This window comes from Vibrio ruber DSM 16370 (genome assembly GCF_900163965.1).
Lineage (GTDB): Bacteria > Pseudomonadota > Gammaproteobacteria > Enterobacterales > Vibrionaceae > Vibrio > Vibrio ruber.
In genome coordinates this window covers 1-57,671 of sequence record NZ_FULE01000092.1, presented here as the reverse complement: position 1 = coordinate 57,671, position 57,671 = coordinate 1, and the positions used below count along the sequence as shown (strand labels likewise).

Genomic DNA, 57,671 nt, shown 5'->3' with positions numbered 1-57,671 from the left:
TTTGTATGACAAAGACGGGAGGACGAAACAATATTGTATTCGACTCCTCCGTGACTGTGATATTTCAAAAATCAACACTGACTCATTAAAGGTCAGTGATCTAATCACTCATTGCCGGAACAGACGAAATGCCGGAGCAAAACCCGCAACACTAAGTCATGATATTTCCTATCTGAAAGCAGTCATGAAAAAAGCGCACCCAGTATTTAATATTGATGCAAATGTTGAAATCTTTGAAGACGCATTCATCATTCTGAAAGATATGGAACTCATCGGTAAAAGTGAAAAACGTACCCGACGGCCAACAACAAACGAACTGGATAAACTTAGGGAAGCCTTAGCACAGCGTCAACAACACCACGCAAACACTATTCCTCTGACTGATATTCTTGATTTCAGTATTCTAAGCTGTATGCGTATCAGTGAAGTCTGTGGTTTGAAGTGGCAAGATCTCAACATAGAACATAAAACCGTTCTGGTTCGAGATCGCAAAGATCCCCGTAAAAAGCAAGGAAATCACATGCTCGTTCCTTTGTTAGGCGGTGCTTTTGACATTGTGATGAAGCAACCTAAAAACAAGGAACTTATCTTTCCTCATAATCCACGTAGTGTAAGTGCAGCGTTTCAAAGAGTAAGAAACAAACTCGGTATAGAAGATTTACGCTATCATGACTTAAGACGCGAGGGAGCAAGTAGACTATTTGAAAAAGGTTACTCAATTGAAGAAGTAGCTCAAGTTACTGGACATAGGAACTTAAACACGTTGTGGACTGTCTATACTCAATTGTATCCTCATAAATTGCATGAAAAAAACTCAGAATAAAAGTTATTTTTATAATTATTTGTTCGCATCAGTGTGAAGCATGTAACTTTACATTACATTAAGAAACTAATAGAGTAATCAGAGTTAATTGACTTTATTGATGGTGGTTTCATTTAGTGGCTGATTCATACTTAGAGATACAACATGAGATTTTTGTGTCTGTCGCAGAGCAATTAAGCCAACAGTTTCCACTTAATTTATCATTAACAACAATGAAAGAAGCTGTTACTGAACAAGATTTACAAGATCTTAAGAAAAAAGGTCTAATAACTTGGGATCTCACACTTAAAGTGGGAAAGACTACAACTCCCGTAAGTAACCCCGAGCATATGGTTGTATGTGTCGCGTATTATGGAGATGGTATAGATGGTTACTATTGCGCAGGATACGCACTAGGATGTATTAGTAAAGATAACAGTAGCTTAGAAATCAACTTTATAGAAAAACGAAAAGATGCTAGTACGGATTTATGCTATCAGTTTTTACCTATTATGATTGAAGCATTTACAGCGTATGGTCTATATTTAAATCAGGAGAATATGTCTTCTGTTGATAAAATAGTTCTAGTTGGACCAATTGATGGTGTAAAAAAGTACTATAAAGATCAAGGTTTTAAATTAGTTTCAGAATACTATAAAGGTGAGGAAGCAATGATTAAAAGCATGGATAAATAAACAATTGTATTTTTATTATACATGTTTATAATTCACTCCCTATACTCGTTATTAGATAACGAGCACCCTGCAAGGGGTATATCAAGAGAGGTTACTATGAAAAAAGATAAGGCTATAAGAGGTAATGCAAAGTCATTTGTGGCTTCGCTATATGCAGGCGGTAAAAGACCGTGTGAGCGTTTTGGCCTATCATGGGATTCTCTTTCAAGGTTAGAGCGGAAAATCCCTTCAATCACTTGCAAAAGTGAAGATGAAGGTTGCAAAATTGCCTAGTAAAGAATAAAAGAAGAGGGACTTTAAGAAGTCCCTTTTTTTATGTCTAAATGAATCACATCCTCTGTCCTGACCAGACCACTTCACCAATAATTTCAAAATCATTGCTTGTGATCTCTTCTTTGCTCAATTCCCACTTCTCATAATTACTGTTATCACTCACAACACTCAACCCGTTTTTTGAGAACTGCAAACGCTTGACCATTAACTGACCGTCGAAGCGGAAAACATAGATCCCATCACCAGAGTATTGCTCAACACGATTCACCATAACTAAAGAGCCGTTTTTCAAGGTCGGGTACATGCTGTCCCCCTTTACCGGCATCAAAAAGATATGTTTTGGATTCACACCTAGTTCATTATTAATAAATGATTCACTGAAAATAATATCTGATGACTTTTCTTCACTGATAACTAATTCACCATATCCAGCGCTAACGGCTTGCTCATAAAAATCTAGTTTCATATAACCAGTAGGAGGTAAAGCTTCACCAAGTGAGGACATCTGCTGTGCTTTTAGAAAAATTTTCTCAGGAATTTTATCTCTTTCTTTCCACGTATAAATCGTTTTTGGTGACACCCCTAAAGCCTTTGCCAAATCTGGGTTCGTTGTAGTTTTTGTTAATCCCTTTAGCTCCGCTAACTGTTCATTAATGTTCTTCATTTGATGAATCCCGTTCTTCAATTGGGGTTGAAAAGTTTTTATTTTTCCTCATAATTACCTCAATTGATAATGAGGACTTTTGAGGTTGTTTTAATTGCCTCTAATTTCCTCAATTTTACCACATGAGAGAAATATGAATACCACTTTTGCATTACTAGCTCGATTTGGATCCACCACTATTGCATTAAAAGACATTTCACAAGAGTTCTTCGGTATTACTCCGAAGACAGCAGAGCAACGAGCCAAAGCTTGTGACTTTCCAGTTCCTACTTTCAAGCTTAGAGATTCAGAACGTAGCCCGACACTTATCAAGATTGAAGACTTAGCAAGCTATATCGAGCAGCGATATCAGGAAGCTAAAAATGAGTGGCAACTTGTGAATGAGTAACTGACATGAAACACGAAATTAAATACCGCAATAGCATGACGGGCGGCATAGTCTGTCAAGTCGGCAACATCAGTATCTTCATTGATGAAATCAAACGAATAAACGGGGGCGAATGGCTCGCGCTGCATTCTTTTCACGGTGACATTATCGGTATGGCGGAAGGCCAGCAAGCGGATGATATCGAGGCGCAATTCAATGGATGATGTGAGTTATACCCTACCCAAGGGGCACAACTCCGATTATCTGGCACCTTATCACAAACCCTGTCCTGACATGGTCACCGGTGCCGCGATGACGGAGCAGCAACGTAAACGAAACCTTTTCTTAATCCAGAAACTACGCGAGAAACACGGTTTAACGCCACAAAAATAATGAAATATACCGCTTCTTTTATTGGTCATCATATCAATCGCACTTTGCGTAAAAAACACCTGATTGACGTTTATCAGGTGCGCCCCGATTCGCCTTATCTCTCGGCAGCGCTTCGGCTGGCTGAGGCAAAGGGCGATCAGCACAATGCAGCCGAAAAAGACGCAGCAAAACGGGATACCTTCGAAAATGGCACCCCATTTTCACGCCACTTTATGCCCCGTCTGCCAAAAATCGTGCAGGAAGATATTCAGCACCAGATTTTCAGGCGACGTAAACGGGCAAACCCAACCCGTAAGAATATCGAATTAGCGGTCAATGATGCCGTCCGGCATGGCCTGAAATTCGCCCCGCTGATTGAGAAAAAATTTCCTTTTGTCGATGCCCGTAAAAATGCACCGGCACCCCCTGTCACACTCGGTCATCAAACGGTATCGCTCGATCATGACACCCTGATGAGTGATGAGCAGATTGAGCGCCTTGCATGGAATCTCACTAATGAATTCACCGCAATCATGGGCAGTGTGTCTATTGATGAAGCAACAGAAAACGGATACCTTGACGCATTACAAACGGCATTTTCAGCAATCAGTGATAAGCTGTTTCAGCTCCATATCAAGCCGCCACAAATCCGCAAACATCACGACAATATCCGAGAAGCCGAGCGTGAATTAGAGCGGGCGATCCGTCGTTGTCTCGATGTCGGTTATCTGGCGCGTAAATTCCGGTTTTTACGCACCCAATATATCGAATATTCACAAATCGCCCTTGATCGGGTCGGAGCCAGTCAGGGACAACGCAAATATATATCCCGTCGTTCGTTTGTCCGCTGGCGTCAGAAACAGGGCGAAGCTAAACGGTTTATTGAATCAATGGCCGTCTTCGACCCAGAGACCGGCACCGCCTTTGATTTAGAGGAAGTCGTCAAGCGTACTACCGCCAATCAGGAAAACCGTCGCGTTGAATTAGTCGTCCGCTCCCGTGGTGATGAAGAGCGCGCGATTGATTTAGGTTATGAGGGCGTATTCATGACGTGGACACTGCCGTCCAAGTATCACCGCAATTCCAGTAAATGGAACGGCTGCACCCCCAAAGAAGCCCATCAGAACATCATGGCGCAATGGAAACGCGCCCGTGCCCTGTTCAAAAAACATGAGATTGACTGGTTCGGCCTGAGAGTAGCCGAGCCGCACAAAGACGGCACACCCCACGCACATCTGTTCTTATACGTTCATCCCAGCCAGAAGGCTGATTTTGTCCGTATCTGTGAATCCATTGCCTGTGAAGAAGACAGGGACGAGTTAATCAGTGGTGGCCTGTTTCACAAATCCCACCGGATTAAAATTGAATACAGCGATCCGGCCAAAGGCACCGCAACCGGCTACATCATCAAATACATTTCAAAAAACATTAACGGCTCACACATGCCGGAAAATGATGCCGAAGAGTCGGCATTCTCTGCCCGTGCGTGGGCTTCAACCCACCGGATCAAACAGTTTTCACAGTCCGGCTCTCCTGCCGTGGGTTTGTGGCGGCAATTGCGACGGGCAAGCGCGGTCGATACCGCCTTTGATGAAGAGTTGGAAACCTTGCGTGACCATGCCGATCAATCCCGTTGGAAAGGGTTTTGTGAGTTGGGCGCAAAAGCCAAGCTTGCTTATGAAGAAAACTTCAACAAATACGGGGATACCGTCAAACGGGTTATTGGTGTGAACTGGCTCGGAAAAATCATTCAAACCTGCGCCACCCGTTACAGTCTCGTGAAAAAGAAGGACGTCCAGCGTTTGCAAGAAGCGCGGCGCGCTTCCCCTTGGAGCACTGAAAATAAGTGTAACCCTTCCTCAGAAAAGGAAATTTCAACGCTTGAAAAAGCACTCATTGACGCCACCGGATGGAGTGTCAAAGGCGTTCAGTGTCTGATTGTCCCGTTGATGCGCGGGGCAAAGATAGCCATTGATCGTTATGTCTCCCTGAAACTCAGCAATCACCGATTAATCACCCTTACAGACAGGTAAACATGAGCAAACTACAAACGAAAACAACCCAATTACTGGAAGAAATGGACACCGAAGCACAAGCCTATAAGCCCCCGTTAGGGTTTGGCTTTATCAAGCCGTGGCTGACCAAAACCATTTGGTTATTGAAAGCATTCAATCACCGACTCACAACACTTGAAGGAGAGATAAAGCATGACTGAATCTGATGATATTCTCGGGTATGTGGTTTGTCATACCTGCCAAAATCCCAAAGCCATTAAGCAAGGCAAAGGGAAACGCTCGGCCTTTGTTCACGGTCGCTGTGATTGTGGTCCCGATACCCGAACCGGCAAAGCAGCCCAAGCAGAAATGAAAGCCTTTCAGCCCCTTGAAACGGTTCAGGCTCAGATTGACGAAATGAGCCAACCGGAGCCGCAACCGGAATCATTGCCAATCCAGACGGAAAAACAGACGGAAAGTAATCCCAATCCAGAGCCAAAACCAGAAACACAATCAAAGCCAATGACGACCCTCGCCTGTATGGGATTAGGGGGTGCTTTAGGCGTGGTGTTCGGTGGTCTGATTAAAGCAATCAAGGTGGTCTCTTAATGGAAAATCTGACGGAATATTCAGAAAACGAAATACCAAATGATGACGGTCTGGAAACCCATTCAAAAGCGGATGAAGATGCATTACTGAATGAAATCACCGAGCAGGATTTTAACCCTGATGAAGCTGTTGCCAAAACCGATCCTAAAGAAGCGGCAGCACTGGCAGCAGGCGAAGCAACTTCAATGGCTGTCATCGGTGTCACTGAAGAAGTGATCCGGCAGTTCGTACACAAAGATTTCATGTTTGATGAAGCGCAGGTCAAAGGGGTGGCAGGGGCTGCGGCTCCGCTGTTCGTCAAATACGGGGGTGAGCTTCCGCCTTGGCTTGTCCAGTACAAAGAAGAGCTGACCTTTGTCATGGCTGCGGGGGCGCTCGGCTTTTCATCGTATCATCAGGTGAAAGAGCTTAAAGCCCTTGACCGAGCTAAAGAAATCCAAGCGGCCAAAGAAGACGGAGCGCCAGACCATGCAGCCGATTAACCCCAATAATGCGCTGCACAATGGTCATGTCTATGCGGTCGGGATGAGTGGCAGCGGTAAGACCTCAGCCGCAAAGAAACTCTTTATCCGTGCAACCGATCAAGTCGCTATCTTTGATCCGGTTGGCGACTATACCGGCACGCTGGCCGGTCGTGTCGTTCGGGGATATGACAATATCAAAGACTTTGCCACCGCCATGATTGCAGGGCGTAAAACACAGCAAGGGTTTAAAATTGCCTATCAACCCAAGCATGAAACCACCGTCAAAGACTTTGACCGCTTTTGTCGGGTGGTTTGGGGCTGTGGCAACGGCAAACATCCAAAGCCGCTAAAAATCATCTGTGAAGAGGTTGCCGAGCATAGCGAGAATGCGGGGAAAGCCACCGGTTATCATGGCAAAATTTTGCGGCTGGGTCGCAAGTTCAATCTGCATTCGATCAACCTGTTTCAACGGGGTCAGGAAGTGTCGAAAACCATTATTGATAACTGTCAGCGCGCCTGTGTGATGATGCAGAAGACCCATACCAGTGCGCAATATTTAGAAAAAATGACCGGCATATCAGCCGATGAAATCGACCGGTTAAACCCGCTTGAGTACCTGCTTCAGGATGGAAAAGCCTACCAGAAAGGTGCGATCCGATGGTGAAATGCGACTCAAATCACATTTATTCTAAACCGGATTCACAATCGGGTTAGGAATCGATTGTGAATCGTGTGCTTTGATACAGACCGCCTAATGTTGGGCGGTTTTTTATTGGAGCAAAAATGAAGTTATCCGCAAAGAATATCGCTGTGGTCGGCCTGATTGCCGCAGTGGTTGCCGCTGGCGTGGTCTGGGCGTCAAATAATGTTGATTCTGTTGAAGACGCGATCGGTTAAGGGGAGAGCGTATGAATTCAGTGATGCGACTTAATTCATTTACGGGCGTTGCCTACGGGGAAAAAGCCTCAATGGTTATCCCGACCGGCCCCGTTTATGAAGAAATCTTTCTTGAAACCAACCTGTCACCAGAGCAGATCAAACGGGTTTCGATTACTTTAAACGGTGATGAAATCATTGTCCTTGACGGAAAGTTAATGAAATCCCTTGAAGCCTACAAAGGGATGCCGTCGATTGATGGTTTTTATCATATTCCGCTGGCTGACATTACCGCCAAGACTAAAAACGGGATGCGTTACACCGCCCTTGTGACTGAGGCCGGAGACAATATTATCCTTGAAGTAGAAATTGCACCGGATGCCAGCGGCAGCGCGCCGGGCGTCGTGCTCAAAGGTCATGCGACGGTCTCCCCTGCACAAGGGGTGCGTATTGTTGTACCGCAAATCAAAAAGCAAACCATGCAAGCAACATCGACAGAGAATGAGTTTCTTGATTTGGTCTCCAGCCCGCTGTTGCTGGTTCGTCGGATGCATTTCTTGTCAGAAACTGTGAACTCACTCGAAATTCACCGCGATTATATCAAAGTGTATGACACAACCCGCGCAGTTGAGACGATGCGCGCCAAACGCAATCGTCGATTCTGGCAATCAGGGATGTATCACTTTGACCCGATTATGCGCGGTTATTTCATTGATGAACTGTTCCAGACAGCGCACACCAACGAGTTGAAATTCACGGTGAAAACCGACAGTGCTGTCGGCTCGATCCCGATCATTGTTGAGTCCGTCAAGATTGTTCGTCCTGACCTGATCAAGTAAGGGGGCAATCATGGCGTTCTTAGATGATTTAAGTAATTTTGGCTCCGGCTTGCTCGATAGTGTCGGGGAAGGCTTCGACAACCTTGTCGGAGCCGCAACCAGTGATAACAGTTCGGTCAACGCCAACACGCAACCACAGGCAACCCATCAGGCCGATGATAACGGCAACAAAGTCACACCGGCACCACAAGGCAATGACAAAACCCTCCTGTATATCGGGGGCGGTCTGGGTGCCTTACTCCTGATTGGGATTGTGGTCATGGCGGCTAAAAAATAGGGGGTAACAATGCCATTACCATTGATTTATCTGATCCCCCTTGCGACAGGGGCGTTAGGGTTCGGGGGCGGCTTCTGGGCTGGCTCCGGTGTGGGGAAGTTAGTCAAACTGTCAGCGATTGGGGGCGGATGCTATCTCGCTTACCGGCTGGTTAAGGAGATGAAATGATCCCAACTCTCACAGGCGGACTGACCAACTCCGGCACCATGCCGATTAATGCGGGCGGTGGTGCTGCCGGTGATGCAACAGCAACCGCCAGAAATAGAATCGGGGGTATCACCAACGGAGCGATTAATTTTAGCGGCAGTGCGGGACAGCGTTTGATGCAAAACCTGCCGATGCTCCTTGTGATTGCTGCGATTACGTTTGTGGTGGTGAAGAAATGAAATTGACGCTTATCCGCCCGAATCGGGCTGACATCAAAGCACAATTGGCGTTGCTTCGTCCGGCTTTCAATCGTGTTCCGGATGCCAAATATGAGTATGCGTTTTGCTGTGATTCGGTCGCCTGTAAACGCGCCAGCTTTTACCAGTTAAAAGGGAAAGGGGTTGCGGTGCGCTTCGTCGGCTATGTGACCGAGCATAACGAATATCTGATTCTGGCGCTGACCGGCAAGGGACTCAAACAAGCAGCACCCGTCATCATTGATGCGGTTCGCTCTCAGGGGTATCAATGCGTGAAATATCACACGGTGCGTCAGGGCATGACACGGATCTTAAAACGATTTGGTTTTGTTATCACTGAAACTCATGGTGATGAATCAGTCTTGTGTCTGCAATTTACAGGGGGTGATTAATGGGCGGTGGCGGAAAGTCAAGCAGCAGTAACACGACCAATACAACTACCGTCAGCGGCACCAATGCGGTACAGGGCGATAATCTCGGGGTGATCCTCAGTGGTATTCAGGGCAGTGTCGGCAATATTACCGTTACCGATCAAGGGGCGGTCAATGCAGCAAAAGAGACCGCCAAACAAGCTCTTGAAACCAGTGCGGACACCACTAAAGAGGCTTTATCTTTCGGCAAAGACTCGCTGAAAGAAGCATTTTCATTTGGTGAAAAGTCCCTGTCCGCCAATAAAAGCGCCATTGATGCAATCAAGGCGGTTGCAAATCAGGCCAGTGAAAACACACGCACCGCCCTTGCCGTTGCAGATGCCGCCAAACAGCGCGAGCAAACCGGACTGGATAACAGTAGTTACCTGACTAAGTTTGCAATCGCGGCCTGTGTGGCCGGTGGTGTTCTGGGTGTTGTCGCACTAAGGGGAAAATGATGATTTTACAACCCAATACTGAAACCCCGATCTCTGTCGGGGGACGGGGAAAATATTTGATTGTCCGGTCAACGACGGCACCGGTTTTTATTTCTGCCGACGGTCTGAAACCGCAGCGGCTTGAATCCGGTGACCGGATTCAGGTCACTGAGTTTGAAAATATGTTTCTGACGCATCATTCACCCGACACCGTGAATTTTGACTATCAGATTTCAGACTTAGAGCACAAACCGGCCTCCACGTCGGGGCTGATTGTTCAGCGGATCATTGAGCCGTTGAAATTTAATGCAAAGGTCACGGTCACTGACGGGCAAAAAGTAGAACTGATTTCCCCATCTGCCATGACCACTCAGCCAGATATTGAAATTGCCGCTGGCGAAAAAGCCAGACTGACCACGGGCGGGTATCGTCAACTGACAATTCAGGTCATCAGTGATGAAGTCACAATATTACGTATTGGTGACTTCAATGTATCCAGCAACCGCGGCCTGATGGTGATGGGCAGTCAAAGCGCGGTTGGCTCGGTGTCACTGGATTTTACTGGGGAGCTGTACGCCTACAACGCGAGCACCACCCATGCCCGTCTGACCATTACGGGGGTGAAGTGATGAATATTATTAATCCTGTATTCAATCAACCTCAAAACGGTATTGATGACATCATCGGTCTGAGTGAAAAGCTCACCGCGCTGTCAGACAAAGATAAGCAGCTTGTCATGGATATTCTGAGCCTGAAAAATTCAGACCAGACCCTAGCAGAAAAAACACAGGCTCTAACCGCAAAAGATGCAGCGCTGGAAAGCATGATTGCAGATCTGGCAAGTTTCAGTCAGCTCCTTTGTGTCAAAAACATTCTGATCAATCCAAATTTTCAGGAAAAACAACGGAATTTCAACGGCCAGTGGTCAACTCTTGAAACGGGTCAGTATGGTTATGATTGCTGGTGTAAAACGGAAAACGGAATTGCTCAGATGGTTGAAAGCGGACAATACAAGCCGGATACCATTTACACGCTATCCGGTGAGAACATCACAACAGGACAACTGACCAGCCCCTCATCGGGGCACTGGCGGATTGATGTCCCGAGTGATGCCCGAAAAGTTGTTCTCAATGAGGGAGAGCGACCGCTTCCCTATCAGGAGCCAGACAGAGCACTCAACCGTTTTCGGTGCTGGGAACGTTATTACGATGTCGGCAGCAAAGTCAACGCGACGCTGACTGAAGTTGGCGGCATGCGCTGGGCATATATTGAAATCACCCTGCCGGTACAGATGCGCACCAAGCCAACCGCTGGATATAACAGTTATAAGGACTTCAACCCAGCCCCGAATATCGGTACGTGGTCAAGCGGAAAACGGGTTTATATCACCGGAAGAGCGACAGCCAGAGGGGCAGATCCGAGTGTTACCGGGCTGCGGTTTGATGCAGAAATCCCACTGGCATAAGGCCATAACCATGACACTGAAAGCAGTTTTAATTTTTATCGGAGCAGGAGGACTCACCTATATGCTTTATCGGGCAACTTTGCCGCGTGGCGTTCGTAACAATAACCCTCTCAACATTCGAGACTCTTCGAATAACTGGGAAGGGAAATCGGCACTCAACCGTGATAAAGAATTCGAGGAGTTCAAACATCCGGTCTATGGCTTTCGAGCTGGCGCACGGATATTCAGAAGTTACAGCCGCCAAGGGTATAAAACACTCAGTCAAATGATTTATCGGTTCGCGCCAGACAATGAAAATGACACCGCACTCTATGTGCAGCAAGTCAGCCAATGGACGGGGATTGCTCCGAATCAGACAATTGATGTCAATGATAACGACCAACTCGCCCACCTGCTTTATGCAATGAGCCGTAAAGAGGTCGGCAATTACTACGGCCTGAGCATGGCACAACAAGGGGTTGCAATGGCATGACAAAGCAAGACATGAAGCGGATCGCCCTGTCGGTTGCCGGTGCGATTCTGGCAGCGTACACCATCAAATATTTAAAGAAGAGTAAATTACTATGAGTGATTTTTTAAAACCGCCTCAGGCTATAAATCATTAAGTTAATAATGAATATCTTTTATTCGGTTAGTCTCACATAGAAGAGGAATAACGATCCTTCTTCCTTCCACAGAGAAAATGACCATCGTATTATCTTTGTTTTCATTCAGATGAGAATAAAAGTTTATGGCTAAAGGTGCAAAAGTTGGCGATATCGGAAGCGATCACGATGGGTTTCCGCCAACACCCATCACATCCGGCTCACCAACGGTGAAATTTGATGGTATTCCTGCGGCTCGTGTTGGCGATCCGCTGGCCGCTCACGATAAGCCCAAACATCCCCCGCATCCAAGAACAATTTCTTCGGGTTCATCAACAGTGATGATTGATGGAAAACCGGCAGCGATGTCCGGTTGCTCTATCAGTTGTGGTGGTGTCGTGAATGTTGGCGGTGGGACAGTCAATATCGGTGATGGGGCGGGTGGAACAGCGGCAAGTGCTCCGGTGATTATTAAGAAATCATATGATATCGCACTAGAACTACTCGATGAGCAAGGAAATGCACTTGAAATGACAGAGTTTCAGGTTGAAATGGCTGATGGGAAAAAGTTTACGGCAATTTCTGATAAAGCTGGTCTATCTAAAACATTCGGAAATAAAAGTATTCCACAAACAGCTAAAGTCAGTGTGCTCAACTCATGGTTAATTCGGGATGTATGATAATGGGACATAATATACAAACAACACCTAAAGAAAACACGAAGCCAGCCACGCTAAATATTCAATTGGATATTGGTGATTTTCTAATTCCCATTGTATATCCTGATTATTTAGTCCATATTCCAAAAGCTAACCAAGAAATTCTAGGTATAAAAATATTAGATGATAGAGAAGCTTTTGGACATGCGGGAGTATTAATAATTAATGGTAAAACTGGCGTGTCAAAGTATTATGAATATGGTAGATATGATGCTCTTGATAGAGGGATTGTCAGAAAGCCCAATATATCTAATGCAGTTGTTAAAAATGGAAGAGTTACAGAGTCTAGTTTGACGAAAATATTGAAAGAGCTTTCTGATAATTCAGGACAGCATGGAAGAATTGAAGCTGTAGTTTTTATTGGGGACTATTATTCTCAAGCTGAACAGTGGCTAACTGATCCTAATGGCCCTTATCGTGCTCCTGACAGAGAATCGTACAATGTTAGAAATTTTAACTGTATTCAATTTGTTTTAGACTTATTAGAGTCACTATCAATAGATACTCATTGGCCAGGGTTGATTTCTATGCCTGATGAAGAAATGGAAGAATTGCAAGAAGATTATCGAGATTTAAGATATAATCCAGAAACTAATAAAATATATGTGGAAGAAATAAGATGAAAAAAATAATTAAATTTATATTTCTTTTGTTTATCTTACTTATGATTGCTATATTTGTAGATATTAAGTTTAATCATAATGATTTGACATATATAGAAAATAATGTGTTAAAGCTAAAAGGGCATCCTGAATTAAAAGCTGTAGGTGGAAAAGCCTTTACTTGGTTTATTGATCTGAAAGGAAGTAAAGAAGAAGGATATAGTATAACTGCCTATGATAAGTCTGGCTATAATAATGGAACTTATAAAATAATAAACCCTAAAAAGAATGAAATAAAAAAGGAAAATATATCGTTATTTGATGGCGTGATGATCCGATTAAAAAATGGGGAAGTATTTGATATCGAACCTGTAAAAAACTAAATTCATAAATGATTATTAAGGCCTAGCAACTAGGCCTTATTGATTTCTAACGCTGAGGATTTTCTTGTTCATCAAATGTGATCAGATTATTGAGATAGACCAACACTTCTCTCAATTCGTTTAAATCTTCTTGCTTAGCGTAAGCAATCAAATCAATAAGATACAACCTTGCTGTATGGGGGAGGTCAAGACGAGAGGAATTATTTTCAGTCATATGAATTCTCGGAAGTAAGTTAAAATAACCCACCCTCCAAGGTTCCTAAGCTTGGAGTGGTGGACTGACACAAGGTTTAGGAACAACCGCACTTCCGGACGGCCTGACCGAAGTCAGCCTTGAGCAGCCCACCATAATTACGATGTGCTAAAATGGCGCACTAAAAGATAGTGCGCTGGAAGTGAAAAACGAGGTTCCTAAGCTCGGCACTGGATTTTGCCAGTGCTGCAACAGATTAGTATTGAATCAACTGAGAGTCAAATCGTATCCGCCACATGATCTTAATTCTAACTTTTTAATATATAAAGAATTATCAGATCCCCTATAGATCCCCTTAAACTGACCCAAACCACTGTTTATATAGACAGTACACCCCATCGAGCATGGGGGCTATGCTGAATCTACGACTTAATGACACATTAGCATTACTAGGTAACTGATTGTCTTGAAAAGATTTATCTATATTCTGTTTCTGGCTCATTCTTAACTGATCTCAACTATTTTTACTATTACATGCCCCCATATGTGTCCCTTAAAATATGGCGCACGTAATTCAAATTCCCTGATTTTAAAATAATGGCCAGCTTTACGATAGAGAAACGCAAAACCAGTAAAGGCATCATTCGCTTCCGCTGCACAGTCCGGGTCAAAAAAGGAAATGACGTAGTATACCGTGAATCCCGCACTTTCGGGAAACGATTCGATGCAAAAGAAGAATGGTGTACGCTATGAGCTCTCTATCTATACCCATTCTAGCTGTAGAAGCTCAGCGGCAGAAAAATTAAAGGGAACTCGCTAGAATCAATTAGGCGTCATAAAGCAGTTACAGTACAATCTCGTTTTTTATGAGAATAGTAATGCATAATACAATTACACGGAATCGCTAATATAAAACAATAAGGTAAGTTTAAGACGGGATATGCTCCTTTATCGTTCATGCTTAGCATAGTCGCGGAGAACAAAAAGTGAAGCATAATTAGGAACAACATTGAGATATATTAGATAACAACCTGACCTTATATAATACATCATCTATAGCTGAAAATATATGATTCTATAAATCGAAGAATTAACAGCCATATAAGTAAATCTATATAAGCAAATTCAATCCCTCCGATTATCAGCTGAATAGTCTATAGTAGATTAACATAAACAACCAAAAAATTAGAGGAAAAATAAATATATAATAAAATAGCACTATTATTGAAAATAATGCTCTTATACAAAAATCAATAAAACATAATCTCAATCATATATAATAATAAAAAATGAAATAACATTATAATTTTTATAGAATTACAACTTGTAGATAATATAAACTATTTATCATCTTCAAGCCTACTTTTTATATTATCATATAACACATTGGCTGCTTTTGAGCAGAGTTCCGTAAAAATAGCGACCTCACCCGGTGACATACATGATGCGACCTGCTCGGCCATTAAACTCCTACTAGATTCAGCGGCATTTAAAAAATTAAAACCTTTTTCTGTTAGCCGCGTCAGCATTTCCCTCTTATCGCTTTCACCAGATACCTGCTCAACAAATTGCTCATCTTTTAACGTGCGCAGAATCTTGGACATTTTACTGCGAGCAAACCCCAGCTTTTCACCAATTGCACTTGGTGTCATCGGCTGAAACTGCCGCAGAATGTCCAGCGTATCATATTGCGGCCAATTTATACCTTCTGGATTCATCAATGTGCGTCGTGCCATAAGGACACACTGCAAGTTGCCTAGCGCTTCTTCAAATTGCCTGTTTATTGATATTACCTGATCAGCATCACCAGCTTTTCTTTCATTCATTCATTTCGTCCCCTTCTTTTTCACACGTCAGTTTTTATAAATTTTCGTCATATTTATCACGCAAATTTTAACATGGCGATTGAATCTTGAAAAGTCATCACATTTTGTAAAAGGAGACGCTAAAGAATAAACTAAAAACATTAAAGTTATACGATTATTTGACAACATTGAACAATTATAACATTCTCTTATGAATTAAATATATCATCTCGATTTAAAACGTCTTCATAATCCACTAATTCACTTATCTTCCCATCACTGACATGAATAACATTCACGTAGGATAAGATGAATGTCTTTTTCTCAGGTAAAGTATACCCATTCAGTTTATATTCAATGACTGCAACATCAGGGTCATTCGTATAATGAAAATTTACATCCTGAATTGATGTAAAACATAATGGTGCCACACTGAAACCATTAGCGTAATGTAAACGGATATTTTCACGCCCGGTAACCACCTCCCGGCTGCGGCGAAATGGCATGGACAGGCGCCCTTCTGCCGTAAAAAGCTCTGCCAGACCGTCAGATGATTTTTTCATAACCGCCGCAATATATCTATCAAACAGTTCCATAAGCTTAATATGCTCCTCTTTTTATAAAACCGATAATGAATGATGACTTATAACAATTCGCCCTTACGCCTAAAATAGGTAATCATATTTTTAAAAGGTATTTCTGACAGTTCAGGAAAACTCACCCCCAACTGTTCAATACACTGAGTTGTCACTGGATTGCCGTACACATTATCCCCAGTATCCAGGGAGTTCTCGTTAAAAAGATGAATTAGTGATCCTAATGCTACCTCCTTCCCCTGAGTCACCCGTAATTCTAACTGCTTCATCCACTCATAATATGATGTAATTTCCAGTGAGTAGCCGAGAGAACGAATCGCCTGGTACACTGGTTCAAAGGTTGTACCATGAGGATGAAAAATATGGTAATTTTCACCTTTATCCAGCTCTGATTGAGCTAATGCTACTACCACATCAGCTACAAAATCGACGGGCAGAAGATCTGTGAATAAAGCTGATGGCTCAGGAGCCACCCCCATCTGGATATAACTTTTCATCTGCCGCCACAGGAAATCATCACTCTGACAGGCTCCGCTTCTGCTGTCTCCACCAATCCGCCCAATGCGAAAGATATTGGCATTCAGTCCCTGCTCCCGAGCCTGTATAACATAACGTTCAGCAACCCATTTGCTCTGAGTATACCCAATCGACAGGGCAGCCGGATAATCCGGAATATAATGTTCAACAATTGGCTGTTCTGGATAGTGAGGAGAAAAAACAGCGATCGTGGATAAATAGTGTAGTGATTTTCGGATCCCATCCCCACAAAAAGTCAGAATATTCATTGTCCCCTGAACATTTGACTGCTTCACTGAAGAATAAGAGAGCACGAAATTAATCTGAGCTGCTGCATGAAATACCGTATCAACTCGCTCGGACAGCCGGACATATTCCACTCGATTCAAACCTAAATCGGTCTGACCTATATCCCCCAAGCAGATTTCAACCCGGGAAAAATCAATCTCACCAGCAATGCCATACCGCGCAGCATTATCACGAAGGCGAGCAAGAGCGTGTTCATGCGTTCCGGCACGAACGAGGCAAATGATCGATGGCACTCCTGAATGCAGTAGTGCACGCAAAAGGTAGATGCCCAAAAAGCCAGTTGCCCCGGTGAGCAGAGTTTTTCCCAGAGCAACACGGCTACTCTCTTGCCAATGGATAGGTTCATAGCCATCTCGGACATACAAATCCTCCTCAGCTGGAACAGCATTCCTTTCATTGGCTAGGTAAGCATCGACCGAGGCAGCCATAGACGACAAGGTCGGATGATTAAATAACAGACGGAGCGGAATATCACTGTTATACGCCTTACGCAGTTGGAAAACCAATTGAGTCGCCAATAATGAATGCCCCCCAATGGAAAAGAAATCATCGTGCAACCTAATATGCCGTTCCGGAAACAAAGCTTGCCACAATGCCCTGACCTGCTCCTGCGTTGTCGTAAGCGGTTTGTCTACCTCCGGAACCTCTGACTTGACGACGATCTCTATTTCGACCAATGCCTTACGATCTATTTTACCACTAGGCGTGGTGGGTAACCTATCCAGAAATACCAACCGGGTGGGTACCATATATTCAGGTAGTAACAAGCGAAGTTGGCTCTGAATTTCTTCCTTTCTATTGATTTTATCTCCGAACGAACCAGAGATGAAGGCAACCAGTTGCTTCCCCCCCGAAATCGCCTCTCTGCCCACAACGGCTGAAACCAGTACCCCTTCCATCGCATTGATTGCAGCTTCAACTTCTGACGGTTCGATCCTGAAGCCACGAATTTTCAGTTGGCTATCTATCCTGCCCAGATAGCTATACTTATCGTCATGCTCCAGCCTGACCAAATCACCAGTACGATATGCATGTCTGCTTTCCGTATTGAATGTATCGATCTGTAAAAACCTCCGGGCATTTTCTTCCTCTTTATTGTGATAACCCGGAGAGAGAAAATCGCTGACGATAAGCAGTTCCCCCGCCACTCCGGCCGGCACCAAACGTACATGCTCATCCACCACCAGCAGACTGAATCCAGGTAGAGGATAACCGATAGAGGCCGCATCTCCCCATTTATCGCTATACGGTGGCAGGATAAATGCAGAGCAGACATGACTCTCAGACGGCCCATATAAGTTAATAAGGCGAATTGGTTGTCTGAAAAATTGCTTAATATCAGCAGTAAGCACTAATTGTTCACCAGTGGAATACACTTCTTTTAAGTTTGGAAACACTCGGTTCGCAAGTTCACTTAAATGCACGAATTGCTGTAAAGCGACATAGGGAAAATAGAGGCGGTTAATTCTTTGATTTACGATTACATCTTGCAGGTGACCAAGATCCCTACGCTCCTCTTCACTGGCAATGTACAAACGGCCGCCAGACGCTAATGTACCAAAGATCTCCTGCACCGAAACATCAAAAGAAAGTGACATAAAATGCAGGGTACAGTCTCCCTCACCGCAGTCCGATACATCACGTTGCCAGACAATTAGATTATCAAGCGTTTTGTTCAATAACCGTACTCCTTTGGGTTGTCCGGTTGAACCTGACGTATAAATGATATAAAGCTCATCATCGGGGTTTCGTTCGACATCCGACCACATTAAAGGATCCATCATTGGTATATCGTCGATAATTAACCGAGGCACTGAGTCAGAAAACGGGAACGTTGGAGCCAAGGTTCGGGTTATGGCTACACAGTCTACACATGCATCCTGCAACATGTAACTGATACGCTCCTGCGGATACTGAGGATCGATTGGAATGTATGACGCGCCGGTTCTTACTACGCCGAATAGTGTCGCTATAGCTTCCGCATCACGCCCCAGTGATAACGCCACACGTTTACCAGGGCCGATATTAAAGTGCTGTTGTAAATAAGCGGCAATCTGCACTGAACGCTTTGCTAACCAACCATATGAATGCGTTCCTTCCGCTGTGATAAGTGCAGTATGGGCAGAATGATTTGCAGCATACTGATTGAATGCTTCAAAGGCGTTAAACGAGATATCCTCAACTGGTTCCCGGCTTGAACGAACGATAAGGTCACGTTTTGAAGGTACATCCAGCAGATCCAGCGACTCCAGCAGCCTGTCACTATTTTCTCCCATAGAAGTCAACAAATGACAAAAGATTTTAAGCCAATAATCCATAGTCTGCGGGTGATACAACGCTTTCTTATATTCCAACACTAATTTACCTTGCGGTTCAGCCTCAAAAAACAGAGTCAGGTCATATTTGGTCATTTGACTGAAGTAATCGTTCAGCGTGACTTTAAATGGCAACGTGTCGAAAATTTCAGTCCGAGTGTCTGGCATCACCAACATTGTGCTGAAAAGCGGGCTGTCCTGCCCGGTATTTTCCCTTGACACTGCAACGATCTCATTGAAAGGAATCTGCTTATTGAAATGTGCATCGATAAAACTCTGACGAACTTCTGAAGCCAGTGATCTTACCGTGTCGCTGGATTTTACACGCATACGAACCGGTAGAGTGTTAATCATATAGCCCGGAGTTTCTGAAAATTCACTTTGATCCCTTAATGTAAATGGCACGCCGATGGTAATATCATCCTGCCCGCTCATACGACTAAGAAAAAATTGCCAGCACATAGATAAATACATAAAAGGAGTCATCGACAACGTCCTAGAATGCTTTTGCAGCGCATTCATCTCACGGTCATTCAGCATCAACGTTGCGTAGGCGGCGTGCGTATCTTCATGAACACGGCGAGGGAAATCGATCGGAAGATCAGCAAGCGGTGGAGCCGGTTGTAAAACCTGACGCCAGTATTCCCGCATCTCATTATTCTCTGGAGCGGTCAGTACCTCAGCCTGCCAACGGGTAAATTCCTGATAACTCCCCATATCCTTAAACGCTGGCCAAGGTCGGTGCTCACTAATAGTACAATATAATTGCAGCAATTCTTGTAAGACAATCCGTACCGATGGCGCATCAATGATAATGTGATGAAAGCAGCACGCCAGCCATGTTTGTTCAGCATCCGAACTCAGCATGGTAATCACACTCAGCGGGCCGTCAGATAGTGACAAATGAGTGGCAGCCAGCTGCGAGGTCACACTTTCAGGCGTCTCAAAGTTACCAAGTCGCCGGTGAGAAAGGTTGAGGAATATAAAGGCTTTGCCGAACAGTGCATGATGGATTATGACCTAGATGGTTGGCTGGACAGCGATTATCACTGGCCAGCACAAAAATAAGCTTAACGGGGCAATACATCAGTATAGTAATGGAGATGCATCACATTGTTGCCAGACTTGACTGGCTGTCCCGACCATTATTTTTTTCGTCACTGCCTGATTGGCAATGTTTTCGCAGCCACTCAGCTGTCAGCGAACTGAGACAGTCCAGCATGGATCCCGGCGTGCCACTAAACTGTAGTGTTCCACCGTCCTGCCCGGCATACGGGCCTATATCTATGATCCAGTCAGCCTGAGCAATCAGTTCCATATTGTGTTCAATAATAATGACTGAGTTGCCTCTGTCCACCAACCGTTTAAACAGTTTAACGAGCGAAGCCACATCACTGGGATGAAGGCCGGTTGTAGGTTCATCAAAAATATACATATCACTGTCACGATTGAGATTCGCTGCTAACTTGAGCCTCTGACACTCACCACCTGAAAGGTGATTCAAAGACTCGCCTAAGCGCAGATACCCTAACCCAACCTCGATTAAGCGGCTGAAGACAAGTGACATCTGTGGATCATCACAGAAGAAATCTCCGGCGTCCCTGACCGACATGGACAATACCTCAGCGATAGTTTTCCCCTGATAAAGGTAAGTCAGAGCCTGTGGATTATAGCGCTGCTCCTGACAGGCATCGCAAGGCAGTGTGACGGTATCCATAAAAGCCAAATCAGTCTGTATTACCCCCAGTCCATTGCATTCAGGGCAGGCGCCCTTACTATTGGCGCTAAACCATGAAGCAGCCACGTGATTGGCTTGCGCAAATCGCATACGAATCGTGTCAAACACACCGCACCACGAAGCGATATGCGAACGAATCGAAGTATGTATGGGTTTTTGATCAATGATGATCGCGTCGGGATATTGCGGTGCCAGCTCCCCCATAACCAATGAACTCTTTCCTGAGCCTGCCACGCCCGTTACGACAACCATGACGTTAAGCGGTACATCTACGGACAGGTTTCGCAGATTATGCAGTACCGCGTTTTTTATCGAAACATGCTCTTTTGCACGTTTGGGGTGTTGATTGATTTTAGCCCGTGAAGCGATATATTTTCCCGTTAAGGTATCAGACTGTTTCAGTGAGAAAAGACCGCCCTGAAATACGATATTTCCTCCCTTATTGCCTGCGCCAGGGCCTAAATCAATGACGTGCTCCGCAATCGCAATCATGTCCGGATCGTGCTCGACCATCAGAATAGTATTCCCCTTATTACGCAATTTAACAATTAATGTATTCAACCGATCTATATCGGCCGGGTGCAGCCCGGTGCTGGGTTCATCAATAATATAGGTCATGCCTGTCAGGCTACTCCCCAGATGCCGAACCATTTTCAGCCTCTGGGATTCACCACCTGACAAGCTTGTGGTAGTCCGGTTTAAATCCAAATAGCCTAACCCGACCGCACACATGGCATCCAGCCTTTCCTTCAGCGCATCAAGCAACGGTCTGACAGACGGATAATCGAGTTTCTCTACCAGCAATTTTAACTCTTTAATAGGCATCATTGTATATTCGCCGATGTTTTTACCTTCAATCCGGCTGGTAAGTATGTTCGCATTCAGTCTCATACCATGACAGTCCGGACAGACTTGCATGGTAACAACCCGCTTGAATTCTTCGCTTTTGGCTTCTTTCGTTTCTTGTTTCAGATAACTTCGCGTGAAACGTGTGATGACCCCTTCAAACTTGGCGCTTTTAGGCCAACCAGGTAAAGGAGATGACGGTGTGAGATTATCCGCATACATGAATAACTCTTTCTCAACTCTGGAATAATCGGCGATTTTTTTATTGACATCAAAAAGGCCGGAACAAGCATACCGTTTCCAACGCCAGGAGCCGGGAGCAAAAGATGAATAACGGATAGCACCTTCATTTAGTGACAGGTTCTGATCGATAAGTCGATCGATATCAATGGCACTGACCGATCCCAAACCATCACAGGCCGGACACATTCCAGACGGATGATTGAACGAAAAAATATTTGAAAATCCAACAAAGGGCTTTCCAACACGAGAAAATAATAGCCGAAGTAAAGTATAAATGTCTGACGCAGTGCCTACCGTCGAACGCGCATTACCACCAATACGTTTCTGGTCAACAATAATTGCCACCGACAAATTATCTATCTCATCAACTTCAGGCTGACCGTAATGTGGCAGACGATGACGAATAAATGGAGGAAATGTATCATTTAGCTGGCGCTGAGACTCTGCGGCAATGGTGCCAAATACCAGTGAACTTTTCCCAGACCCTGAAACACCAGTAAACACCGTAATTTTATTTTTTGGTATCTCAACATCAATATTGTTCAGATTATGTTTTCTCGCCCCAACGATTTTTATGTTGGACTGAACACTCTTATTCATCACTCCGCCCTTCTGTAGTTGTCAACAATAATGCAAGAATAGAGATTACCGAACACCCAGTGATAACCAGTGCCATAGGAAGAACAGATAAAGGATTTCCGAAACCAAGCAATGGTGGAGTGATAGCGGCAGAACAAAACTGAATAGCGCCCATAACAGCAGAACCAGTCCCTTTCAAATTGGACGTTGCTGCCATTGCCATACTCGCAGCATTACCAAAGATAAAGGACATGCTAAACATCATAAAAAACAGTAGGATTATAGTAATCTCACACTGAAACTGAGATAGGCTGTCAACAATACACAACAGCGTAGATATGACTAATGTACAAATAATCCCTCCTCTCATTAGAGAGTTAGCACCGTACTTCAAAACGTATCGCGCACTAATGATACTGCCGAGCATCATTATCCCTGCGTTAATAGAGAATATGATAGAAAACTCGCCAGCAGAAAATTTGAATAATGACTGATAGATAAACGGTGATGCCGATATATAGGCAAAAAGCGCACCAAATTGAGTAGAAAAAATCAAGGTGTAAGCAAGGTAGGGTTTATTACTCACCAAACAATATAACTGACTGAAAAATTTATAGAAACTAAATGGCGGCCGCTGATCTATAGGCAAACTTTCACGGACATAATAGCCACTAAAGAATGTAGTAATGCATGCGATAAGTGCCATAAACACAAATACGACGGGCCAGATGAAATAGGAGGCCACCCCGCCAATTAAAGGTGCAGCAATCGGTGCTATACCTTGTATTGCCAGTACCAAATTAAAATATTGCGCAGCCCTGTCTCTCGGACATAAATCAGAAATAATGGCACGAGCCAAAACTATACCAGCGGCCCCACCCAATCCCTGGAAAAACCGCGCAACAATAAGTAACTCAATATTGGAAGATAACGCGCACGCCATTGAAGCTACGGTTAACAGCATCGTTCCACCCAGTAATAATTTACGCCGACCATAATGGTCTGAACAAGGGCCAATGATCAGTTGCCCGACAGACAAACCGATCATGAATGCTGTAATACTGAGTTGAACTCTAGCAGGAGTAGTCTGCAACGAACTCGTAATATCAGGAAATAATGGCAGATACATATCGGTGGATAAAGCAGCAATAGCACTCAACAAGCCAAGCACCAAAACAACCTTAGGAGAAAGTAAGCCTTTTTTTTCATCAATGTACATAGAATTCATACACAATGTTTTAGGTACTCGGTTCGATGCCGCTCTCATGACGCGCTGAAGACCTCTCATATTAAACTAGTTTACTAATACTATATCATCCCACACTTGATTTCAAAAAAGAAACTAAAAAACCAAAAAATAGTTTTAAATCACCTAATATTCAAAATCTTAACTAGATAAATATTAATATAAGTTTCCAATTTAAAACCATTAACACACATATAAAAATTAACTAGAATGATATCTCAAGAAAATAACAATAATCGGATATTAATACGTCGCTCTTATCGGGAATTGGTCATATTAAAAGAATACTTTTCTACGGAAACTTTATTGACTCTTACAAGGCGCTGTTTATGAAAGAGACTTGTTTTTAGAGAGGTAAGGTAAGTAGACAGAGAGGATTGAGCCTTGCCATGTACACAATATCAATCAGTATCAATTACAAAAACTTATGAACAAATAGATATGAAAGTGATTCCAGCATCAGTGTCTGTAAGCGCTGCATAATCTCTGTTCCGGCTTGTTGTAAACAGTCTAACGGCATTTCAGGTAAGCTTTCTAAAATGAACCACGAATAAAACCACGACAACCACCGCCAAGATCTAGATTATCTCCAGATTTTTATACCATAAATAGCAGCACTGACAGTAAGAATAAAAGCTATCAGAGTTGACAGCAAAGAGCATCCAACAAACTGAACCACTGATAGCACGAAATAGCGATTTAAAAAGAATCAGACCTATTACGAAATACTGTTTATCCAATTTCCATTGACCAAAAAATCAGGGCGGTAGTCACATCACTACCGCCCTGATTCGTTCAAGTCCAATATCTGCCTGATGTTAAACCGATATCGTCATCAGTTCATTTTCTTCTGCGGCTGCCACGGAATCGACTTGGAGCTGATTCGCGACGATATTCTCGACAATATTGCCGCTTTCGAACTTAATCAGCTGATCAGCGAGGTGGAAATAACGATCATCATGGCTGATCACCAGCACCAGTTTATTCTGACGTTTCAGTTCAGGGATGATCCGGGTATAAAAGATCTCACGGAAACGCGGGTCTTGATCCGCTGCCCATTCGTCATACAGGCAAATAGGCGTGTCCTCGATATATGACATCAATAACGCAAGGCGCTTTTTCTGCCCCTGAGACATCGCCACCGAAGATAACTTGCCGTCTTTGGAAGTCACTTTGCTGGTCAGCTCCAGATCCGCCAGATACTTTTGGATCACTTCATCACTTTCCGGTTCGCCTTCACTGTTCAGCACGTGCTCGAACAAGTGGAAATCCGAGAAGATAGTCGAAAACATCTGCTGATACTCGTGGGTATCAATCGCTTCCGAGACCACTTTATCGTCCAACTGAATTGTCCCTTGGTTCGGACGATACAATCCGACCAGTAGTTTGGCGAAAGTTGACTTACCACTGCCGTTACCACCGGTGAGAAAAATCGCCTCACCACGATGAAATTCAGCATTCACCGGACCGACATGAAATGAATATTCATCATCCTCAGACTGATACTGAAACATTAAATCCCGGACGGTCAGGCGCTGCCAAGATTCAGGTTCCGTCTGCGGTTTTTTCTCCCCGTCGGTGGTACGATGAAAATCATCCAACTCTGCCAGTTCAAGGCTCTCGATATTCCGGTAAGAGCTTGAACAGTCACTGAAACGACTCATAGAATCAATCACGCCTTGCAATGGATTAACCATATACAGAATGGTTAAGACAAACGTGACAATCACTTCCAACGGTACATTGGGGAAATAAACTCGGCTGCCGAACACGATGATCCCAATCACGAAGAAAACCAGCGTCGAAGCCATACTGCCCATCATGGTAAAGATCACCGACACTTTGACGCTCCGCTCGCGAATCGCTTTAAAGTTCGGTTCAAGGATCTGATTGTAAGTAAAGCGACGGCGGTTGGCATTGATACTCAGCTCTTTAATCCCGTCCACCAAGGTTTTCAGGCCACTGAACATGTCATCTTCATACTCACGCAGCAGCATGTAATGATGAAAGCCGCGTTTCAGGAAAAACTTGGCAATCACCACAATCAATGCGATCAACACGAAGACCACTGAAAACAGTTCCCATGAGGTATACACCATGTAGCCGAGACACAGCAGCACCGTCACTAAACTGTAGATAAACCCCGGTAGTAACAGCAGTCCGTCGGATAACTTCGCCGCATCGGTTTTCATCGCAGCCATCACGCGGTGCCCGCCGATTTGTTCCAGCATTGCATACGATGTTGAGAGCAGACGCTTCGCCAATGAATCACGAAACTCATACACCACCCGAGCACTCAATTTTGCCAGCAGATAACGGGATGCAAGGCTAAACAACAACACCGTTGCCACCACACCGACAAAAATCAAAAACGCGTGCGGGCCGGGTGATTTTCCGGCACCAATCAGGCTGACCTGAGCGGTGATAATTCTCAGCATCATAATACCGGCTAACGCACCGACGACACTCAGCACGGTTGCCGCAAAAACCTGCCATTTAAAACGACTTAAAATGGATTTAAACATCTCAATTCCTCATCTGTTTGAATGTGGTTGCGCTATCAAATACAGCGACCACAACATCTTCACTTAAATAGCAGTCTTACCCTGTATCGTATCAGTCAATCGCTGAACGTCGGGTTGCTTTAATAATGTCATATGATTGCCCAAACTCTGTAACACTCTGATTTCAGGCATCAGTGTTTTCCAACCGACAAAACGCTCCGGTGACGAACCTTGTGCGATCACCAGCGTGGTCGGCGTTTTCGGTAATACATCCGGTGTAAACCAAATCCGAATCTGTGTCGCAAAGGAGCGATAAATCGCGGCAAAGTCACTGGTACGGGTACTTTTCGGTAGCTGTCCGCTGTCAATCAAACGACTGAGCGTCAGTGAAAGCCGCTCATGATATGACAGAGGTGCCAACTCAGCCTGTGACAATCCGAGTGAGCAGCCACGCATTTCAAATAACTCGATCAGACGGATCAAAGCCTGAAGATCACTATATTCCTGATGGTATGACCCCAAAGGCACCCGGGAATCGGCAATAGTCAGTGATTGCACTGCAATACCCTGCGCCTCCATCTGCGTGACCAGTGACAAAGCCACCCAACCACCAAATGAGTGACCGACAACGTGAAGCGTCTGCTCGCCCAACTGATCTTGCAAAGCATCAAGATAGAAAGATGCCGCGGCCTCGACACTGCTGTGAGGAATGCCGTTACCCCATAATCCCCGCGGTTGAATCGCCAGCACCGTCCAGTCCGATGGCATGGTCTGAACAAAATCAACAAACGAGAACACATTATCTCCGGCACCGGGAATACAAACGACAAACGGTTTTCCCGGTTGCCCGTTCTGTAGTTTCATCACCGGCGATTCAACAGACAGATGTTGTGGTGGATTGTGCCGATAAAACTCGGTTCGATGAGCAATCACTTGTGAAATCGCGGCTCCGACATCTGAGATATAAGAAGCATTCATCAGCTCATAATGGGTTCCGGGCACGGTGACACAGTGGATATTCTCACTGGGCAACACTTGTGACCATCCCAGTAACGGGTCTATTGCCTGTGATTGCTGTGTTGCAATCAAGTCAATATGAACCGGTACAGGCAATGGCTGATATTCCGCACGGAGAAAATCTTTCTGATGGATCAACATCTGATGGAAATATGTCTCCGTCCATGCTTGAGGGAGATATCCCGCTGTACATCCAAGCTGGTAATAGTCCTGCCAGTGAGCTTGCTGTGGTAATTCAACCGGCGCACCATTCAGCTGACCTGCGAGATACGCGACCATATTGTGGCTCAGCGCAGTGATCATCTCCTCATCACTCTGTTCCGGCTGTTTGATAACCCCCGGCACCCAGCTATCTAACAGACCGATAAATTCAATTTGTTGATCCTGTCCCAGCAATTGAGATGCAACTTCATAAGCCAATACCCCACCGGAAGACCAGCCAAACAGACGGTAAGGCCCCTGGGGTTGTGTCCGGCGAATCATACTGACATAGCGTTCTGCCATGCGCTGATAAGTTTTCAGGGAAGGTTGCATCCGATCCGGTGCTGAGAGTCCATAGACGGGGATATCCGGATCGATATTCGCGGTCAATGCCGGTCCGTATAACAACTCTCCGCTGAATTCGGGGACGATAAACAGCGGCAGTTGTTTCCCTGTGGTGCGGAACGGAATGACTTGATCGTGCTGTACCGGATTATCTGAGTTTGGCGTAACCGCATCCTGAGACTGTACGGTTGCTGCCAGTTCACGAAGGACAGGCGTACTCATCAGTCGCGCTAAATCCAGTGTCACCCCTTGTCGCTGCGCTTCACTGACCATCCGCACCGCCAGCAGAGAGTGACCGCCCAGCTCAAAGAAGTTATCTGCCCGGCCGACCTGTTCGACACCCAATAGCTCAGACCAAATCGCCGCCAGTTTTTCCTCGGCATCCCCGACCGGTGCCTGATATTCATGTCGCACCACTGAACTGATATCCGGCTCAGGCAGCGCTTTACGGTTCACTTTACCGTTCGGTGTTAATGGCATTGCATCAATCAGTACATACACCGCCGGCACCATATGAGCCGGTAAACGCTCAGACAGTTCAGCTTTCAGTGTCGCCACATCCGGCGCCGCATCCTGATTCACCGCGGTGTAGTAACCGATGAGCTGTTTGTCGCCGCTCTCACCAAAGGCACGGGCAATCACCACCGCATCCTGCACACCCGTGCAGCTTTGTAACGCCGAGCTGATTTCACCCAGCTCAATCCGGAAACCGCGGATTTTCACCTGGTCGTCATTACGACCCCGGTACTCAATCGTCCCGTCCGCTAACCAGCAACCCACATCACCGGTGCGGTACATCACCGGATAAGCTTCGTTGTATGGATTGGCAACAAACCGCTCTGCGGTCAGCTCATCACGGTTCAGATAACCACGCGCCACCTGCACACCACCAATGTATAACTCGCCTTCAACCCCGACCGGTACCGGACGGCCGTCACTGTCGAGCACATACATCCGGGTATTCGCCACCGGATGACCAATTGACACCCGGTCACCTTCCAGTTGCCGCGGACAGTGCCACGCAGTGACATCCACCGCCGCTTCCGTCGGGCCATACAGATTATGTAATTCAATCTGTGGCAGTCGCGCATAGCTCTTACGAATCGCTTCTGCCGGGAGTGCTTCACCACTACAGAACACCAGCCGTAGTGATGGACAATCTCCAGGGCTCACCACCTCAAGGAAGCTCTGCAACATCGGTGGCACAAAGTGCAAGATAGTCACCCCTTGACGGGTTATCAGCGATTTTAAATAGTCCGGGTCTTTGTGTCCTTCCGGCTTGGCCATCAACAGGGTTGCACCCGACCATAACGGACAGAAGAACTCCCATACCGAGACATCAAAACTGAACGGGGTTTTCTGCAACACCACATCATCGCTGCCAAAGCCGTAGTCCCGTTGCATCCAGTACAGACGGTTGACCACGCCACGATGCTCGTTCATCACCCCTTTAGGTAAGCCGGTTGAGCCGGAGGTATAAATAATGTACGCCAGATGATGATTGGTCAGCTCCGCCACTTCAGGGTTGGTCTGCGGGCAATCAAGCCATGGCTGCACTGCCGAGGCTAAGTCCACCAAACGTGTACTGGCAGGGATTTCTCCCAACACGTAGCGCAATTCGCCAGTGGTCAGCAAAGCTACCGGTGCACTGTCGGACAACATATAGGTCAGCCGCTCGGTCGGATACCCCGGGTCAAGCGGCACATAGGCACCGCCCGCTTTGAGAATCGCCAGCAGCGAGACCACCAGCTCACAGCTGCGTTCCAGACACACCGCCACCCGGCTGTCAGGACGCACGCCCTGCTCAATCAGCCAGTGCGCCAGTTGGTTGGCCCGGGCATTCAGCTCGGCATAACTGAGTGACTGGTCTTCAAATACCACTGCGGTTGCATCCGGATTACGTGCCACCTGCGCCTCAATCAGGGTGTGCAGGCAGGTATCATCGGGGAATGCAGTCTCCGTTTGGTTGAACTGATTGAGCACAAGGTCATGTTCGGATGGCGGTAAAACCGTCATCTGGCCGATCAGACGCGTCGGATCATCACTTAAGGCCACCATCAGTTCGGTTAATGCTTGCTCAACCATCACCGCCAAGCGCTTGGCACCGATACGGCGCGCCACTTTGAAATCCAGACTGAAGCCCTGACCGGCAAGATCATCAACCGACAGACCGACGGGATAATTGGTTCGCTCTTCATTGGCAACCATTTCAATCCCTTGCCAAGCTGAGGCAGACTGTGTCGTATCGATGTCCGTTTGGGCGCTGCCCCCTTGATAGCGGTAATTTAACAGCGAGGTAAATAACGGTGCCGGTGCACTGACGCCACTGCATTTCTGTACCTGTGACAGCGGTGCATGTTCATAGTTGAGTAACTCAGCCAGTTGCCGATGGGTATTCAGGACAGCGTCTTTGGTCTCCGTCTGCCCCAGAGACAGCCGCAGCGGTAAAGTATTGAGGAACATCCCCAACGCCCGATCCGCCCCGTCACCACCGGCCATCCGACCGAACAGTACCGTACCGAAAACCACGTCATCTCTTCCGGTGGTTGCTCGAACCACTAATCCCCAAGCCAGATGGAACAGGCTCGCAGCACTGACGCCGTATTGCCGCGCCTGAGAGCGGATCTGCTGTGCCAGTTGCTCACTGACCGGATGCCGAAGTGACTCAATCTCATAACCGTGGCTTTGCGTATCCAACACATCAAACGGTGCACACGGCACTTCGATGTCGGCGAGCTGCTCACGGAAATAATCGACATAGGTTTGCTGACTGAGTTCACGTCGCGCCTGAGCGACAAAATTACGAAACGGGATTGGCCGCGGCAGCGCATGTTCCTGCCCGAGCAAATGCGCCTGAACTTCTTCAATCACCAGTTCCAGTGTGGTGTGATCCATACACAGATGGTGCTGAAGCAAACACATCACCCACCGTTTCTGTGTCGGATCCGCCACATAATGCACCGCCAACATCGGTGCCTGAGAAACATCCATCTCCACCCGGGAAGGGGCAAAATGAGCCTGAAGTTGTCGGACAATATCTGCATCAGCCGTATTATCCGCACCGTTTTCAGCAGCGTGATTCACCAATAGTTCAGCTTGCAGTTCATGCACCGCAAGCGGCGCGTTGCGCCAAACCACCTGATGCGCTTCGCGCAGTCCGTCCCACACAATACCGGTGCGTAAAATATCATGGCGCTGAATCACCGCCTGTAACGCATTGAGAAAATCCGTCATCCGCGATTGCTGATCAAAAGTGAGGATCACCGGGGTAATATAAGGGTCGCTCTCCTTTTGCAGGATATGGTGATACAGAATCCCTTCCTGTAACGGTGCCAGCGGATAGATATCCTGAATATTGGCAGCTCCGCCCGCAACACTGGCGGTAATCACGTCAATCTCCGCGGCTGTCAGCTCGGTCAGTGGCAACATTTCCGGCAGTATCTGTGTGCACCCGACAGGAATCTGATTGCTCGGTACGGTTACGGCCTGTGGTGAATCAGTTTCACTCAGCGCATTTGCCAGTGCAGCCAGTGTCGGATGATTGAATAAGGTTTTGACACTCAGGTGATACCCGCGTTGACGCAGTTGTTCAATCAGCTGAACCGACAGTAGCGAGTGTCCGCCAAGTTCGAAGAAATGATCCCGGCGGCCGATTTTCTCAATCCCCAACAAGTCACACCAGATGGTTGCGAGTAACAGTTCCACTTCGGTTTGCGGTGCTTCATAGACCCGGTGCGCAAAGGCGCTTTCATCAGCCTCAGGTAAGGCTTTATGATCGACTTTACCGTTTGGTGTCAGCGGTAATTGTGCCAGCAACATATAAGCAGACGGAATCATGTAATCCGGTAAGGTCTCATGCAAATGAGATTTCAGCCCTGCCAAATCTACGGTTGCGCCAGCCGTCTGCGTGTAATAACCCACCAGACGCTGATTGCCGCGCTGATCTTTTTGCGCGGTCACCACTGCATCGTGAATCCCTGCGCAGCGACGCAGGGCTGTTTCAATTTCACCCAGCTCGATACGATAACCACGGATTTTAACCTGATTATCACAGCGTCCCTGATAGTGGATCTGGCCGTCTTGCTTCCAGCAGCCCAAATCACCGGTACGATACATCCGTGCACCGGGTTGAGCCGAAAACGGGTCAGGCAAGAAACGCTCTTCTGTCAGTTCAGGGCGATTGAGATAACCGCGGGCCACACCGACCCCACCGATATAGATTTCACCGGTCACACCGAACGGCACCGGCTCACCCCGGGTATCGAGAATATAGATTGTGCCGTTGGGTCTCGGCAGTCCGATCGGCGGCTGACCGTCAAATCCCTGATGTAGGGCGCAGGTAGTGCCCCAAATCGTGGTTTCAGTCGGCCCGTAGCCGTTATAGACGATGCGCCCTTCCGTCAACCAGGGTTCAATGACGCTACGCGTAACCGCTTCACCCGCTGTCAGCAACATTTTCAAATCCGGTAACGGCACATCCGTGCGCATACTTGACAACGCAGCAGGCGGTAAAGGCGCATGGGTAATACGGCGGGATTTGAGAATCGTCAGTAACTCCTCTCCGAGCGGTTGACCCGGCCCGGCAAAATGTAACTCCGCACCGGAACAGATTCCCAATATCATTTCAAACAGACTGGCGTCAAAACTGATCGACCCGAACTGTAAAACCCGGCTTTCTTTGCCGACCGCCAGCATTTTTCGCTGCGCGTATGACACATTACACAGTCCCTGATGAGCAATCATCACGCCCTTCGGTTTGCCGGTCGACCCCGAGGTATAAATGATATAAGCCAGATGTTGCGCCGTCAGACCAAGCGCCGCCGTATTCAAATTAGTCGTCTCATACTCAGCCCAGAGATGACGATGAACATCGATCTCCACAACCGTGCAGTCCGGTGCGATGTCACCGAGACGCGGCAGCACGTCGTCTTGCGTAATCAATACCTGTGGCGCACTGTCGGTCAGCATATGGATCAGCCGCCCGTCAGGGTAATTGGGATCCATCGGTACATACACCCCACCGGCTTTCATCGTCGCTAACATGGCAATCAGCAAATCGGCTCTGCGAGGCAAAGAAATCGCCACGCGACTATCCGGGCGAACCCCGTGTTCGGCCAACCAGTGTGCCAGTTGATTCGCCCGTGCATTGAGCTCACCGTAGGTTAACGATTCACAATCCGTGACCAGCGCGCTTGCATCCGGGGTCTCAGCGGCAAATGATTCAAACAGTTGGTGAATACAACAGTTGTCAGGAAAATCCATCGCGGTCTGGTTTAATGTTTGAATCAGATAATCCCGCTCGGACTGCGGCAAAATGGGCAAAGTCCGGACATCGGCATCACGCTCAGCAATCATGCCTTGTAACAGGCACTTCCAGTAACTGAAATAGCGCTCGATAGTCGCCGGTTCAAACAGCGCGGTCGCATAGTTGAGCGTACCGGATAAGTGATCATCACACTCTGTCATGAGCAGAGCCAAATCAACTTTGGCGGAGTGATCGGGCACTTCGGCATGCGACAGCCGCATATCCCCCAGTTCAGCGTCAACTCGGGGCTGATTCTGTAAGGAAAACAGCACCTGAAAAACCGGAGAATAAGACAGGCTGCGCTGCGGTGCGACCACCTCAACCACCTGCTCAAACGGAATATCCTGATTGGACTGCGCAGCCAGTGAGGTCGCTTTGACTTGGGTCAGCAACGCTTCGGTATTTAATGGTTGCGATAAATCAACCCGCAACGCCTGCGTGTTGACGAACATGCCGATCAGATTGCTGACTTCTTGACGGGTTCGCCCGGCGACCGGCGTTCCAATTACGACATCATCCTGCCCTGCCAGACGTCCCATCAGTGCCGCCCAACTGGCGAACAACGTCATGTATAACGTACAACCATAACGCTGACTGAGTGCTCTCAGCCCTGCTGTCAGTTCGGCATCCAGCGTTACATGAACATTGTCACCGAGATAGTCCCGTTGCTCAGGACGGGGACGATCAGTCGGTAACGCCAGTAGCTCAGGCGCACCTTGCAGATGAGATACCCAGTACTGCTGCTGTTGTTCAAGCACTTCCCCCTGAATGTGCTCTTGTTGCCACTGAGCATAATCACCGAACTGGATCATGGATTGTGGCAGGGGGTCAATACTATTTTGGGCATACGCGCGGTATAGCACACTCAACTCTTCGGTCAGAATCCCCATCGACCAGCCATCAGCGACAATATGGTGCATGGCGATATACAGGATATGATCGGTGTCCGTCTGACGAATTAAGCGCCCTTGCACCAGCGGGCTCCGGGTAAGATCAAATTGAGGTACTTTATAAGTGCCAGTCTTCCCCGCCACCGAATCACAAATTTCTAGTGGAAAACCACTATCCTCCGCACCGATGATCTGCATCGGTTGCCCGTCACGCACCTCAATATGGGTTCGCAAAGCGGCATGACGAACCACCAATTGATCCAATGCCCGCGTTAAAGCCAGCATATTTAGCGGCCCTTGAATGCGCAGCCCGGCAGCAATGACGTAGGCAGCCGTGGTTGCAGCATCCATTTGTGACATCACCCATAACCGTTGCTGCGCCAGCGACAGCGGAAATTCCCGTTGATTTTTATCAGCAGCCGTGATGATGTCTTGCTCGGGAAGTTGGGGCTGTGACGCCCCGTCTTGTTCAAGTTGTTCCAGAATTGCCATCATTTCTTCGGGTGACAATTCATCAATAGAAAAGCGTGTATCTGTCATGATTATTTCTTCCCTTTAGCTAAACGCTGCGCCACATTTTCAATATCCTGTGATGCAAAAGCAGAAAGTTTGATATAAGCCAGCTTCATGGCTAACACAGAGAGCACAGAATGCTCAAAAAGCTCGGTAATTGTCACCTCTATCCGCAGCCGGTGCTGAATCTCTGAAATCAGTCGAACCGCTAACAGCGAGTGTCCGCCTAATTCAAAGAAATCATCCTGACGCCCCACCCGTTCCACATTAAGTAACTGACTCCAAATTTCAGCCAGTGTCGTCTCCATGGCATTCTTCGGTGCTTCGTATTGCCGCACGACAAAAGCCGTCTCATCCGGCTCCGGCAATGCTTTGCGATCCACCTTACCGTTGGCCGTCAGCGGCATCTCTGCCAGCGCAACATAAGCCGCCGGTACCATGTAATCCGGTAGATTCGTCGCCAAACGCGACTTCAGTTCACTTGTCGTCAATGCTTCATCACCCGGTGTGAAGTAAGCGACCAGCCGTTTCGATGCAGCATCACCGCTGGCAATTACCACCGCTGACGCCACACCACATGACACCAACGCTGACTCAATCTCGCCCAGCTCAATCCGGAAGCCCCGGACCTTGACCTGAAAATCATTCCGCCCGACAAACTCGATTGTCCCGTCGGCTCGCAAATATCCAAGGTCACCCGTCCGGTACATCCGCGCATCCGGGCGTGATGAATACGGGTCTGGGATAAACCGCTCTGCGGTCAGCTCATCCTGATTGAGATAACCCAACGCCACACCGTCACCGCCGATATGCAGCTCTCCCACCACGCCTTGTGGCACCGGCTGGCCGTGTGTGTTGAGCAGATAGACTTGGGTATTCCCAATCGGACGACCCAGCGGAATGCTTACCGCGTCTTCATCAACTGACGTGATTGCATGAGTTAAGGCAAATGTGGTGGTTTCTGTCGGGCCGTAACCGTTGAGCAGATGTTGTGGCGCACTCTCCGCCAGCACCCGACGGATTACGGCCGGGTCAAGGGCATCGCCGCCCACCAGCAGATAACGCAAACTTGGCAACACTGCTTTTAACCCTTGCGCATACTGATTGAACAGCCCCACCGTCAGCCACAGAATACTGACCCGATGATGAATCAGCGCTTGGGCGAAAGACTGTACGTTGAGTAACGTCTCTTGCTCAATCACCACGACCGCCGCTCCATTGAGCAGCGGAGCCCACACTTCTAAGGTAGTGGCATCAAAGGCAGGGTTGGCCGCCAGCGCGACCCGGTCTGACGGTTGCACCGCCATATAACCGTTATTCAGCACCAGTCTGGCAATCGCCCGATGTGGCACAACGACACCTTTTGGCTGACCGGTCGAGCCTGAGGTGTACATCACATAAGCCGGCGCGTCACCGCTGACAGCGACCGACACGGATGCTGCACCATGTTCGTTCAGCAGTTCCTCCAGCAGTGAATCTGTCAGCGTCACGACGGTGAGTCGCGAGGTATCGAAAGTTGTTTCCGACCCAGTAATCTGCGTCTCAGTCACCAATACGCTGGCACCACAATCATCCAGAACATAACGCTGACGCTCGGCCGGGGCATTCGGGTCAAGCGGGACATACACCCCACCGGCTTTGAGAATCGCCAGCTCCGCGACCACTAACGCTGCTGAACGCGGCAAGCGTACCGCAACCCGCTGCCCGACAGTCACGCCAAGGGTTTGCAGCCGCTGTGCCAGCGCATTGGCGCGAGCTTCTAACGCGGCATAATGCCATTCACCGGTTTCAGTGATCACGGCAATCGCCTCAGGTGATGTGCTTGCCTGTTGACTGAACAGCGTATGCACTCCGCAATCGGACGGATAGGGGTTATAGGTCTGATTGACGTCGCGGAGCAGGTGTTGCTGCTCACTGTCGGTCAGCATCGGTAGTGCGCTCACCGGTAACTCAGGCTGGTGCACCATTGCTTCTAACAGCGTTGTCCAATAGTTGAGGTAGCGTTGTACGGTTTCCGGCTCAAACAATGCCGTGGCGTAGGTCAGATAACCACTGATCCCACCATCGTGTTCATGGACTTCAAGACTGAGATCAAACTGTGCCGTTGAGATTTCACTGTCCAGAGCTTCCAGTGTGAGATCCGGCAGTTGGATCTGATCCGTCGGTGTATTCTGCAACGCGAACATTACTTGGAAAATCGGGGCATGAGACAAGCTGCGCACCGGTGCGACCGTTTCAACCACTTGCTCGAACGGCATATCCTGATTGGCTTGAGCCGCCAGCGCGGTTTCTTTAACCTGAGCTAACAAAGCAGATGTGTTGATCGAATCTGTCAACTGAACCCGCATCGCCATACTATTGACAAACATGCCGATCAAATCTTCAACATCACGCTGGGTGCGTCCGGCTATCGGGGAACCGATCACGATATCATCCTGACCGGCGAGACGTCCCAGCGCCACCGACCATCCGGCCAGCAGTGTCATGTAGAGTGTACAACCGCTGTGTTGACTCAAATGGCGCAGTTGTTCGGTCAATTCGCGGCTGAGTGTAACCGGCAGACTGGCACCGCGGTAATCCTGATGTGCCGGACGCGGATAATCCGTCGGCAAGGTCAGGCAATCAGGAATATCACGTAACTGTTCTGTCCAATATTGTTGCTGATGTTGCAATACTTCGCCCTGTAGATGGGTCTGCTGCCATGCCGCATAATCGCCATACTGAATCGTCAGTGGCGGCAGCGGGTCAGCCTCGCCGTTACAGTGGGCGGTATAGAGCGTCGCCAGCTCACTGTTGAAGATCCCCATCGACCAACCATCGGTGATCATATGGTGCATCACAATCCGCAACCAGTGCTCATTATCAGCGACACGAATTAACTGCCCCTGAACCAGAGGCCCCTGCGAAAGATCAAACGTTGGTGACAGTGGTGCCAGCTCATCCATCACACCTTCACCGTCAAGGTAGGTCAACGGGAACCCGACACTCGGCTCACTCACCACCTGTAGTGGTTCATCATCAATCAAAGCAAAGTGCGTCCGTAATGTGGCATGGCGGGCGATAATCTGATCCAGTGCCCGTTGTAATGCATCGACATCTAATTTGCCTTGCAGCCGCACGCTTCTTGGTACGGTATAAGCGGCTGTGGCCTGTTCATCCATTTGTGACAAGAACCACAACCGTTTCTGCGCCAGTGACAATGGAATTGCTTCCCCTTCAGCCAACGGGGTAATTGCCGGTAATGTCGCGCCTTGCGCCTCATCGAGCAGGGCTACCACTTCATGTAAGGTTGAATGGGAGAACAGTGCTGCCAGTGATAATTCACGGCCTAACTGCTCACGTACCCGAGAGACCATCCGCACCGCCAGCAGAGAGTGACCGCCCAGCTCAAAGAAGTTATCGGCACGGCCGACTTGCTCGACACCCAATAGCTCAGACCAAATCGCCGCCAGTTTTTCCTCGGCATCCCCGACCGGTGCCTGATATTCATGCCGCACCACTGAACTGATATCCGGCTCAGGCAGCGCTTTACGGTTCACTTTACCGTTCGGTGTTAATGGCATTGCATCAATCAGTACATACACCGCCGGTACCATATGCGCCGGTAAACGCTCAGACAATTCAGCTTTCAGTGTCGCCACATCCGGTACCGCATCCTGATTCACCGCGGTGTAGTAACCGACGAGCTGTTTGTCGCCATTCTCACCAAAGGCACGCGCAATCACCACCGCATCCTGCACCCCGGTACAGCTTTGTAACGCCGAGCTGATTTCACCCAGCTCAATCCGGAAACCCCGGATTTTCACCTGGTCGTCATTACGACCCCGGTACTCAATCGTCCCGTCCGCTAACCAGCAACCCACATCACCGGTGCGGTACATCACCGGATAAGCTTCGTTGTATGGATTGGCAACAAACCGCTCTGCGGTCAGCTCATCGCGGTTCAGATAACCACGCGCCACCTGCACACCACCAATGTATAACTCGCCTTCAACCCCGACCGGTACCGGACGGCCGTCACTGTCGAGCACATACATCTGGGTATTCGCTACCGGATGACCAATTGACACCCGGTCACCCTCAAGCTGCCGCGGACAGTGCCATGCGGTGACATCCACCGCTGCTTCCGTCGGACCATACAGGTTATGTAATTCAATCTGTGGCAGTCGCGCATAGCTCTTACGAATCGCTTCTGCCGGAAGCGCTTCACCACTACAGAACACCAGTCGTAGTGATGGGCAATCATTGGGACTCACCACCTCAAGGAAGCTCTGCAACATCGGTGGCACAAAGTGCAAGATGGTCACCCCTTGATTGGTTATCAGCGATTTTAAGTAGTCCGGGTCTTTGTGTCCTTCCGGCTTGGCCATCAACAGAGTTGCCCCTGACCATAACGGACAGAAGAACTCCCATACCGAGACATCAAAACTGAACGGGGTTTTCTGCAACACCACATCATCACTGCCAAAGCCGTAGTCTTGTTGCATCCAGTACAGACGGTTGACCACGCCACGGTGCTCGTTCATCACCCCTTTGGGTAAGCCGGTTGAACCGGAGGTATAAATGATGTACGCCAGATGACGATTGGTCAGCTCCGCCACTTCCGGGTTGGTCTGCGGGCAATCAAGCCATGGCTGCACTACCGAGGCTAAGTCCACCAGTCGGGTGCTCTCGGGAATCTCACCCAACACATCAAGTAAAGAGCCTGTGGTCAACAAAGCTACCGGGGCACTATCAGACAACATATAGGTCAGCCGCTCAGTCGGATAACCCGGGTCAAGCGGCACATAGGCACCGCCCGCTTTAAGAATCGCCAGCAGCGAGACCACCAGCTCACAGCTGCGTTCCAGACACACTGCCACCCGGCTGTCAGGGCGCACGCCCTGTTCAATCAGCCAGTGCGCCAGTTGGTTGGCCCGGGCATTCAGCTCGGCATAACTGAGTGACTGGTCTTCAAATACCACGGCGGTCGCATCCGGATTACGTGCCACCTGCGACTCAATCAGAGTGTGCAGGCAGGTATCATCGGGGAATGTAGTCTCCGTCTGGTTAAACTGATTGAGCACAAGGTCTCGTTCGGTGTCAGAGAGGATACCGAGTTGGCTGATCGGCGCAGCAGGTTGCACCGACAGCTGGCTGACCAGCGTTTCCAGAGCAACCATGAGCATTGTCCCGACGCGCTCGCCACTGAAGCGTGAACTGACATGGATATCCAATGAAAATCCACCCGTCACAATGTCATTGACGGCCACCGTCAGCGGGTAGTTGGTATTCTCTGCCGCCACTTCAAGCGAACCGAGCTCAGTTTGCTCATCAACCGTGGTCTGGTTGCTTCCCCCTTGATAGCGGTAATTGAGCAATGAACTGAACAATGGCGTCTGATTGCTCACACCACTGCACTGTTGTGCCAAAGCGAGAGACGTATGCTCACGTTCGAGCAATTCAGCCAAACGCTGCTGAGTCTGCATCAGCGCAGATTCAACTGAAATGTCTGCGCCAAGGGAGATCCGCAGCGGTAAGGTATTGAGGAACATGCCGAGTACGCGGTCAGCCCCGTCACCACCGGCCATCCGACCAAATAAGACCGTGCCGAAGACCACGTCCTCTTGTCCGGTGGCTCGCTGGGCAACCACACCCCACGCCAGATGGAACAATGCCGCCGGACTGATACTGAGATGCCGGGACAGCTCACGGATCTCCTGAGCAATATGGTCTGCGACAGTCATATGTGTTGCAGCCACATCAGCGTTATCACCGCTGGCCTGCAACCCGAAGGGATCACAAGGCTCATCAATATCGCCAAGCAGTTCGCGGAAATAATCAAGATGCGCCTCTTGATTCACTTTCAACGTGGTCTGAGCCACAAAATTACGGAATGGTAACGGCCTTGGCAGTTCCGTCTCACGGCCGCTGAGATAGGCTTGTACCTCTTCGATCAGGAGTTCCAGCGTAGTGTGATCATTACACAAATGATGGAGCAGAAAACACAGCAGCCAGCGGTCTTGCGCCGGATCGGCCACTTGATAGGCTTCAATCATCGGCGCCCGCTGGATATCTATCCGCGTATGAGCCGGATCAAAATGACGGCATAAGCGTGTCACCATATCCTCGGTGTGAGCAACACCATCTTGACCATCTGCGTGACACAATTGGCTTGCCGGTAGGGTTTGCAGAACGATCGGAGCCTGACGCCAGACCACTTGCAACGGGGTTTCAATACCATCCCAAACCACCGCCGTACGCAGAATGTCATGTCGTTGCACCACATGCTGGAGCGCAGCGATGAACGTCTCAATATCTGCTTCATGTTTGAAACTTTGTACTACGCGCGTTACATAAGGGTCACCTTGTTGCTCTAACAGGTGATGGAACAAAATACCTTCTTGGAGCGGTGCCAGCGGATAAATATCCTGGATGTTGGCAGCACCGCCAGTCACCGTCTGACTGATCACATCAATCTCTTTCTGATCGAGTGTCACCAGCGGTAACATCTCCGGTGTGATGTGCTGACAATTGTCCGGGATCAGATTCGGCGGTATCTCACACTCAGATTTAGAGTCTCGGATTTGTAACGTTTCCGCCAGCTCTGCCAGTGTGACCCGGGAAAACAGATGACGGATCACGAGCTGATAACCGTGCTGCCGCAGTCGCTCAGCCATCCGCACTGCCAGCAGAGAGTGACCGCCCAGCTCAAAGAAGTTATCGGCACGGCCGACTTGCTCGACGCCCAATAACTCAGACCAAATCGCCGCCAGTTTTTCCTCGGCATCCCCGACCGGTGCCTGATATTCATGTCGCACCACTGAACTGATATCCGGCTCAGGCAGCGCTTTGCGGTTCACTTTACCGTTCGGTGTTAATGGCATCGCATCAATCAGTACATACACCGCCGGTACCATATGCGCCGGTAAACGCTCAGACAATTCAGCTTTCAGTGTCGCCACATCCGGTACCGCATCCTGATTCACCGCGGTGTAGTAACCGACGAGCTGTTTGTCGCCATTCTCACCAAAGGCACGCGCAATCACCACCGCATCCTGCACCCCGGTACAGCTTTGTAACGCCGAGCTGATTTCACCCAGCTCAATCCGGAAACCCCGGATTTTCACCTGGTCGTCATTACGACCCCGATACTCAATCGTCCCGTCCGCTAACCAGCAACCCACATCACCGGTGCGATACATCACCGGATAAGCTTCGTTGTATGGATTGGCAACAAAGCGCTCTGCGGTCAGCTCATCACGGTTCAGATAACCACGCGCCACCTGCACACCACCAATGTATAACTCTCCTTCAACCCCGACCGGAACCGGTCGGCCGTCACTGTCGAGCACATACATCTGGGTATTCGCTACCGGATGACCAATTGACACCCGGTCACCTTCCAGTTGTCGCGGACAGTGCCACGCAGTGACATCCACCGCCGCTTCCGTCGGGCCATACAGGTTATGTAATTCAATCTGTGGCAGTCGCGCATAGCTCTTACGAATCGCTTCTGCCGGCAGCGCTTCACCACTACAGAACACCAGCCGTAATGATGGGCAATCTCCAGGGCTCACCACCTCAAGGAAGCTCTGCAACATCGGCGGCACAAAGTGCAGGATAGTCACCCCTTGACGGGTTATCAGCGATTTTAAGTAGTCCGGGTCTTTATGTCCTTCCGGCTTGGCCATCAACAGAGTTGCACCCGACCATAACGGACAGAAGAACTCCCACACCGAGACATCAAAACTGAACGGGGTTTTCTGCAACACCACATCATCGGCACTAAAACCGTAGTCCTGTTGCATCCAGTACAGCCGGTTGACCACACCACGGTGCTCGTTCATCACCCCTTTGGGTAAGCCGGTTGAGCCGGAGGTGTAAATGATGTACGCCAGATGACGATTGGTCAGCTCCGCCATTTCCGGGTTGGTCTGTGGGCAATCAAGCCACGGCTGAACCGCCGAGGCTAAGTCCACCATTCGGGTACTCTCGGGAATCTCATCCAATACATCAAGTAAGGAGCCTGTGGTCAGCAAAGCTACCGGCGCACTGTCGGACAACATATAGGTCAGCCGCTCAGCCGGATAACCCGGGTCAAGCGGCACATAGGCACCGCCCGCTTTGAGAATCGCCAGCAGGGAGACCACCAGCTCACAGCTGCGTTCCAGACACACTGCCACCCGGCTGTCAGGACGCACGCCCTGCTCAATCAGCCAGTGCGCCAGTTGGTTGGCCCGGGCATTCAGCTCAGCGTAACTGAGCGACTGGTCTTCAAATATCACGGCGGTTGCATCCGGATTACGCGCCACCTGCCCCTCAATCAGGGTATGCAGGCAGGTATCATCGGGGAATTCGGTTTGCGTCTGGTTGAACTGATTGAGCACTAAGTCTTGCTCATCAGCCGGTAACAGATTTAACTGACGAATTGACGTATCAGACGGTGTCATCAATGCGTCGACTAATCCGCTTAACGCGGTCACTAGCATCGCTCCGACCCGCTCACCGCCGATACGCTGACTGACATGAATATCTAACGAGAATCCACCGTGAACAATGTCGTTGATCGCCACCGTGATCGGATAGTTGGTGTTTTCAGCGGCGAAAACAACCGACCCGAGCGCATTTGTCTCCTCGGTCTGCTGCGCACTGCCGCCCTGATAACGATAATTCAATAGCGAACTGAACAGTGACGTCTGATTGCTCACACCACTGCACTGTTGTGCAAGTGCTAATGAGGTATGTTCATGCTCCAATAGCTCCCCTAACCTTTGTTGGGTCTGATCCAGCGCTGATTCTGCCGATGCGTCGGCAAACGAAAGGCGCAGCGGCAGGGTATTGAGGAACATGCCGAGTACGCGGTCAGCCCCTTCACCACCGGCCATCCGACCGAACAGAACCGTGCCGAAAACCACGTCGTCCTGTCCTGTCGCCATGCGAACCACAAGTCCCCATGCCAAATGGAACAGTGCTGCCGGACTTAAACCTTTTTGGCGTGCCAGCAGGCGTAACTGCTCAGACAGATGCGGCTCAATGGCCACATGCACACCTTCGGCCAGCTCATCTTGTGTTTGCAGCCCAAAGGGCACACAAGGTTCATCAAGGTCACCCAGCAACGCTTGAAAATAACGTAAATGTTGCTCTCGGTCAGCGGGATTCAAGGTCGTTTTCGCGACAAAGTTACGGAACGGTAGCGGCTTAGGCAGCTGCGCTTCCCGTCCCACGATGTAGGACTGTACCTCTTCAACCAGCAATTCCAGCGTGGTGTGGTCATTACACAGATGATGGAACAGAAAGCACAACAACCAACGGTCTTGCGCCGGATCTGCAACTTGATAGATTTCAATCATCGGAGCCCGCTGAATATCCATTCGGGTGTGGGTCGGGTCAAAATGACGGCTCAACGCCTCGGCAACATCATCCGTCTGTCCAGCGTGATCCAATTGAGAAACGTGCAGAGTTTTCAGCACCACCGGTGCTTCACGCCACACGACTTGAACCGGTGTTTCGAGACCATCCCAAACGACGGCTGTGCGTAAAATGTCATGCCGTTGCACCACTTGCTGAAGCGCAGTGATAAATATCTCAATTTCAGTCTCACTGCTGAAACCTTGAATAAACCGGGTAATATACGGGTCGCCTTGTTCAGCCAATAAATGGTGGAATAAGATGCCTTCTTGTAGTGGTGCCAGCGGATAAATATCCTGAATATTGCCCGCACCGCCAGCCACAGTCTCACTGATCAGATCGATCTCTGACTGGTTCAGCGTCACCAACGGTAACATCTCCGGCGTAATGTGCTGACAATCCGCCGGAATGAGATTGGGCGGAATTTCATGCTGCTGAGCCGGGTTAAGCGCAACCAGTGTTTCAGCCAGCGCAGCCAGTGTCGGCCGGGCAAACAGATCCCGAATCACCATCTGATAGCCCCGCTGACGTAACCGCTCGATCATTTGCACCGCCAGTAACGACTGTCCGCCGAGTTCAAAGAAGTTATCATCCCGCCCTACGTGTTCTACACCGAGTAACGCAGACCAGATGTCAGCCAAGGTCGATTCAGCGATACCTTGCGGAGCGATGAATGCCTGACGGACAAAAGCACTTTCATCGGGCTCCGGCAGGGCTTTGCGGTCAACCTTACCATTGGCGTTGAGCGGCATTTTATCCAGAACTACATAAGCCTTCGGCACCATATAATCGGGCAAACGCTCAGCTAATCGCGCTTTCAGTTCGGCTGCCGTGACTTGCTGATCTTGTGTCGTAAAATAAGCGACAAGACGTTTCGAACCGGCATCCGAACCTTGGGCAAGCACAACCGCACTGTCAGCACCACTGGAGAGCAATGCCACTTCAATTTCACCCAATTCAATCCGGAATCCGCGAATTTTGACCTGAAAATCGTTCCGGCCGATAAATTCTACCGTGCCGTCCGGGTGTCTGTAACCTAAATCACCGGTTTTATACATCCGTGCATTTGGCTGCGGTGAGTATGGATCTGGAATAAAACGTTCAGCAGTCAACTCATCTTGATTGAGATACCCCAATGCGACCCCGTCACCACCGATATATAATTCACCGACCACGCCTTGTGGGACCGGTTGCCCCTGACTGTTCAGCAGATATATCTGAGTATTGCCAATCGGATAGCCAAGCGGAATGTTCACGGCATCCTCATCCACGGCGATCACTTCATGTGTTGCAGCAAAGGTGGTGGTTTCCGTCGGGCCATAGCAATGCACCACATGCTGTGGCGCACCCTCGGACAACACGCGTCGGATCACCATTGGATCAGGTGAATCCCCGCCAAATAGTAGATAGCGCAGTCCCGGTAACACCGTTTTCAAATCTTGTGCATACTGATTGAACAAGCCAATCGTCATCCACAACACGCTGACTTGGTGATTGATCAATGCCAGCTCAAGCGCCTGAACGTTCAGTAACGTCTCCTGATCAATGACCACCACCGTCGCGCCATTGAGCAACGGAGCCCACACTTCAAATGTGGTCGCATCAAAGGCAGGGTTGGCTGCAAATGAAAAACGGTCAGCGGTGCGCACCGTCATATAACCATTATTGATCACCAGCCGTGAAATCCCTCTGTGGGATACGACAACGCCTTTTGGCTGTCCCGTTGAGCCAGAGGTGTACATCACATAAGCCGGAGCCTCACCACTGACCGGCACCGACACCGGTTCATCACGCGTCGCAGTGATCAGCGCAGCATCCATCTCCAATACTTTCAGCGCCGGGTAGTCTGCTGCGACACCGGGTTCTGCAATCAAAATCGTCGCACCGCTATTGTCCAGTATATAGTCCAGTCGCTCTGTCGGTGCGGCCGGGTCAAGCGGCACATACACGGCCCCGACTTTGAGAATCGCCAGCTCAGCCTGAATCAAAGCCGCGGAGCGCGGCAGCAGAATGGCGACGCGCTGTCCCGGCTGAACGCCAAGTGTCTGCAGTCGGTAAGCGAATGCATTCGCCCGCGCCTCGAGCATGGCATAAGTCAGATCGCCATCATCGGTCACCACCGCTGTCGCATCGGGAGATGCATTAACCTGCTCTGTAAACAGCCTATGAACGCCCTTATCTGCGGGATAATCGTAACGGGTCTGGTTGTATTGATGAATGACCGTTTGGAATTCATCCTCACCGAGAATCGGTAACGCGGTGACCGGTAATTCAGGCTGTTCAACCATACCTTGCAGTAAACGGATCCAATAACCGAGATAACGCTCCACGGTCGCCTGTTTAAACAAGGCAGTCGCATAATTCAGATAGCCAGACAAGGTGTCATCAGCTTCACTCAGCAGCAGACTCAAATCAAACTTCGCGGTCTTAAACGGCTCTTCTTCGGGAGATAAGGAAATTCCGGGCAGGCTCAACGTTGAGTCCGGCAAGTTCTGAAGCGCAAAAATCACCTGAAACAGTGGGGTATAAGCCGGATCCCGGCTTGTCAGCGTCGCCTCAACCACCTGTTCAAACGGAATATCCTGATTCGACTGCGCTGCCAGTGCCATGTTTTTCACTTGTGCCAGTAACGCGGGCGTATCGGGCTGCTGGCTTAAATCTACCCGGAGCGCCTGCGTGTTGACGAACATCCCGATCAGACCTTCCAGCTCCGCGCGATTACGTCCGGCAATCGGAGCCCCGATCACCACATCATCCTGACTGGACAGCCTGCTCATCAACGTTGCCCAACTGGCAAACAACGTCATAAACAAGGTGGTATCATGACGCTGTCCCAATGCTTTCAATGCTGCGGTCAGCGCCGGATCTAACGTGAAATTCACACTGGCACCGGCATGATCTTGCACGGCAGGACGAGGAAAATCGGTTTTGAGCGCCAGACACTCCGGCGCATCTCTCAGTTGCTCAATCCAGTAGTCTCGTTGACGGGGAATGACCGATTCGGCAAAAGATTGTTGCCAGTGAGCATAATCGGCAAACTGAATCGGTAACGGTGGCAACGGATTGCTTTGCCCCTGACACAATGCGGCATACAGCATGCCGACTTCGCGGATAAACACACTCATCGACCAACCATCGGCGATGGCATGATGTAACGCGACACGCAGCACGAACTCATGTTCCTGAATATGAACCAGTTCAGCCCTGACCAACGGCCCGGTTGATAGATCAAAATGGGGGAGATAAGGTTCTGAGAGATCGATGCGATCAAGTTGATCGCACGGGATCTCATTGAGTAAAAATCGGGTATCCGCAGGCATGATCCGTTGTAAGGGCTGACCATCCCGGGTAATAAACACCGTTCTGAGTGACTCATGACGAGAAACCATCTGATCCAGTGTTGCTCGTAACATGGCAACATCAAGTTGCCCCTTCAGCCGGAATGAACCGTTGATAATATAGGCATCCGATGCACTCTGCTCCATTTCAGACAGGAACCAAATGCGTCGCTGTGCCAGTGCTAAAGGTTCCCCTTCCGGAGAACGGGGCACCGGCTCAATAGCTGCTGGCTTTTCTTTCTTTTTCCGCTTCAGGCCTCGTGCTTTTGCCAACTCAAATAATTTGACGACATCATCGCCAGATAAGTTATTCATTGATGCACCTAAATCATCATTTGTACTCATGGTGTATGTCTCCCATTATTCTGCTAAATCCATTAAATCGCTGACATCAAACTCAGCAAGACCGATGTAAGCCACACGTTGACTGAACGCGGCTAATGTGGGATGAGAGAAAAGCTCAACCAATGGCACTTCCAAATCCAGTTCATTGCGAATTCTTGAAATCAATTGGGCAGCCAGCAATGAATGCCCGCCCAGCTCAAAGAAACTATCCTGACGACCGACAGCTTCAACCTGAAGCAGCGCTTGCCAAATCTCGGCAACCATCTCTTCGAGTTCGCCCAATGGCGCTTCATATTCCCGGCGAACCAATGCTGTTTCATCCGGCTCCGGCAATGCTTTGCGATCCACCTTACCGTTGGCCGTCAGCGGCATCTCTGCCAGCGCAACATAAGCCGCCGGTACCATGTAATCCGGTAAATGCTTCGCCAAACGCGACTTCAGTTCACTTGCCGTCAAAGCCTCATCACCCGCTGTGAAGTAAGCCACCAGTCGTTTCGATGCAGCATCGCCGCTGGCAATCACCACCGCTGACGCCACACCACATGACACCAGCGCTGACTCAATCTCACCCAGCTCAATCCGGAAACCCCGGACCTTGACCTGAAAATCATTCCGCCCGACAAACTCGATTGTCCCGTCGGCTCGCAAATATCCAAGGTCACCCGTCCGGTACATCCGCGCATCCGGGCGTGATGAATACGGGTCTGGGATAAACCGCTCTGCGGTCAGCTCATCCTGATTGAGATAACCCAACGCCACACCGTCACCGCCGATATGCAGCTCTCCTACCACGCCTTGTGGCACCGGCTGGCCGTGTGTGTTGAGCAGATAGACTTGGGTATTCCCAATCGGACGACCCAGCGGAATACTTACCGCGTCTTCATCAACTGACGTGATTGCATGAGTTAAGGCAAATGTGGTGGTTTCTGTCGGGCCGTAACCATTGAGCAGATGTTGTGGCGCACTCTCCGCCAGCACCCGACGGATTACGGCCGGGTCAAGGGCATCGCCGCCCACCAGCAGATAACGCAGACTTGGCAACACTGCTTTTAACCCTTGCGCATACTGATTGAACAGCCCCACCGTCAGCCACAGAATACTGACCCGATGATGAATCAGCGCTTGGGCAAAAGACTGTACGTTGAGTAACGTCTCTTGCTCAATCACCACGACAGCAGCACCATTGAGCAGCGGAGCCCATACTTCTAAGGTAGTGGCATCAAAGGCAGGGTTGGCCGCCAGCGCGACCCGGTCTGACGGTTGCACCGCCATATAACCGTTATTCAGCACCAGTCTGGCAATCGCCCGATGTGGCACGACGACACCTTTTGGCTGACCGGTCGAGCCCGAGGTGTACATCACATAGGCCGGCGCATCACCGCTGACAGCAACCGCGATCGGTTCATCACGGGTCTCATTAAGCAGTGACGGTGTCAGCTCTAAGATCTGCTGAGACGGGTAATCATCCGCGGTACCGGGCTCTGCAAGCATGAGCGTTGCACCACTGTCGCAGAGCACATAGTCGAGCCGCTCCGCTGGTGCTGCGGGATCAAGCGGGACATACACCGCACCGACTTTGAGAATCGCCAGCTCCGCCACCACTAACGCCGCTGATCGCGGCAAGCGCACCGCAACCCGCTGCCCGACAGTCACACCAAGGGTTTGCAGCCGCTGTGCCAGCGCATTGGCGCGTGCTTCTAACGCGGCATAATGCCATTCGCCGGTTTCAGTGATAACGGCAATCGCATCCGGTGATGTGCTTGCCTGTTGGCTGAACAGCGTATGTACCCCGCAATCGGACGGATAAGGGTTATGGGTCTGATTGATATGGTGGAGCAGGTGTTGCTGCTCACTGTCGGTCAGCATCGGCAGTGCGTTCACCGGTAACTCAGGCTGGCGCACCATTGCTTCTAACAAGGTAATCCAGTAGCTGAGGTAGCGTTGTACGGTTTCAGGCTCAAATAGTGCTGCCGCATAATTCAGCGCTCCTTCAATGCGATCGGCGGACTCATGAACGATCAAACTCAGATCAAACTGGGCACTATTGGATTCTTCCGCTAACAACGACAGATGCATACCATCGAGCTCAATCTGTTCTTCCGGTAAGTTTTGTAGTGCAAACAACACCTGAAAGATTGGACTATGCGCAAGACTCCGTGCGGGCGTAACGGCCTCAACGACCTGCTCAAACGGGATATCCTGATGTGCCTGCGCCTGTAGCGATGTCGTTTTGATCTGATTCAGCAATGTCACGCTATCCGGCTGCTCACTTAGGTTGATCCGTAATGCTTGCGTGTTGACAAACATACCGATCAAGTCTTCCAGTTCAGTTTGCGTTCGACCGGCAACCGGTGAACCGATCACAATATCTTCCTGACCGGAGAGCCGACTCATGATCACCGACCATCCGGCCAGCAGGGTCATGTAAAGCGTACAGCGGTGCTGCTGACTGAATTCACGTAAAGATGCCGTGAGCGACGATGATAAACTGACCGGAATTGCAGCCCCGGTATAATTCTGTGTCGCCGGACGAGGTCGATCTGTCGGTAAAGTCAGACAGTCGGGAATATCACGCAGTTGTTCCGTCCAATACTGCTGCTGACGTTGTAGTACTTCACCCTGTAGATGGGTCTGCTGCCATGCAGCATAATCACCATACTGGATACGCAAGGGAGGTAATGGATCCGCCAGTCCCTGACAGAATGCACGATATAAAGCCGAGAGTTCGCGGGTCAGCACGCCAATCGACCAGCCATCCGCAATCATGTGGTGCATGGCTATCCGTAACCAATGCTCGTTTTCATGAATCCGGATCAGTTGCCCTTGAATTAATGAGCCTCGGGTTAACTCAAACTGGGGCTGGAACGGTGATAATTCATCGATCAAAGCCTCACCATCCAACCAATGGATCGGGAACTCATGGCGGACTTTGCTGACTATCTGCACAGGAACACCATCAAGATCCGCAAAGTGTGTCCGCAACGGTGCATGACGGGCAACAATCTGATTCAGCGCCCGCTGTAACGCATCAATGTTTAACGCCCCTTCCAAACGTAGCCCACCGGAAATTACGTACGCTGAAGCGGAATCCGGATCCATTTGCGACAAGAACCACAACCGTTTCTGTGCCAGTGATAATGGAATCGCTTCCCCTTCAGCCAACGGTGTAATTGCCGGTAATGTCGCGCCTTGCGCCTCATCAAGCAGGGCTGCCACTTCATGTAAGGTTGAATGGGAAAACAGTGTTGCCAGTGATAACTCCCGACCCAACTGTTCACGTACCCGAGAGACCATCCGCACTGCCAGCAGGGAGTGACCGCCCAGCTCAAAGAAATCGTCCGCCCGACCGACTTGCTCAACACCCAATAACTCAGACCAAATCGCCGCCAGTCTGGTTTCCATATCTCCCTGCGGTGCTTCATACGTGCGGCGCGGCAGCGACGAAGCATCAACTTCAGGTAATGCTTTGCGGTCTACCTTACCATTCGGGGTCAGCGGGAAGGCATCCAGCGCTATGTAAATTCCCGGTACCATGTAATCCGGCAGACGTCGCCGTAATTCGGCTTTTAAACCATCCTCGAAATCCTCTCCCGATTGTGTCCCTGCTTCAGCAACATAGTAACCCACCAGACGGGGCTCACCGTCCGCCATCTCCGGCGCGGCAACCACCGCATCCGCTATCCCGTCATATCCCTGCATCAGAGACTCGATTTCTCCCAGCTCAATCCGGAATCCCCGGATTTTGACCTGAAAATCACTCCGGCCTAAGCAGGTAATCCGGCCTTCACTGTCCCAGCGACCCAAGTCACCGGTTTGGTACATCAGCTCGTCAGATTCAGTCACAAACGGGTCAGGGATAAAACGCTCAGCAGTTAAGTCATCACGGTTAAGATACCCAGCCGTTACCCCTGCACCCGCAATATAAATCTCTCCACTGACTCCGACCGGCACCGGCTGGTGCGACGCATCCAAAATATAAATCCGCGTGTTGCCTATCGGCTGACCAATCAATACCCCCTCATCCGTTAAACTCAACGGATGTGTCGCAGACCAGACGGTGGTCTCTGTCGGGCCATACATATTCCATAACCGACCGACGCGAGTGAGAATCTCATCCGCCAAAACTTTCGAGAATGATTCACCGCCAATCAGACCGCTTAACCGCGGTGAGCCCTGCCAGTCCGCTGCCAATAACAGCTTCCACGTTGCCGGCGTCGCCTGAAACAGCGTGATATCCTGACTATCAAGATAAGCGGCTAATGCTTCCCCATCCCGTGACAGCGCTTTGTCCGCCAGGTGCAATGCCGCACCGTTTAACAGCGGCAGGTAGATTTCCAGCACATGAATATCAAATGAAATCGTGGTCACCGCCAGTAAGCGGTCATCCCCGCTGACCTGATGCTGATGCTGCTGACTGGTCAGGAAGTTGACCACCGAGCGATGCGGCACCATTACCCCTTTCGGTTGTCCGGTTGAGCCGGAGGTATAAATTACATACGCCAGATGCTCGCTGCTCAGTGCCGGAACCACCGGGTTATCTGTCGGCTCATCCGCCCATGATTCACGATTGAGTGTCAAAACCTGTAGCTGCGACGCCTGCGCACCGAATGTCGCGGCAATATCAACCGTCCCGTCGGTAATCAGCACCACCGGGCGACTGTCGGCCACCATGTATTGCAGCCGCTCGGACGGGAACAGCGGGTCTAGCGGTACGTAGGCACCACCGGCTTTGAGCGTTGCCAGTAAGGTGGTGACCATCGCGCAGTTGCGTTCGACCATCACCGCAACATAGCTGCCCGGCGTCACGCCGAGTGCAATCAGGCGATGGGCTAGCTGATTGGCCTGGGTATTCAGCGCGGCATAACTTAAGGAGTCATCGCCCGAGACTACAGCTGGTGCATCAGGGGTCTGCACGGCTTGTTTTTCGAATAACTGGTGAAGGCATGCGTGCCCGGGATATGGCATTGCGGTCTGATTAAACTGGTTGAGCACTAAATCACGTTCACCCGCAGGTAACAGTTTCAACCGGCTCACCGATACATCAGGCTGAGTCATCAGCGTGCTCACTAACGCATTCAGTACTGTCACGATCATCGCACCGACCCGCTCGCCCCCAATACGCTGACTGACATGAATATCTAACGAGAAGCCACCCGTCACAATGTCATTGACGGCCACCGTCAGCGGGTAGTTGGTATTCTCTGCCGCCATCTCAAGGGTGCCAAGTGTCCCTTGGTCTGCAGGGGTCGTTTGAGCACTTCCCCCTTCATAGCGATAGTTGAGCAGTGAACTGAATAGCGGGCTGTGATTACTCACACCGCTGCACTGCTGTGCCAAGGCGAGAGATGTGTGTTCATGTTCAAGTAATTCAGCCAAACGCTGCTGAGTCTGTCTCAGTGCGGATTCAACTGAAGTATCTGCACCAAGGGAGATTCGCAGCGGCAAGGTATTGAGGAACATCCCTAACACCCGATCGGCCCCGTCACCACCGGCCATCCGGCCAAACAGAACTGTGCCGAAGACCACATCCTCTTGCCCGGTGGCTCGCTGGGCAACCACACCCCACGCCAGATGGAACAATGCCGCCGGGCTGATGCTGAAACGCCGGGACAGCTCACGGATTGTCTGCGCGACATCATCTGCAATTGCTACATGCGTGGCTTCAACATGGGTATCATCACCAATGGCTTGCAACCCGAAGGGATCACAAGGCTCATCAATCTCACCAAGCAACTCGCGGAAATAATCAAGATGCGCCTCTTGATTGGCTTTTTGCGTGGTCTGAGCAACAAAGTTGCGGAATGGTAACGGCCTTGGCAGTTCTGCCTCACGGCCGCTGATATAGGCTTGTACTTCTTCGATCAGGAGTTCCAGCGTGGTGTGATCATTACACAAATGATGGAGCAGAAAACACAGCAGCCAACGGTCTTGCGCCGGATCGGCCACTTGATAGGCTTCAATCATCGGCGCCCGCTGAATATCCATTCGGGTATCAGCCGGGTCAAAGTATTGGCACAACCGAGTGGCAACATCATCACTCTTGTCGCCATTATCCAGCTGCTCCGTCCGTAGCGTTTGCAGTACAACCGGAGCCTGACGCCAAACCACCTGAACAGGCGTCTCCAGACCATCCCAAACCACTGCCGTACGCAGAATGTCATGTCGTTGCACCACATGCTGGAGCGCAGCGATGAACGTCTCAATATCCGTTTCATGTCTGAAACTTTGCACCACGCGTGTCACATAAGGGTCACCTTGTTGCTCTAACAGGTGATGGAACAGAATACCTTCCTGGAGCGGTGCCAGCGGATAAATATCCTGGATATTGGCAGCACCGCCAGTCACCGTCTGACTGATCACATCAATCTCTTTCTGATCGAGTGTCACCAGCGGTAACATCTCCGGTGTGATGTGCTGACAATTGTCCGGGATCAGATTCGGCGGTATCTCGATTTCGCTGCTGGCATCTTGTTGTTCCAAAGTCTCTGCCAGCTCTGCCAGTGTGATCCGGGAAAACAGATGACGGATCACGAGCTGATAACCGTGCTGCCGCAGTCGCTCAGCCATCCGCACCGCCAGCAGAGAGTGACCGCCCAGCTCAAAGAAGTTGTCTGACCGGCCGACCTGTTCAACACCCAATAACTCAGACCAAATCGCCGCCAGTTTTTCCTCGGCATTCCCGACCGGTGCCTGATATTCATGCCGCACCACTGAACTGATATCCGGCTCAGGCAGCGCTTTACGGTTCACTTTACCGTTCGGTGTTAATGGCATTGCATCAATCAGTACATACACCGCCGGTACCATATGCGCCGGTAAACGCTCAGACAATTCAGCTTTCAGTGTTGCCACATCCGGTACCGTATCCTGATTCACCGCGGTGTAGTAACCCACGAGCTGTTTGTCGCCATTCTCACCAAAGGCACGCGCAATCACCACCGCATCCTGCACCCCGGTGCAGCTTTGTAACGCCGAGCTGATTTCACCCAGCTCGATGCGGAAACCTCGGATTTTCACCTGGTCGTCATTACGACCCCGGTACTCAATCGTCCCGTCCGCTAACCAGCAACCCACATCACCGGTGCGGTACATCACCGGATAAGCTTCGTTGTATGGATTGGCAACAAACCGCTCTGCGGTCAGCTCATCGCGGTTCAGATAACCACGCGCCACCTGCACACCACCAATGTATAACTCGCCTTCAACCCCGACCGGTACCGGACGGCCGTCACTGTCGAGCACATACATCTGAGTATTCGCCACCGGATGACCAATTGACACCCGGTCACCTTCCAGTTGCCGCGGACAGTGCCACGCGGTGACATCCACCGCCGCTTCCGTCGGGCCATACAGATTATGTAATTCAATCTGTGGCAGACGGGCATAGCTCTTACGAATCGCTTCTGCCGGCAGCGCTTCACCGCTACAGAACACCAGCCGTAATGATGGGCAATCTCCAGGACTTACCACCTCAAGGAAGCTCTGCAACATTGGTGGCACAAAGTGCAGGATAGTCACCCCTTGACGGGTTATCAGCGATTTTAAGTAGTCCGGGTCTTTGTGTCCTTCCGGCTTGGCCATCAACAGAGTTGCACCCGACCATAACGGACAGAAGAACTCCCACACCGAGACATCAAAACTGAACGGGGTTTTCTGCAACACTACATCATCACTGCCAAAACCGTAGTCCTGTTGCATCCAGTACAGCCGGTTGACCACGCCACGGTGCTCGTTCATCACCCCTTTGGGTAAGCCGGTTGAACCGGAGGTGTAAATGATGTACGCCAGATGACGATTGGCCAGCTCCGCCACTTCAGGGTTGGTCTGCGGGCAATCAAGCCATGGCTGCACCGCTGAGGCTAAGTCCACCAGACGTGTACTGGCAGGGATTTCACCCAACACGTCGCGCAATGCCCCCGTGGTCAGCAAAGCTACCGGTGCACTGTCGGACAACATATAGGTCAGCCGCTCAACCGGATACCCCGGGTCAAGCGGCACATAGGCACCGCCCGCTTTGAGAATCGCCAGCAGGGAAACCACCAGCTCACAGCTGCGTTCCAGACACACTGCCACCCGGCTGTCAGGACGCACGCCCTGCTCAATCAGCCAGTGCGCCAGTTGGTTGGCCCGGGCATTCAGCTCGGCGTAACTGAGTGACTGGTCTTCAAATACCACGGCGGTTGCATCAGGATTACGCGCCACCTGCGCCTCAATCAGGGTGTGCAGGCAGGTATCATCGGGGAATGCAGTTTGTGTCTGGTTAAACTGATTGAGCACCAAGTCACGTTCATCATCTGCGAGGATATTCAGGGAGCTGACCGCTTGTGTCGGTGCCGCTACCATCTGCTGCAACAACGCTTGCCAGTAGCCGAGATAACGTTCCACTGTGGCGGCATCAAATAGTGCCGTTGCATAATGCAGGGTAGCCTCAAGCTGATCATCTGACGGATAGACAAAGAGATTTAAATCAAACTGTACCGTTGAAACTTCAGCTTCAACCGCTGAGATGGACAGCCCCGGTAACGTCAGCTCACCATCCGGAACATTTTGTAAAGCAAACATCACCTGAAAAACCGGTGAGTGAGATAAGCTGCGTGTCGGTGCAACCGCTTCTACGACCTGTTCAAACGGAATTTCCTGATGCGCCTGAGCAGCCAGAGCTGTCGCTTTCACCTGCGTCAACAGCTCAATCGTGTTCGGGTTATCAGACAGATCGACCCGCATTGCCTGCGTATTCACGAACATCCCGATCAATTGTTCTAATTCAGTTCGGGTCCGGCCTGCTATCGGAGAACCGATCACCACATCATCCTGACTGGCAAGACGCCCCATCAAGGCAGACCAACTGGCGAGTAACGTCATGTAAAGCGTACAACCCTGTGCCCGGCTTAAGCTTTGCAGTGCTGTGGTTAATGCTTTATCCAGCACGAGTTTTATTTCGGCACCATCAAAGGACTGTTTGGCAGGACGAGCACGATCAGTCGGTAACGTCAGACATTCCGGAATCCCGTGTAACTGCTCAACCCAATAGTCACTTTGCTGTTGCAGCAGATCATCTTGTATGTATTGCTGTTGCCACGCTGCAAAATCACCGTACTGAATCGACAATGGTGACAGCGGACTCGGGGTATCCTCAATAAGAGCTCGATAAAGTTGACTGACTTCTCTCATCAACAGATTGATCGACCAGCCATCGGTAATCATGTGATGCATCGCCAGACGCAAAATATGTGTCTGAGCATCAATCGCTATCAGTTGTCCCTGAAATAGTGGCCCGGTAGCAAGATCCATATTTGTTGCAAATGATGCCATGGCTTGAACATCATCTGCGGCGATCTGAGTGAGCATCATCCGCTGCCCTTCCGGCAAAACGTGCTGTACCGGCTCACCATCGCGAATATCGATACAAGTGCGTAAGATGTGATGACGCGAGATCAAATGATCAAACGCTTGTTGCAAAGCCGCAACATTCAGTTGTCCGCGCAAAGTGAAACGCCCGACCATCACGTAAGCGGTTGTTGCCACATCATCAATTTGAGATAAAAGCCATAGCCGCCGCTGAGCAAGAGACAGCGGTGGGGCCACATCGGTGGCTAATGGTTCAATGGCCGATTTCACGGGTGTCGGCGAAGCTTCAGCAAGCTCGCCGGCCAATGCAGAGAGGGTCGGCTGGCCAAATACAGCCGCTAATGTCAGCTCAACCTCAAATTGTTGACGAATGCGAGAAATCAGCTGCATCGCAACCAGCGAATAACCGCCCAGTGCGAAGAAATCGTCATAACGACCGACTTGCTCAACACCCAATAACTCAGACCAAATCACCGCCAGTCTGGTTTCCATATCTCCCTGCGGTGCTTCATACGTGCGGCGCGGCAGCGACGAAGCATCAACTTCAGGTAATGCTTTGCGGTCTACCTTACCATTCGGGGTCAGCGGGAAGGCATCCAGCGCCATGTAAATCCCCGGCACCATGTAATCCGGCAGACGTCGCCGTAATTCGGCTTTTAAACCATCCTCGAAATCCTCTCCCGATTGTGTCCCTGCTTCAGCAACATAGTAACCCACCAGACGGGGCTCACCGTCCGCCATCTCCGGCGCGGCAACCACCGCATCCGCTATCCCGTCATATCCCTGCATCAGAGACTCGATTTCTCCCAGCTCAATCCGGAATCCCCGGATTTTGACCTGAAAATCACTCCGG

Annotated in this window: 32 protein-coding genes and 1 pseudogene (1 of these 33 running past the window's edge); 22 read left to right on the top strand and 11 right to left on the bottom strand. The window is 49.5% G+C overall.

The window, feature by feature from the left end:
* On the top strand, window positions 1-823 hold the 3' portion of the coding sequence (locus VR7878_RS20555; RefSeq protein WP_077337801.1) for a tyrosine-type recombinase/integrase. Its footprint begins 239 nt before the window's first position; the window shows 823 of its 1,062 coding nt (coding positions 240-1,062); its start codon lies beyond the left edge, outside the window; the stop codon is at window positions 821-823.
* A gap of 155 nt (window positions 824-978) precedes the next feature.
* Complete coding sequence (locus VR7878_RS20550) at window positions 979-1,497, top strand: hypothetical protein (RefSeq protein WP_077337800.1); 519 nt, start codon at window positions 979-981, stop codon at window positions 1,495-1,497.
* 328 nt (window positions 1,498-1,825) lie between these two features.
* Here VR7878_RS20550 and VR7878_RS20545 read toward each other — a convergent pair whose 3' ends face one another.
* Window positions 1,826-2,434, bottom strand: coding sequence for a S24 family peptidase (locus tag VR7878_RS20545; protein WP_077337799.1), 609 nt, complete (start codon window positions 2,432-2,434; stop codon window positions 1,826-1,828).
* 133 nt (window positions 2,435-2,567) lie between these two features.
* Between VR7878_RS20545 and VR7878_RS20540 the strand changes: the two genes are divergently transcribed.
* From VR7878_RS20540 to VR7878_RS20455, 20 genes and pseudogenes are all read left to right on the top strand, one after another.
* A complete protein-coding gene (locus tag VR7878_RS20540) occupies window positions 2,568-2,822 on the top strand; it encodes a pyocin activator PrtN family protein (RefSeq protein WP_077337798.1) in 255 nt (84 codons plus the stop codon).
* 5 nt (window positions 2,823-2,827) lie between these two features.
* On the top strand, window positions 2,828-3,025 hold the full coding sequence (locus VR7878_RS20535; protein ID WP_038182610.1) for a hypothetical protein: 198 nt from the start codon (window positions 2,828-2,830) through the stop codon (window positions 3,023-3,025).
* Entirely contained in the window at window positions 3,018-3,194 is a 177-nt protein-coding gene (locus VR7878_RS21185) for a hypothetical protein (RefSeq protein WP_157371839.1), read from the top strand. Before VR7878_RS20535 ends, VR7878_RS21185 begins: the two co-directional genes overlap by 8 nt.
* On the top strand, window positions 3,194-5,206 hold the full coding sequence (locus VR7878_RS20530; protein WP_306345815.1) for a replication endonuclease: 2,013 nt from the start codon (window positions 3,194-3,196) through the stop codon (window positions 5,204-5,206). Before VR7878_RS21185 ends, VR7878_RS20530 begins: the two co-directional genes overlap by 1 nt.
* A gap of 2 nt (window positions 5,207-5,208) precedes the next feature.
* Window positions 5,209-5,388: a hypothetical protein gene (locus tag VR7878_RS20525; RefSeq protein WP_038182612.1), complete on the top strand. Its 180-nt coding sequence runs from the start codon at window positions 5,209-5,211 to the stop codon at window positions 5,386-5,388.
* Window positions 5,381-5,776, top strand: a complete 396-nt coding sequence (locus tag VR7878_RS20520; protein WP_038182614.1) for a hypothetical protein — start codon at window positions 5,381-5,383, stop codon at window positions 5,774-5,776. Before VR7878_RS20525 ends, VR7878_RS20520 begins: the two co-directional genes overlap by 8 nt.
* Window positions 5,776-6,258, top strand: coding sequence for a hypothetical protein (locus VR7878_RS20515; protein ID WP_077337767.1), 483 nt, complete (start codon window positions 5,776-5,778; stop codon window positions 6,256-6,258). Before VR7878_RS20520 ends, VR7878_RS20515 begins: the two co-directional genes overlap by 1 nt.
* Window positions 6,245-6,904, top strand: a complete 660-nt coding sequence (locus VR7878_RS20510; RefSeq protein ID WP_077337797.1) for a type IV secretory system conjugative DNA transfer family protein — start codon at window positions 6,245-6,247, stop codon at window positions 6,902-6,904. The genes VR7878_RS20515 and VR7878_RS20510 overlap by 14 nt, the downstream gene beginning before the upstream one ends.
* Window positions 6,905-7,148: 244 nt before the next feature.
* Window positions 7,149-7,955, top strand: coding sequence for a major capsid protein P2 (locus VR7878_RS20505; protein WP_077337765.1), 807 nt, complete (start codon window positions 7,149-7,151; stop codon window positions 7,953-7,955).
* Between the two features lie 10 nt (window positions 7,956-7,965).
* On the top strand, window positions 7,966-8,232 hold the full coding sequence (locus tag VR7878_RS20500) for a hypothetical protein (RefSeq protein WP_021020721.1): 267 nt from the start codon (window positions 7,966-7,968) through the stop codon (window positions 8,230-8,232).
* Window positions 8,233-8,241: 9 nt separating this feature from the next.
* Complete coding sequence (locus VR7878_RS21275) at window positions 8,242-8,400, top strand: hypothetical protein (protein WP_162841948.1); 159 nt, start codon at window positions 8,242-8,244, stop codon at window positions 8,398-8,400.
* Complete coding sequence (locus VR7878_RS20495; protein WP_077337796.1) at window positions 8,397-8,618, top strand: hypothetical protein; 222 nt, start codon at window positions 8,397-8,399, stop codon at window positions 8,616-8,618. The genes VR7878_RS21275 and VR7878_RS20495 overlap by 4 nt, the downstream gene beginning before the upstream one ends.
* On the top strand, window positions 8,615-9,028 hold the full coding sequence (locus tag VR7878_RS20490) for a hypothetical protein (protein ID WP_077337795.1): 414 nt from the start codon (window positions 8,615-8,617) through the stop codon (window positions 9,026-9,028). The genes VR7878_RS20495 and VR7878_RS20490 overlap by 4 nt, the downstream gene beginning before the upstream one ends.
* Window positions 9,028-9,504 (top strand): hypothetical protein, encoded by a 477-nt coding sequence (locus tag VR7878_RS20485; RefSeq protein WP_038182632.1) that lies wholly within the window; start codon window positions 9,028-9,030, stop codon window positions 9,502-9,504. The genes VR7878_RS20490 and VR7878_RS20485 overlap by 1 nt, the downstream gene beginning before the upstream one ends.
* Window positions 9,501-10,112 (top strand): hypothetical protein, encoded by a 612-nt coding sequence (locus tag VR7878_RS20480; protein ID WP_159440517.1) that lies wholly within the window; start codon window positions 9,501-9,503, stop codon window positions 10,110-10,112. The genes VR7878_RS20485 and VR7878_RS20480 overlap by 4 nt, the downstream gene beginning before the upstream one ends.
* A complete protein-coding gene (locus tag VR7878_RS20475; protein ID WP_077337793.1) occupies window positions 10,112-10,948 on the top strand; it encodes a hypothetical protein in 837 nt (278 codons plus the stop codon). The genes VR7878_RS20480 and VR7878_RS20475 overlap by 1 nt, the downstream gene beginning before the upstream one ends.
* A gap of 61 nt (window positions 10,949-11,009) precedes the next feature.
* Window positions 11,010-11,420, top strand: a complete 411-nt coding sequence (locus VR7878_RS20470) for a virion protein (protein ID WP_077337808.1) — start codon at window positions 11,010-11,012, stop codon at window positions 11,418-11,420.
* Between the two features lie 258 nt (window positions 11,421-11,678).
* Window positions 11,679-11,963, top strand: a pseudogene (locus VR7878_RS21465) (type VI secretion system PAAR protein); the annotation flags it as partial.
* 251 nt (window positions 11,964-12,214) lie between these two features.
* Window positions 12,215-12,874 carry a hypothetical protein gene (locus VR7878_RS20460; RefSeq protein ID WP_077337791.1) on the top strand — a complete coding sequence of 220 codons (660 nt, stop codon included), beginning with the start codon at window positions 12,215-12,217 and terminating at the stop codon, window positions 12,872-12,874.
* Window positions 12,871-13,236 carry a hypothetical protein gene (locus tag VR7878_RS20455; RefSeq protein WP_077337790.1) on the top strand — a complete coding sequence of 122 codons (366 nt, stop codon included), beginning with the start codon at window positions 12,871-12,873 and terminating at the stop codon, window positions 13,234-13,236. Before VR7878_RS20460 ends, VR7878_RS20455 begins: the two co-directional genes overlap by 4 nt.
* A gap of 46 nt (window positions 13,237-13,282) precedes the next feature.
* On the opposite strand, the gene VR7878_RS21180 is transcribed toward VR7878_RS20455, so the two are convergent.
* From VR7878_RS21180 to VR7878_RS20405, 10 genes are all read right to left on the bottom strand, one after another.
* Entirely contained in the window at window positions 13,283-13,450 is a 168-nt protein-coding gene (locus VR7878_RS21180) for a hypothetical protein (protein WP_159440516.1), read from the bottom strand.
* Window positions 13,451-14,769: 1,319 nt separating this feature from the next.
* Window positions 14,770-15,255, bottom strand: a complete 486-nt coding sequence (locus VR7878_RS20445; RefSeq protein WP_077337788.1) for a MarR family winged helix-turn-helix transcriptional regulator — start codon at window positions 15,253-15,255, stop codon at window positions 14,770-14,772.
* A gap of 188 nt (window positions 15,256-15,443) precedes the next feature.
* Window positions 15,444-15,830 (bottom strand): nuclear transport factor 2 family protein, encoded by a 387-nt coding sequence (locus tag VR7878_RS20440; protein ID WP_077337787.1) that lies wholly within the window; start codon window positions 15,828-15,830, stop codon window positions 15,444-15,446.
* 47 nt (window positions 15,831-15,877) lie between these two features.
* The gene (locus tag VR7878_RS20435) at window positions 15,878-19,900 is read right to left on the bottom strand and encodes a non-ribosomal peptide synthetase family protein (protein WP_205409500.1); all 4,023 of its coding nucleotides are present in this window, start codon (window positions 19,898-19,900) and stop codon (window positions 15,878-15,880) included.
* Window positions 19,901-20,078: 178 nt separating this feature from the next.
* A complete protein-coding gene (locus VR7878_RS20430; protein WP_077337786.1) occupies window positions 20,079-22,397 on the bottom strand; it encodes an ATP-binding cassette domain-containing protein in 2,319 nt (772 codons plus the stop codon).
* Window positions 22,390-23,595, bottom strand: a complete 1,206-nt coding sequence (locus VR7878_RS20425; protein WP_205409499.1) for a multidrug effflux MFS transporter — start codon at window positions 23,593-23,595, stop codon at window positions 22,390-22,392. Before VR7878_RS20425 ends, VR7878_RS20430 begins: the two co-directional genes overlap by 8 nt.
* 845 nt (window positions 23,596-24,440) lie before the next feature.
* Window positions 24,441-26,147 (bottom strand): cyclic peptide export ABC transporter, encoded by a 1,707-nt coding sequence (locus VR7878_RS20420; RefSeq protein WP_077337784.1) that lies wholly within the window; start codon window positions 26,145-26,147, stop codon window positions 24,441-24,443.
* 63 nt (window positions 26,148-26,210) lie between these two features.
* A complete protein-coding gene (locus VR7878_RS20415) occupies window positions 26,211-34,424 on the bottom strand; it encodes a non-ribosomal peptide synthetase (RefSeq protein ID WP_077337783.1) in 8,214 nt (2,737 codons plus the stop codon).
* Window positions 34,425-34,426: 2 nt separating this feature from the next.
* On the bottom strand, window positions 34,427-47,470 hold the full coding sequence (locus tag VR7878_RS20410; protein WP_077337782.1) for a non-ribosomal peptide synthetase: 13,044 nt from the start codon (window positions 47,468-47,470) through the stop codon (window positions 34,427-34,429).
* Window positions 47,471-47,485: 15 nt separating this feature from the next.
* Window positions 47,486-57,671: non-ribosomal peptide synthetase (locus VR7878_RS20405; protein ID WP_139344187.1), on the bottom strand; the 10,186-nt coding region annotated here is incomplete at its 5' end.

Bases quoted from the DNA above. Each gene is read 5' to 3' on its own strand.
- VR7878_RS20545 (WP_077337799.1), bottom strand. From the start codon at position 2,434: ATGAAGAACATTAATGAACAGTTAGCGGAGCTAAAGGGATTAACAAAA.
- VR7878_RS20540 (WP_077337798.1), top strand. From the start codon at position 2,568: ATGAATACCACTTTTGCATTACTAGCTCGATTTGGATCCACCACTATT.
- VR7878_RS20535 (WP_038182610.1), top strand. From the start codon at position 2,828: ATGAAACACGAAATTAAATACCGCAATAGCATGACGGGCGGCATAGTC.
- VR7878_RS21185 (WP_157371839.1), top strand. From the start codon at position 3,018: ATGGATGATGTGAGTTATACCCTACCCAAGGGGCACAACTCCGATTAT.
- VR7878_RS20530 (WP_306345815.1), top strand. From the start codon at position 3,194: ATGAAATATACCGCTTCTTTTATTGGTCATCATATCAATCGCACTTTG.
- VR7878_RS20525 (WP_038182612.1), top strand. From the start codon at position 5,209: ATGAGCAAACTACAAACGAAAACAACCCAATTACTGGAAGAAATGGAC.
- VR7878_RS20520 (WP_038182614.1), top strand. From the start codon at position 5,381: ATGACTGAATCTGATGATATTCTCGGGTATGTGGTTTGTCATACCTGC.
- VR7878_RS20515 (WP_077337767.1), top strand. From the start codon at position 5,776: ATGGAAAATCTGACGGAATATTCAGAAAACGAAATACCAAATGATGAC.
- VR7878_RS20510 (WP_077337797.1), top strand. From the start codon at position 6,245: ATGCAGCCGATTAACCCCAATAATGCGCTGCACAATGGTCATGTCTAT.
- VR7878_RS20505 (WP_077337765.1), top strand. From the start codon at position 7,149: ATGAATTCAGTGATGCGACTTAATTCATTTACGGGCGTTGCCTACGGG.
- VR7878_RS20500 (WP_021020721.1), top strand. From the start codon at position 7,966: ATGGCGTTCTTAGATGATTTAAGTAATTTTGGCTCCGGCTTGCTCGAT.
- VR7878_RS21275 (WP_162841948.1), top strand. From the start codon at position 8,242: ATGCCATTACCATTGATTTATCTGATCCCCCTTGCGACAGGGGCGTTA.
- VR7878_RS20495 (WP_077337796.1), top strand. From the start codon at position 8,397: ATGATCCCAACTCTCACAGGCGGACTGACCAACTCCGGCACCATGCCG.
- VR7878_RS20490 (WP_077337795.1), top strand. From the start codon at position 8,615: ATGAAATTGACGCTTATCCGCCCGAATCGGGCTGACATCAAAGCACAA.
- VR7878_RS20485 (WP_038182632.1), top strand. From the start codon at position 9,028: ATGGGCGGTGGCGGAAAGTCAAGCAGCAGTAACACGACCAATACAACT.
- VR7878_RS20480 (WP_159440517.1), top strand. From the start codon at position 9,501: ATGATGATTTTACAACCCAATACTGAAACCCCGATCTCTGTCGGGGGA.
- VR7878_RS20475 (WP_077337793.1), top strand. From the start codon at position 10,112: ATGAATATTATTAATCCTGTATTCAATCAACCTCAAAACGGTATTGAT.
- VR7878_RS20470 (WP_077337808.1), top strand. From the start codon at position 11,010: ATGCTTTATCGGGCAACTTTGCCGCGTGGCGTTCGTAACAATAACCCT.
- VR7878_RS20460 (WP_077337791.1), top strand. From the start codon at position 12,215: ATGGGACATAATATACAAACAACACCTAAAGAAAACACGAAGCCAGCC.
- VR7878_RS20455 (WP_077337790.1), top strand. From the start codon at position 12,871: ATGAAAAAAATAATTAAATTTATATTTCTTTTGTTTATCTTACTTATG.
- VR7878_RS21180 (WP_159440516.1), bottom strand. From the start codon at position 13,450: ATGACTGAAAATAATTCCTCTCGTCTTGACCTCCCCCATACAGCAAGG.
- VR7878_RS20445 (WP_077337788.1), bottom strand. From the start codon at position 15,255: ATGAATGAAAGAAAAGCTGGTGATGCTGATCAGGTAATATCAATAAAC.
- VR7878_RS20440 (WP_077337787.1), bottom strand. From the start codon at position 15,830: ATGGAACTGTTTGATAGATATATTGCGGCGGTTATGAAAAAATCATCT.
- VR7878_RS20430 (WP_077337786.1), bottom strand. From the start codon at position 22,397: ATGAATAAGAGTGTTCAGTCCAACATAAAAATCGTTGGGGCGAGAAAA.
- VR7878_RS20425 (WP_205409499.1), bottom strand. From the start codon at position 23,595: ATGTACATTGATGAAAAAAAAGGCTTACTTTCTCCTAAGGTTGTTTTG.
- VR7878_RS20420 (WP_077337784.1), bottom strand. From the start codon at position 26,147: ATGTTTAAATCCATTTTAAGTCGTTTTAAATGGCAGGTTTTTGCGGCA.
- VR7878_RS20415 (WP_077337783.1), bottom strand. From the start codon at position 34,424: ATGACAGATACACGCTTTTCTATTGATGAATTGTCACCCGAAGAAATG.
- VR7878_RS20410 (WP_077337782.1), bottom strand. From the start codon at position 47,470: ATGAGTACAAATGATGATTTAGGTGCATCAATGAATAACTTATCTGGC.